At 68.0% G+C, this 47,941-nt stretch carries 37 protein-coding genes, 1 tRNA gene, 3 rRNA genes and 1 pseudogene (1 of these 42 only partly in view); 27 read left to right on the top strand and 15 right to left on the bottom strand.

The features are described 5' to 3' along the window. The first annotated feature begins 179 nt into the window (after positions 1-179). The 3 genes from E1P53_RS00785 to rrf all read left to right on the top strand — a co-directional run bounded on the left by E1P53_RS00785 (position 180) and on the right by rrf (position 5,523). A 16S ribosomal RNA gene (locus E1P53_RS00785) occupies positions 180-1,701 on the top strand. 465 nt (positions 1,702-2,166) lie between these two features. Continuing rightward, positions 2,167-5,294: ribosomal RNA gene (locus E1P53_RS00780) — 23S ribosomal RNA — on the top strand. Positions 5,295-5,406: 112 nt separating this feature from the next. Further along, positions 5,407-5,523: ribosomal RNA gene (gene rrf, locus E1P53_RS00775) — 5S ribosomal RNA — on the top strand. Together the 16S, 23S and 5S rRNA genes form the textbook arrangement of a ribosomal RNA operon. A gap of 211 nt (positions 5,524-5,734) precedes the next feature. Here rrf and E1P53_RS00770 read toward each other — a convergent pair. After that, on the bottom strand, positions 5,735-6,601 hold the full coding sequence (locus E1P53_RS00770) for a universal stress protein (protein ID WP_131733181.1): 867 nt from the start codon (positions 6,599-6,601) through the stop codon (positions 5,735-5,737). A gap of 132 nt (positions 6,602-6,733) precedes the next feature. On the opposite strand from E1P53_RS00770, the gene glsA reads away from it, so the two are divergent. Next, a complete protein-coding gene (glsA, locus tag E1P53_RS00765; protein WP_131733180.1) occupies positions 6,734-8,167 on the top strand; it encodes a glutaminase A in 1,434 nt (477 codons plus the stop codon). Positions 8,168-8,268: 101 nt separating this feature from the next. Beyond that, positions 8,269-8,952, top strand: a complete 684-nt coding sequence (gene nucS, locus E1P53_RS00760) for an endonuclease NucS (protein WP_109239312.1) — start codon at positions 8,269-8,271, stop codon at positions 8,950-8,952. Between the two features lie 76 nt (positions 8,953-9,028). Here the strand turns inward: nucS and E1P53_RS00755 are convergent, their stop codons facing one another. Then, complete coding sequence (locus E1P53_RS00755) at positions 9,029-9,982, bottom strand: coiled-coil domain-containing protein (protein ID WP_131733179.1); 954 nt, start codon at positions 9,980-9,982, stop codon at positions 9,029-9,031. Positions 9,983-10,250: 268 nt separating this feature from the next. Continuing rightward, positions 10,251-10,733, bottom strand: a complete 483-nt coding sequence (mce, locus tag E1P53_RS00750; RefSeq protein ID WP_040526504.1) for a methylmalonyl-CoA epimerase — start codon at positions 10,731-10,733, stop codon at positions 10,251-10,253. 85 nt (positions 10,734-10,818) lie between these two features. Here mce and E1P53_RS00745 point away from each other — a divergent pair, with 85 nt between their 5' ends. The 5 genes from E1P53_RS00745 to E1P53_RS00725 all read left to right on the top strand — a co-directional run bounded on the left by E1P53_RS00745 (position 10,819) and on the right by E1P53_RS00725 (position 15,130). Then, positions 10,819-12,021 carry an acetyl-CoA C-acetyltransferase gene (locus E1P53_RS00745; protein WP_109239310.1) on the top strand — a complete coding sequence of 401 codons (1,203 nt, stop codon included), beginning with the start codon at positions 10,819-10,821 and terminating at the stop codon, positions 12,019-12,021. Between the two features lie 103 nt (positions 12,022-12,124). Then, a complete protein-coding gene (locus E1P53_RS00740; RefSeq protein WP_131733178.1) occupies positions 12,125-12,520 on the top strand; it encodes a DUF3817 domain-containing protein in 396 nt (131 codons plus the stop codon). A 16-nt stretch (positions 12,521-12,536) separates the two neighbouring features. Further along, on the top strand, positions 12,537-12,851 hold the full coding sequence (locus E1P53_RS00735; protein WP_006899518.1) for a thiamine-binding protein: 315 nt from the start codon (positions 12,537-12,539) through the stop codon (positions 12,849-12,851). Then, positions 12,852-14,117 carry an MFS transporter gene (locus tag E1P53_RS00730; RefSeq protein WP_131733177.1) on the top strand — a complete coding sequence of 422 codons (1,266 nt, stop codon included), beginning with the start codon at positions 12,852-12,854 and terminating at the stop codon, positions 14,115-14,117. 59 nt (positions 14,118-14,176) lie between these two features. Then, entirely contained in the window at positions 14,177-15,130 is a 954-nt protein-coding gene (locus tag E1P53_RS00725; RefSeq protein ID WP_006899520.1) for a tetratricopeptide repeat protein, read from the top strand. A gap of 93 nt (positions 15,131-15,223) precedes the next feature. On the opposite strand, the gene glgB is transcribed toward E1P53_RS00725, so the two are convergent. From glgB to E1P53_RS00700, 5 genes are all read right to left on the bottom strand, one after another. After that, a complete protein-coding gene (gene glgB, locus E1P53_RS00720) occupies positions 15,224-17,473 on the bottom strand; it encodes a 1,4-alpha-glucan branching protein GlgB (protein WP_181954783.1) in 2,250 nt (749 codons plus the stop codon). Between the two features lies 1 nt (position 17,474). Continuing rightward, positions 17,475-19,475 carry a maltotransferase domain-containing protein gene (locus E1P53_RS00715; protein ID WP_006899522.1) on the bottom strand — a complete coding sequence of 667 codons (2,001 nt, stop codon included), beginning with the start codon at positions 19,473-19,475 and terminating at the stop codon, positions 17,475-17,477. A 141-nt stretch (positions 19,476-19,616) separates the two neighbouring features. Further along, positions 19,617-21,710 carry an ATP-dependent DNA helicase gene (locus E1P53_RS00710; RefSeq protein WP_131733176.1) on the bottom strand — a complete coding sequence of 698 codons (2,094 nt, stop codon included), beginning with the start codon at positions 21,708-21,710 and terminating at the stop codon, positions 19,617-19,619. 87 nt (positions 21,711-21,797) lie between these two features. Then, positions 21,798-22,415, bottom strand: a complete 618-nt coding sequence (locus E1P53_RS00705) for a nicotinamidase (protein WP_006899524.1) — start codon at positions 22,413-22,415, stop codon at positions 21,798-21,800. Between the two features lie 37 nt (positions 22,416-22,452). Continuing rightward, a complete protein-coding gene (locus E1P53_RS00700; protein ID WP_006899525.1) occupies positions 22,453-23,757 on the bottom strand; it encodes a nicotinate phosphoribosyltransferase in 1,305 nt (434 codons plus the stop codon). A 20-nt stretch (positions 23,758-23,777) separates the two neighbouring features. Here E1P53_RS00700 and clpS point away from each other — a divergent pair, with 20 nt between their 5' ends. The 11 genes from clpS to rdgB all read left to right on the top strand — a co-directional run bounded on the left by clpS (position 23,778) and on the right by rdgB (position 31,646). Continuing rightward, a complete protein-coding gene (clpS, locus tag E1P53_RS00695) occupies positions 23,778-24,101 on the top strand; it encodes an ATP-dependent Clp protease adapter ClpS (RefSeq protein WP_006899526.1) in 324 nt (107 codons plus the stop codon). A gap of 79 nt (positions 24,102-24,180) precedes the next feature. Next, positions 24,181-24,756 (top strand): oxidative stress transcriptional regulator AosR, encoded by a 576-nt coding sequence (aosR, locus tag E1P53_RS00690; protein WP_006899527.1) that lies wholly within the window; start codon positions 24,181-24,183, stop codon positions 24,754-24,756. 132 nt (positions 24,757-24,888) lie between these two features. After that, positions 24,889-25,986 carry a P1 family peptidase gene (locus E1P53_RS00685; protein WP_006899528.1) on the top strand — a complete coding sequence of 366 codons (1,098 nt, stop codon included), beginning with the start codon at positions 24,889-24,891 and terminating at the stop codon, positions 25,984-25,986. Positions 25,987-26,148: 162 nt separating this feature from the next. After that, positions 26,149-26,556, top strand: a complete 408-nt coding sequence (locus E1P53_RS00680; RefSeq protein WP_006899529.1) for a M67 family metallopeptidase — start codon at positions 26,149-26,151, stop codon at positions 26,554-26,556. A gap of 2 nt (positions 26,557-26,558) precedes the next feature. Continuing rightward, positions 26,559-26,834, top strand: a complete 276-nt coding sequence (locus E1P53_RS00675) for a MoaD/ThiS family protein (RefSeq protein WP_006899530.1) — start codon at positions 26,559-26,561, stop codon at positions 26,832-26,834. A 2-nt stretch (positions 26,835-26,836) separates the two neighbouring features. Next, the gene (locus E1P53_RS00670; protein WP_006899531.1) at positions 26,837-27,808 is read left to right on the top strand and encodes a PLP-dependent cysteine synthase family protein; all 972 of its coding nucleotides are present in this window, start codon (positions 26,837-26,839) and stop codon (positions 27,806-27,808) included. A 55-nt stretch (positions 27,809-27,863) separates the two neighbouring features. Further along, entirely contained in the window at positions 27,864-28,499 is a 636-nt protein-coding gene (locus E1P53_RS00665) for a rhomboid family intramembrane serine protease (protein WP_006899532.1), read from the top strand. A gap of 26 nt (positions 28,500-28,525) precedes the next feature. Then, the gene (gene murI, locus E1P53_RS00660; protein ID WP_109239301.1) at positions 28,526-29,329 is read left to right on the top strand and encodes a glutamate racemase; all 804 of its coding nucleotides are present in this window, start codon (positions 28,526-28,528) and stop codon (positions 29,327-29,329) included. 99 nt (positions 29,330-29,428) lie between these two features. After that, entirely contained in the window at positions 29,429-30,193 is a 765-nt protein-coding gene (locus tag E1P53_RS00655) for a cyclic nucleotide-degrading phosphodiesterase (protein WP_006899534.1), read from the top strand. 80 nt (positions 30,194-30,273) lie between these two features. Next, positions 30,274-31,029 carry a ribonuclease PH gene (rph, locus tag E1P53_RS00650; protein ID WP_006899535.1) on the top strand — a complete coding sequence of 252 codons (756 nt, stop codon included), beginning with the start codon at positions 30,274-30,276 and terminating at the stop codon, positions 31,027-31,029. Continuing rightward, positions 31,029-31,646 (top strand): RdgB/HAM1 family non-canonical purine NTP pyrophosphatase, encoded by a 618-nt coding sequence (rdgB, locus tag E1P53_RS00645; RefSeq protein ID WP_006899536.1) that lies wholly within the window; start codon positions 31,029-31,031, stop codon positions 31,644-31,646. The genes rph and rdgB overlap by 1 nt, the downstream gene beginning before the upstream one ends. A gap of 174 nt (positions 31,647-31,820) precedes the next feature. On the opposite strand, the gene E1P53_RS00640 is transcribed toward rdgB, so the two are convergent. Together E1P53_RS00640 and E1P53_RS00635 are read right to left on the bottom strand one after the other, a co-directional pair. After that, complete coding sequence (locus E1P53_RS00640; RefSeq protein WP_006899537.1) at positions 31,821-32,171, bottom strand: DUF3817 domain-containing protein; 351 nt, start codon at positions 32,169-32,171, stop codon at positions 31,821-31,823. After that, positions 32,168-32,608, bottom strand: coding sequence for a glucitol operon activator (locus E1P53_RS00635; RefSeq protein WP_040526508.1), 441 nt, complete (start codon positions 32,606-32,608; stop codon positions 32,168-32,170). The genes E1P53_RS00640 and E1P53_RS00635 overlap by 4 nt, the downstream gene beginning before the upstream one ends. Positions 32,609-32,698: 90 nt before the next feature. Here E1P53_RS00635 and E1P53_RS00630 point away from each other — a divergent pair. After that, positions 32,699-32,783 (top strand) — tRNA-Leu (locus E1P53_RS00630). 249 nt (positions 32,784-33,032) lie between these two features. Continuing rightward, a complete protein-coding gene (locus tag E1P53_RS00625) occupies positions 33,033-34,382 on the top strand; it encodes a wax ester/triacylglycerol synthase domain-containing protein (RefSeq protein WP_131733175.1) in 1,350 nt (449 codons plus the stop codon). Between the two features lie 174 nt (positions 34,383-34,556). Here the strand turns inward: E1P53_RS00625 and E1P53_RS20370 are convergent, their stop codons facing one another. Beyond that, entirely contained in the window at positions 34,557-35,204 is a 648-nt protein-coding gene (locus E1P53_RS20370; RefSeq protein WP_165484378.1) for a tunnelling fold family protein, read from the bottom strand. 190 nt (positions 35,205-35,394) lie between these two features. Here E1P53_RS20370 and E1P53_RS00615 point away from each other — a divergent pair, with 190 nt between their 5' ends. Further along, positions 35,395-36,966: a DUF7782 domain-containing protein gene (locus tag E1P53_RS00615; protein ID WP_131733174.1), complete on the top strand. Its 1,572-nt coding sequence runs from the start codon at positions 35,395-35,397 to the stop codon at positions 36,964-36,966. 34 nt (positions 36,967-37,000) lie between these two features. On the opposite strand, the pseudogene E1P53_RS00610 reads toward E1P53_RS00615, so the two are convergent. The 4 genes and pseudogenes from E1P53_RS00610 to E1P53_RS00595 form a co-directional block, all read right to left on the bottom strand. Then, positions 37,001-37,823 (bottom strand): annotated as a pseudogene (locus E1P53_RS00610) (DUF1206 domain-containing protein). Between the two features lie 59 nt (positions 37,824-37,882). Further along, on the bottom strand, positions 37,883-39,094 hold the full coding sequence (locus E1P53_RS00605) for a trans-sulfuration enzyme family protein (protein WP_131733173.1): 1,212 nt from the start codon (positions 39,092-39,094) through the stop codon (positions 37,883-37,885). Further along, on the bottom strand, positions 39,091-40,329 hold the full coding sequence (gene opgC, locus E1P53_RS00600) for an OpgC domain-containing protein (RefSeq protein ID WP_131733172.1): 1,239 nt from the start codon (positions 40,327-40,329) through the stop codon (positions 39,091-39,093). The genes E1P53_RS00605 and opgC overlap by 4 nt, the downstream gene beginning before the upstream one ends. A 70-nt stretch (positions 40,330-40,399) precedes the next feature. After that, the gene (locus tag E1P53_RS00595; RefSeq protein WP_131733171.1) at positions 40,400-42,187 is read right to left on the bottom strand and encodes an AMP-dependent synthetase/ligase; all 1,788 of its coding nucleotides are present in this window, start codon (positions 42,185-42,187) and stop codon (positions 40,400-40,402) included. 238 nt (positions 42,188-42,425) lie between these two features. Between E1P53_RS00595 and E1P53_RS00590 the strand changes: the two genes are divergently transcribed. The 3 genes from E1P53_RS00590 to E1P53_RS00580 form a co-directional block, all read left to right on the top strand. Continuing rightward, positions 42,426-44,231, top strand: coding sequence for a DEAD/DEAH box helicase (locus tag E1P53_RS00590; RefSeq protein WP_174320699.1), 1,806 nt, complete (start codon positions 42,426-42,428; stop codon positions 44,229-44,231). Positions 44,232-44,406: 175 nt separating this feature from the next. Next, the gene (locus tag E1P53_RS00585; RefSeq protein ID WP_006899547.1) at positions 44,407-44,760 is read left to right on the top strand and encodes a rhodanese-like domain-containing protein; all 354 of its coding nucleotides are present in this window, start codon (positions 44,407-44,409) and stop codon (positions 44,758-44,760) included. 191 nt (positions 44,761-44,951) lie between these two features. Continuing rightward, a protein-coding gene (locus tag E1P53_RS00580; RefSeq protein ID WP_131733170.1) for a PDDEXK-like endonuclease domain-containing protein crosses the window boundary here: on the top strand, positions 44,952-47,941 show its 5' portion. It continues 1,180 nt past the right edge of the window; 2,990 of the gene's 4,170 nt are visible here — the first part of the coding sequence; its start codon is at positions 44,952-44,954; the stop codon falls past the right edge of the window.

The following is a 47,941-nucleotide window of genomic DNA, read 5'->3' as shown; positions in this document are numbered from 1 at the left end:
ATGGATTGTCTGATGCCGTTTTGGCATCGAGCATTCTTTACGAATGTTGATGTATTTTTTGTTCATGTCATCTGGCCCCGTCTGGGTGGCGTGAGCTGGTTTTTGGATTGGTCAGGTTTTCTTCCTGGTCTTCTAGTGTTGAAACGCCGGCTCTTGTGGGTTGGTTGTTTTGCTAGGTTTTCATGGAGAGTTTGATCCTGGCTCAGGACGAACGCTGGCGGCGTGCTTAACACATGCAAGTCGAACGGAAAGGCCCAGCTTGCTGGGTACTCGAGTGGCGAACGGGTGAGTAACACGTGGGTGATCTGCCCTGGACTCTGGGATAAGCCTGGGAAACTGGGTCTAATACCGGATATTCACTTTCTCTCGCATGGGGTTGGTGGAAAGCTTTTGCGGTTCAGGATGGGCCCGCGGCCTATCAGCTTGTTGGTGGGTAATGGCCTACCAAGGCGACGACGGGTAGCCGACCTGAGAGGGTGATCGGCCACACTGGGACTGAGACACGGCCCAGACTCCTACGGGAGGCAGCAGTGGGGAATATTGCACAATGGGCGCAAGCCTGATGCAGCGACGCCGCGTGAGGGATGACGGCCTTCGGGTTGTAAACCTCTTTCACCAGGGACGAAGCGTGAGTGACGGTACCTGGAGAAGAAGCACCGGCCAACTACGTGCCAGCAGCCGCGGTAATACGTAGGGTGCGAGCGTTGTCCGGAATTACTGGGCGTAAAGAGCTCGTAGGCGGTTTGTCGCGTCGTCTGTGAAATTCTGCAACTCAATTGTAGGCGTGCAGGCGATACGGGCAGACTTGAGTACTACAGGGGAGACTGGAATTCCTGGTGTAGCGGTGAAATGCGCAGATATCAGGAGGAACACCGGTGGCGAAGGCGGGTCTCTGGGTAGTAACTGACGCTGAGGAGCGAAAGCGTGGGGAGCGAACAGGATTAGATACCCTGGTAGTCCACGCCGTAAACGGTGGGTACTAGGTGTGGGACTCTTTTCACGGGTTCCGTGCCGTAGCTAACGCATTAAGTACCCCGCCTGGGGAGTACGGCCGCAAGGCTAAAACTCAAAGGAATTGACGGGGGCCCGCACAAGCGGCGGAGCATGTGGATTAATTCGATGCAACGCGAAGAACCTTACCTGGGTTTGACATCTACCGGACCGCTCCAGAGATGGGGCTTCCCTTGTGGCTGGTAGACAGGTGGTGCATGGCTGTCGTCAGCTCGTGTCGTGAGATGTTGGGTTAAGTCCCGCAACGAGCGCAACCCTTGTCCTGTATTGCCAGCGCGTAATGGCGGGGACTTGCAGGAGACTGCCGGGGTCAACTCGGAGGAAGGTGGGGATGACGTCAAGTCATCATGCCCCTTATGTCCAGGGCTTCACACATGCTACAATGGCTGGTACAGAGGGCTGCGATACCGTGAGGTGGAGCGAATCCCTTAAAGCCAGTCTCAGTTCGGATTGGGGTCTGCAACTCGACCCCATGAAGTCGGAGTCGCTAGTAATCGCAGATCAGCAACGCTGCGGTGAATACGTTCCCGGGCCTTGTACACACCGCCCGTCACGTCATGAAAGTCGGTAACACCCGAAGCCGGTGGCCTAACCCCTTGTGGGAGGGAGCTGTCGAAGGTGGGATCGGCGATTGGGACGAAGTCGTAACAAGGTAGCCGTACCGGAAGGTGCGGCTGGATCACCTCCTTTCTAAGGAGCACACAACATCACACGTTTCTGCCGGCGTATGTCTGTGCGGCGTGTGTGTGTTCGAGGGTGAAACATCAGACACAGCCTGTGGGTTTCGTCGCCTGACGAAACATCTGGGTTGCCGCTGAGGTCGTGAGGCCGGCGGGTTGATCGTCACACTATCGGGGTTCTGAGGGAACACACGTTTTCCTCTGAGCTGCAGATCGGGTGTGTGTCGGTGAGGTGTCCTGTGGTGGGGCGCGGAGGCATGCAGCTGGGTGCGGTGTGTGTTGTTTGAGAAGTGCATAGTGGATGCGAGCATCTTTATTTCGCGCCGGCAAGGCTGGCGGCCCCTTGTGGGGGTGGCTGGTGTTGTTGGTGTGTGATTGAGCAGAAAACTTTTGAGTTTTTGGTGATGTCTACATTCGATCCTCGTGTGCAGGGCCCTTTGTGGTTCTGTGTGTGGGGGGTTGTTTGTAGGTGTTGTTGTAAGTGTGTAAGGGCGTTCGGTGGATGCCTTGGTACCAGGAGCCGATGAAGGACGTGGTAGGCCGCGATAGTCCTCGGGGAGTTGTCAAACGAGCTGTGATCCGAGGGTGTCCGAATGGGGAAACCCAGCACGAGTGATGTCGTGTTACCACCAGCTGAATGTATAGGCTGTGTGGGGGGAACGTGGGGAAGTGAAACATCTCAGTACCCATAGGAAGAGAAAACAATAGTGATTCCGTGAGTAGTGGCGAGCGAAAGCGGAGGAGGCTAAACCATGCGCATGTGATACCGGGTAGGGGTTGTGCGTGTGGGTTGTGGGGTTCATCTTCTTCCATCTACCTGTGGAAGCGTGAGTCAGAAAACTGTGTGTTAGGTGAAGTGGCCTGGAATGGTCTGCCGTAGACGGTGAGAGTCCGGTAGCTGAAAGCACATGGTCTTGCGTGATGTTCTCCCAAGTAGCAGCGGGCTCGTGGAATCTGCTGTGAATCTGCCGGGACCACCCGGTAAGCCTGAATACTTCCTGGTGACCGATAGCGGACTAGTACGTGAGGGGAAAGGTGAAAAGTACCCGGGAGGGAGTGAAATAGTACCTGAACCGGACGCTTACAATCCGTCAGAGCCTGTGCCTCCTTTGGAGGGTGGGTGATGGCGTGCCTTTTGAAGAATGAGCCTGCGAGTTAGTGCTCGGTGGCGAGGTTAACCCGTGTGGGGTAGCCGTAGCGAAAGCGAGTCTGAATAGGGCGTTTGAGTCGCCGGGTCTAGACCCGAAGCGGAGTGATCTACCCATGGCCAGGGTGAAGCGACGGTAAGACGTCGTGGAGGCCCGAACCCACTTCAGTTGAAAATGGAGGGGATGAGCTGTGGGTAGGGGTGAAAGGCCAATCAAACTCCGTGATAGCTGGTTCTCCCGAAATGCATTTAGGTGCAGCGTCACATGTTTCTTACCGGAGGTAGAGCTACTGGATGGCCGATGGGCCCCACAGGGTTACTGACGTCAGCCAAACTCCGAATGCCGGTAAGTGAGAGTGTGGCAGTGAGACTGCGGGCGATAAGGTTCGTAGTCGAGAGGGAAACAACCCAGATCGCCGGCTAAGGCCCCTAAGCGTGTACTAAGTGGAAAAGGATGTGGGGTCGCGAAGACAACCAGGAGGTTGGCTTAGAAGCAGCCACCCTTGAAAGAGTGCGTAATAGCTCACTGGTCAAGTGGTCCTGCGCCGACAATGTAGCGGGGCTCAAGTACACCGCCGAAGCCGCGGCACTCACACGTTAGCTTGTCGGTTCTCTACGGAGGGCCGGCCAGGTGTGTGGGTGGGTAGGGGAGCGTCCTGCATCCGTGGAAGCCACAGAGTGATCTAGTGGTGGAGGGTGTGGGAGTGAGAATGCAGGCATGAGTAGCGAAAGCAGAGTGAGAAACTCTGCCGCCGGATGACCAAGGGTTCCTGGGCCAGGCTAATCCGCCCAGGGTGAGTCGGGACCTAAGGCGAGGCCGACAGGCGTAGTCGATGGACAACGGGTTGATATTCCCGTACCCGTGTATCCGCGCCCATGCTGAATCAGTTGTACTAACCATCCAGATCCTTTCCGAGGCGCCTTCGGGTGCCCGGTGGGGTGATGCGTGGGACCTCGGCTGGTAGTAGGCAAGCGATGGGGTGACGCAGGAAGGTAGTGGGGCCAGTTAGTGGTTGTACTGGTGTAAGCCTGTAGGGCGAGGCATAGGCAAATCCGTGTCTCGTGATGCCTGAGAGGTGATGCGTAGCCGTTGAGGCGAATTCCATGATCCTATGCTGCCGAGAAAAGCCTCTAGCGAGTTGGTACACGGCCCGTACCCCAAACCGACACAGGTGGTCAGGTAGAGAATACTAAGGCGATCGAGATAACTGTGGTTAAGGAACTCGGCAAAATGCCCCCGTAACTTCGGGAGAAGGGGACCCAGGCTGGTGAACACCCTTGCGGTGGGAGCTGGTGTGGGTCGCAGAGACCAGAGAGAAGCGACTGTTTACTAAAAACACAGGTCCGTGCGAAGTCGTAAGACGATGTATACGGACTGACGCCTGCCCGGTGCTGGAAGGTTAAGAGGACCGGTTAGTGGATTCGTCCGCGAAGCTGAGAATTTAAGCCCCAGTAAACGGCGGTGGTAACTATAACCATCCTAAGGTAGCGAAATTCCTTGTCGGGTAAGTTCCGACCTGCACGAATGGCGTAACGACTTCTCTGCTGTCTCAACCACAGACTCGGCGAAATTGCAGTACGAGTAAAGATGCTCGTTACGCGCGGCAGGACGAAAAGACCCCGGGACCTTCACTATAGCTTGGTATTGGTGTTCGGTACGGTTTGTGTAGGATAGGTGGGAGACTGTGAAGCCGGCACGCCAGTGTTGGTGGAGTCGTTGTTGAAATACCACTCTGATCGTATTGGACTTCTAACCTCGGACCCTGATCGGGTTCAGGGACAGTGCCTGGTGGGTAGTTTAACTGGGGCGGTTGCCTCCTAAAAGGTAACGGAGGCGCCCAAAGGTTCCCTCAGCCTGGTTGGCAATCAGGTGTTGAGTGTAAGTGCACAAGGGAGCTTGACTGTGAGACGTACATGTCGAGCAGGGACGAAAGTCGGGACTAGTGATCCGGCACCGGCAAGTGGAAGCGGTGTCGCTCAACGGATAAAAGGTACCCCGGGGATAACAGGCTGATCTTCCCCAAGAGTCCATATCGACGGGATGGTTTGGCACCTCGATGTCGGCTCGTCGCATCCTGGGGCTGGAGTAGGTCCCAAGGGTTGGGCTGTTCGCCCATTAAAGCGGCACGCGAGCTGGGTTTAGAACGTCGTGAGACAGTTCGGTCTCTATCCGCCGCGCGCGTAAGAAACTTGAGGAAACCTGTCCCTAGTACGAGAGGACCGGGACGGACGAACCTCTGGTGTGCCAGTTGTCCCGCCAGGGGCACCGCTGGTTAGCTACGTTCGGAAGGGATAACCGCTGAAAGCATCTAAGCGGGAAGCCTGTTCCAAGATGAGGTTTCTCACCCCCTCAGCGGGGTTAAGGCCCCCCACAGATCATGGGGTTGATAGGCCAGAACTGTAAGCACAGCAATGTGTTCAGGTGACTGGTACTAATCGGCCGAGGACTTACCAACAACACCACAACACCACCAGACACAAAAGTCTGAACAGTGTTCGCATCCACTATGCATCTTCTGAGACAACACACAACACAAACAAACAACTGTTGTGGTTGTTTCACAGAGTTACGGCGGCCATAGCGGAGGGGAAACGCCCGGCCCCATTCCGAACCCGGAAGCTAAGCCCTCCAGCGCCGATGGTACTGCACCTTAACCAGTGTGGGAGAGTAGGACACCGCCGAACACAACTTCAGAAAGGCCCCGTATTCGATGACCCAATCGTCGAATACGGGGCCTTTCTCATATCCCCACCACACCCGATCGTCAGTGGGCGGTTGCGTCTCGTCTGTCGAACGACGATGTCCGAACCGCCGGCACACGGGCGGATGAGAAATGCCCCGCGACCATCCGGTCGCGGGGCATTTGCAGCCTTCATGCGAGATCAGTCTGCAGGGTCAGTCAGAACCCTTGGGCACGACGATGATCGGCACCGACACCGCGCGCAGGATCTTTGCCGCGGTGGCACCGAGGAAGAGCGTGCCGGGCGAGGCCAGTCGGCTCGAGCCGACCATCACGATGTCGCCGTCATGCCACTCGAGCGACGCGATGGCCTCCTCGATCGTGTCGCCCTGGACGACGGTGGAGGTGACCGGGAAGTCTTCCGGCAGTTCGGCCCTCGCGGCCTCGAGCGCCTTCTGCGCGTGCTCTCTGGCCATCTCGACGGCGGCGTCCTCCGGTGCGTTCCGCCAGGGCTGCATGTCCCCGAGCGCGAGCAGCGACACGAGGCGGATCGGCCGGTGGGCGCGGATGCCACTGCGGATGGCGGTCTGGAACAGCAGGGGAGCACCCGGGCGGTCTCCGATCGTCACGGTGATCTCGCGGACCTCGTCGGCGCCGAGATGGGCGAATCCGGGAGGAGCGACCGCCACGGGGATCGGCGACGAGTGGAGGATGTCGTTGACGTCGGTTCCCAGGGTGTGACGACCGAGGATGCCGCCGCCGGCGCCTCCGATGACGAGGATGTCGGCGGAGATGCGTCGTGCCTCGATGATGAGGCCCTCGGCCGGGTTGGGGTGCTCGGCGATCGTCGTCGTGGACTCGATGTCGTCGGGCAGGCGCGAGGCCGCCTCGTCGAGCCACTTGCGCGCCGCGTGGTCGAGTGCGTCGGAGAGCTTCTCGACCGCGTCGTCGGCCCCCGGCGGCTCCGGCGGGATGACGATGCAGATCTCGAGTTCGGCGTCGAAGGTCCTGGCCAGGCAGGCGCCCAACGCGACGGCATCCTCGCCGCCCGAGGTGGCGATGTATCCGACGAGTAGCTTCATCGTGCCTCCCAACTACACATGACCGACCCTGTGCCAGCCTAGTCGTGGTTTGCCGGCGGTTCCGGCGCGTCGGAGTCACAGCGATGTTGTGTCACGCTGTCCGATCGGCGTCGGACGCGCTTAGATTGGCCCATGGAATCCCTCGTCGACGGCTATCTGCGCCACATCATGGACAACGTCCGTCCTGACCGGTCCGGGCACGTGGCCGACTACATCCCCGAGCTGGCCCGGGTGGACCCCGAGGGGTACGCGTTGTCGTTGTGCGTGCACGACGGCCACACCTACTCGCTCGGGGACTCTGCGACGTCGTTCACCATCCAGTCGGTGTCCAAACCGCTCACCTATGCGATGGCCCTGCATCGGCATGGTCCGGAGGCGGTCGACGCGAAGATCGGGGTGGAGCCGTCGGGCGAGGCGTTCAACGAGATCAGCGTCGACGACCGCAGGCGGCCGAAAAACCCGATGATCAACGCGGGCGCGATCTTCGCGGCCTCGATGCTCCTGCCGTCGAGGCGGGATGTCGACGAGGCCGACATCGACGCGGCCTTCACACAGATCCTCGAGTTCTACTCCGGTTGTGCCGGCCGGCGCCTGGAGATGGATGCCGACGTCTACGCCTCCGAGAAGGCGACCGGGTCGCGCAACCGGGCGATCGCCTACATGCTCGACAGCTTCGGCGCCCTCGAGACGAGCCCCGACGCGGCACTGGACCTCTACTTTCGTCAGTGTTCGATCCGGGTGACCACCGAGGACCTCGCCGGGATCGGCGCGACCATCGCCAACGGCGGTGAGAATCCCCGGACCGGTCGCGTCATGTTCTCCCACGAGATCGCCCAGCGCGTGCTCTCGGTCATGACGACGTGCGGCATGTACGACGGGGCGGGGGACTGGGTCACCTCGGTGGGGCTGCCGGCCAAGAGCGGCGTCGGCGGCGGGATCCTGGCGGTTCTGCCCGGCCAGCTCGGCATCGGCGTCTACTCCCCGCGACTGGACGAGCACGGCAACAGCGTGCGCGGCGTCGAGACGTGCGAGCACCTGTCCCGGGATCTCGGGCTGCACATGTTCAACGTCACCCGCGAGAGCCGGGTGACCATCCGGTCGGTGTACGACCTCACCGACATCCCGGTCAGCGCCGACTGGACCGATCGGGAGCGCAGCTACCTCCGCACCTGCCGCGACAAGGTCCGTGTCTACGAACTCCAGGGCGACCTCACGTTCGCGGGCGCCGAGAGCGTGCACCGGAGGCTCCTCTCCGACATGGACGACTACGCCGCGGTCATCGTGGAGATCTCGCGTCTCGGAGTCGTCGACGCGGTGGCGCGAACCATGGTCCTGAGCATCAAACGCGCACTCTCCGACACCGGCCGGCGTGCGGCGCTCGTCGATCCCGACGGGCTCGTGCGGGCCTGGGTGGAACGACAGCGTGAAGCGTGGACGAATCCGAAAGACAGTGCACCGGTTGACCTGAAGGGCTTCGATCCGGCGCTGCCGCATGTGCACGCGACGATGGAGGAGGCGATACTCGACGTCGAGACCTTTCTGCTGAAGGACGCCTACGACGAGTGACCTGGCGCGACGGCCCCGCGGCGGTCCGGTGTTTCCGGGGGCGGCGCCAGACCCGGCGCGGGGACGTGAGACCGCTGCTGCCCATGCCCTAGGGTGGGCACGTGCGTCTCGTCATCGCTGAGTGTCAGGTCGACTACGTCGGGCGGCTGACCGCCCACCTCCCCATGGCCAAGAGGCTGTTGCTCATCAAGTCCGACGGCTCGGTCAGCGTGCACGCGGACGACCGCGCGTACAAGCCGCTGAACTGGATGAGCCCGCCGTGCTGGCTCACCGAGGCCGCCGTGCCGGACGGGACCGAGGCCGAGGCCTATTGGGTCGTGACCAACAAGGCCGGCGAGGAGCTCCGGATCACGATCGCGTCGATCGAGCACGACTCGCAGCACGAGCTGGGCGTCGATCCCGGCCTGGTGAAGGACGGCGTCGAGGCCCACCTGCAGGAGCTGCTCGCCGAACACATCGAGACGCTCGGGCCCGGTCACACCCTGATCCGCCGGGAGTACATGACCGCGATCGGACCGGTCGACATCCTCTGCCGCGACGCGGAGGGAAAGACCGTCGCCGTCGAGATCAAACGACGCGGCGAGATCGACGGTGTCGAGCAGCTCACGCGTTATCTCGAGCTGCTCAACCGCGACACCACGCTGGCCCCGGTGTCCGGGGTCTTCGCCGCGCAGCAGATCAAGCCGCAGGCCCGCACGCTCGCGGAGGATCGCGGAATCCGTTGCGTCGTGCTCGATTACGACGCCCTGCGCGGTGCGGAGAGCAACGAGTTCCGGCTGTTCTAGAACAGCCCTGACATGACACGACGCAGGGCCGCGCCGACCATCCGGTCGGTCGCGGCCCTGCGTCGTGTTCGGCGTCTCAGGCGTTCGCGCGCGCGTCGGGCGACAGCTTGCGGTTGAGCAACTCGAGATCGTCGGTCTCCGACAGCAACTCGTACTCGGAGTCCTCCGGGCGCGCCAGCAGCTCGGGCAGCTCCGCCAGTTGCTCGCGGAGCCGGCCGAGGTTCGCGGCGATCTCCTGGCGGGTGCGGTCGGCGGCCTGGGCCATCTCGCGGGACCGGCTCAGACGCTCGTTGGCGATGTCGAGGGCGGTCTGCCGGATGTGGGCGGCCTCGTCGAGGGCACGTTCGCGCTGGTCGGCGAGCTCGGCTTCCTGACGCTCCCGCTGCTCGGCCAATTCGCGCCGGGTGACCTCTGTCAGCTCTGCGGCCTCCGCCTCGGCCTTCTCCACGATGCGGCGGGCCTCTTCGTGGGCAGCCTGCATGGTCGTGGAGTGCTCGGCCTCCATGGCGGCGGTGCGCTCGGCGATCAGGCGGGCCGACTCCGCCTCGTTCTTGGCCGCGGTCTCCTTCATCTCGCGGGCCCGCGCGGACGCCTCGTCGAGCATCTTCGTGGCGGCGGCCTCGGCCTCGCTGCGGACGCGTTCCGCCTCGGCGGCGGCCTCGGCGCGCATGTCGTCGGCTTCCTGACGCGCGACCGACAGCGTCTCGGCGGCCTCGGCGGAGGCCTCGGCACGCATCTCCGAGGCCTCGTCGGAGGCGAGCTGGAGCATGCGGGACAGCCGCTCGCTCATCCCCTGGGCGGTGGTCGGCGGAACCGACAGCTTGTCGACCTCGCGCCGCAGCTCGGCTATCTCCTGGCGCGCCTCTTCGAGATGGGCGGCGAGCTCGTTGGCGTTGGCGGTGGCGGCGTCGCGATCCGCGGCGAGGACCCGCAACTCGGCGTCGAGTCGCCGGAGGTGCTCGGCGACCTGCTCACGGTCATAACCGCGCATCACGATCGCGAAGGGCAATTGCCGTGCAGGACCTGACATGACGGCCAGTGTATCGGAGGAGCGTGCCGCGGGAGCCCCGTCGACCGGGCGGGTCCGCCCACGTCGACGCCCCGTCGGTTCGGCGTCCGGAGTCCGTTCGCGAGACGACGATGCCGGTGGAGCGGGGCTACACCGGCATCTGTTTCGGGCATGGGCCCGAGGCGCTTTCGAGTATGAGCGGCAGGCGCGGTCGGATGAGCGGGGGCGCCGAGGAGACCCGTGGTCAGTGCGTCCTGCCGTCAGGGGCCCTCGCCTGCGACCCTCGTCGTCAGTGCGCCGCGTCGGCCGCGGGCTCGACGAGCTCGAGCAGCACGCCGCCGGCGTCCTTCGGATGGACGAAGTTGATACGCGAGTTCGCGGTGCCGCGCTTGGCCTCCGGGTAGAGGAGGCGGACACCCGCGCCGGTGAGGCGGGCGGCCACGGCGTCGATGTCGGTGACCCGCACCGCCAGCTGCTGGAGACCGGGGCCGTTGCGGTCGATGAACTTGGCGATGGTGGAGGACTCGTCGAGCGGGGCGAGCAACTGGATGAGCGTGCCGCCGCCGGCCGGGCCGACCATGGCCTCCTCGACGCCCTGTTCCTCGTTGGTCTCCTGATGCAGCGACTCGAACCCGAGGTGTGTCGCATACCACTTCTTGGCGGCTTCCAGGTCCGGAACGGCGATACCGACGTGGTCGATCGCGACGACGAGGTCGGAGATCAGCGCGGTCGCGCCTGCGGGGGTACTGGGGTCAGTTGCAGAGGTGCTCATGTCACAACGGTAGCGTTGTGGGTCAGAGCGCACAGAGCGGGCGCTCGGTAAGCCCCCTCGCACGACATCCCCGGAGGTTCCCTCAATGTCCTCGAACGCTGACAACACGACGGTCATCGTCGCCGGCGCACGCACCCCGTTCGGCCGCCTGTTGGGGTCGCTGAAGGACTTCAGCGCCGTCGACCTCGGAGCGATCGCGGTCAAGGGCGCCCTGGAGAAGTCCGGTGTCCCGGCCTCGGCGGTCGACTACGTCATCATGGGCCAGGTGCTGACCGCGGGGGCGGGTCAGATGCCGGCCCGCCAGACCGCCATCAAGGCCGGTATCCCGTGGGATGTCCCGACCCTGACCATCAACAAGATGTGCCTGTCGGGCATCGACGCGATCGCGCTCGCCGACCAGCTCATCCGCGCCGGTGAGTTCGAATGCGTCGTGGCCGGCGGCCAGGAGTCGATGACCCAGGCCCCGCACCTGCTGCCGAAGAGCCGCACCGGCTTCAAGTACGGCAACACCGAGCTCGTCGACCACACCGCCTTCGACGGACTGCACGACGCCTTCACCGACCAGCCGATGGGCGCACTGACCGAGCAGGGCAACGACACCGACGGCTTCACCCGCGAGCAGCAGGACGAGGTCGCGGCCCGCAGCCACCAGCGCGCCGCGGCGGCCTGGAAGAACGGCCTGTTCGACGACGAAGTCGTCCCGGTGGAGATCCCGCAGCGCAAGGGCGACCCGATCGTCTTCAACGAGGACGAGGGCATCCGCGCCAACACCACCGTCGAGTCGCTCGCCGGCCTGCGCCCGGCCTTCCGCAAGGACGGCACCATCACCGCGGGCAACTCGTCGCAGATCTCCGACGGCGCGGCCGCGGTCATCGTGATGTCCAAGGCGAAGGCCGAGGAGCTCGGCGTGTCCTGGATCGCCGAGATCGGCGCCCACGGCGTCGTCGCCGGCCCCGACTCGAGCCTGCAGGCGCAGCCGGCCAACGCCATCGCGAAGGCCTGCGCCCGCGAGGGCATCGACCCCGCCGACCTCGACCTCATCGAGATCAACGAGGCCTTCGCAGCTGTGGGCCTGGCATCGACCAAGCAGCTCGGCGTCGACCCGGAGAAGGTGAACGTCAACGGCGGCGCCATCGCCATCGGCCACCCGATCGGCACCTCCGGCGCCCGCATCACCCTGCACCTCGCACTGGAGCTCAAGCGTCGCGGCGGCGGCATCGGCGCGGCCGCACTGTGCGGTGCCGGCGGCCAGGGCGACGCCCTGATCGTCCGCGTCCCGAAGGCCTGAGGGGCCTACCGACGGGCCTGAGGCCCGTTCCGAACCGGTCCGACGGGGGAGACGTCTACTACACTTTGTCGTAGGCGGCTCCCCCGTTCGGCACAATGGAGCCATGATGTCTTTCTTCGACCTCACCACCCCCGCGAAGCGCTTTCGGTTCATCGCCGTGGCCGAGGCCATCACGTGGGCGTGGCTGATCGTCGGCATGATCCTCAAGCGCGTCAACGACGATCCCGAGGCCATCGCGCTGCCGGGTGCCGTCCACGGCGCGGTGTTCATCGTCTTCGTGCTGGTCTCGCTGGTCAGCCACTTCCAGCTGAAGTGGAACGCCGTGACGTGGGACCTGCGTCTCGGCGGACTCCGCATCGCCGTGCCGGTCGTGACCCTGCTGGCCCTCGTATCGAGCATCCCGCCGTTCGGCTCGCTCGTCTTCGAGTGGTGGGCCAAGCGCAACGGCCACCTCGCGGAACTCTCGGCGACGGAACCGGCCGCCGAGGTCGCCGCCTGAGCGGAGCGTCCTGCCCATGATCGTCGCCTTCAGCCTCAGCCCCTCCGGCGGTGACGCCGTCGACGCCGACGGCGGGATGTCGGAGGCAGTCGCCGCGGCCGTCGAGGTCGTGCGGGCCTCCGGCCTGCCCAACCAGACCACCGCGATGTTCACCTATCTCGAGGGCGAGTGGGACGAGGTCATGGCCGTGGTGAAGGCGGCGACCGAGGCGGTCGCCGCCCGCGCACCGCGGGTCGGCCTCGTGCTCAAGGCCGACATCCGTCCCGGCCACACCGGCGAGCTGACCGGCAAGGTCGAGCGCGTCGAACGTCATCTCGACCCGGATTCCTGAATGCGGGTGATCGCCGGGGCCCCGCCACGCCGGTCCCGGCGCGCGGTCGCGGCGATCTTCGCCCTCAACGGGTTCCTGGCCGCGATGTGGGTCGCCCACATCCCGGTCATCAGCGACCGCACCGGCGTCGGTCACGACGAACTCGGCGGACTGCTGCTCCTCCTCGGCGCCGCGGCGTTCGTCGGCATGCAGCTCTGCGGTCCGCTGATCGACCGCTGGGGCTCGCGACCGCTCACCATCGCGGCGGCCTGCCTGCTCTCCGCCGTGATCGTGACGCCGGTCCTCGCGGTCGACACGGTCACACTCGGCGCGGCCCTCGCCGCCTTCGGCTTCGCCAACGGCTGTCTCGACGTCTCCATGAACGCTCAGGCCGTGGCGGTCGAACGCGCCTACGGCCGCCCGATCATGTCCTCGTTCCACGGCTGGTTCTCGGCGGGCGGCCTCGTCGGGTCGGGTGTGGTCGCGGTGACGCTGTGGACCGACGCCGGGGTCGTTCCGACCGTCGCCTGCGCGGCGGCGGCAGGCCTCGTGGTGGTGGCCGTGGTGGCCGCAGACCTCCGCGGCCGGGAGTCGCTCGGCGCGGCCGCCCCGGGCGGTATCGGGGACGAGACCGCGAGCGACGCGAAAGCGTCGAGCTCCTGGTGGGAGCTGGTCGATCGCCGCCGGCTGGTGCTGCTCGCGGTCGTCGCCTTCGGCCTGATGCTCGGCGAGGGGACCGCCTACGACTGGAGCGCGCTGCAGATCGTCGAGTCCCATGACACCGCCGAGGCACTCGGCGCCGTTGCCTTCGGCGCGTTCAGCGCGACGATGACCATCACCCGGTTCGTCGTCGACCGGGCGGTCGGCGCCGTGGGTGCGGTCCGCGTCCTGCGCGGCGGCGCGCTCGTGGGCATCGCCGGGATGGCGCTGGCCATCTGCGCTCCCGGCCCGGTGCTCTCGCTCGTCGGCTGGGCGATCTTCGGCGCGGGCCTGGCCGGATTGATCCCCCAGATCTTCACCGCGGCCGGCAACCTCACCGACGGAACCGGCGGCCGAAGCATCTCGGTCGTCGTCGGCATCGGCTACCTCGGCCTGCTGGCCGGGCCCGCGGTCGTCGGGTTCATCAGCAGCAGAACGTCTCTGGACGTCGGGCTCCTCGCGGCGATCGCGGCACTGATGCCGGCGGTGTGCCTCGCCGGCGTCGTGGGATCGCGAGACGGTTCGTCGTCCGCGGTCGGCGAACCTCGGACATCCGAGCCGGGCGGTCGTGCCACACTAGAGGAGTGACGCGACCAACCAATCGTCAGCAGGCCGCCGCGGCGGCCCGACAGCAGGCTGCTGCCGCCATGGCAATGTCCGGTGCCGTCGATCTCGGCGTGATCAAGGAGCGGGCCGAGGCACAACGTGCCGCCGCCCAGCGCGCCGAAGCGCAACGTGCCCAGACCCAGAACCAGAACCCGGCCGCCGGTGCCGGGGCCCCGGCCGGTCCGCCGGCGGGAGCACCACCCGCGGGGCCCGCGGTCATCGACGTCACCGAGGTGACGTTCGAGGCCGAGGTCCTCGACCGGTCGATGAGCCAGCTCGTCGTCGTCGACCTGTGGGCCGAATGGTGCGGTCCGTGCAAGCAGCTCTCGCCCGTGCTCGAGCGCCTGGCCGCGCAGTCGGGGGGACGCTGGGTGCTCGCAAAGGTGGACGTCGACGCCAATCCCCGTATCGCGCAGGCGTTCCGGGTCCAGTCGATCCCGATGGTCGTCGCGATCGTGCAGGGTCAGCCGGTCACCGCGTTCAACGGTGTCCGTTCCGAGGCGGAGATCACCGCCTGGATCGACGAGATCTTCGCCCAGGTCGGCCATGCGCTGACCGGCGCACCCGCCGACGCGCCGGCCGAGGAGCCGACCGACCCGCGGATGGCGGCGGCCGAGGAGAAGATGAACGAGGGCGACTTCGACGGGGCGCTCGCGGTCTACCGTTCCATCGTCGAGGCCGAACCGGACAACGTCGAGGCGGCGTCGGCGGCGCGGAATCTCGAGTTCATCCTGCGCGCGCGGGCGCACGACCCGTCGATCGTCGAGAACGCAGCGCCGCACGATGTGGACGCGCAGCTCGCCGCGGCCGACGTCCTGCTGCTGTCGCAGAAGCCGGAGGAGGCGTTCGACCGGATCATCGGCGTCGTGCGCGTCACCGCGGGCGACGAGCGCGAGCGTGCCCGGACGCGTCTGCTCGAGCTGTTCGAGCTGTTCGATCCGGCCGAACCGTTCGTCGTGTCGGCGCGCCGCAAGCTCGCCATGGCGCTCTACTGAGCACGACTGGCCAACCGAGAAGGCTCACCGCCCCAGTGGGGAGGTGGGCCTTTCGCCGTCTTCGGACCCGGCGAGGTCGGAGCCGACCGGTGGTCAGGCGTTGCGCGGCGCGAGCCAGATGGCCGAGTTCGCGGGGAGCATGAGCTGCGCGGAGGTCGGACGGCCGTGCCAGGACGGCCCGTCGGCGGTCACCGAGCCCAGGTTGCCCTTGCCGGCGCCGCTGTAGGCGTCGGCGTCGGTGTTGAGGATCTCGTCCCACACGCCCGCGCGCGGCAGACCCAGCCGGTAGTCGGTGCGGTCGACGCCGGAGAAGTTGAAGATGCACGCCACCACGGAACCGTCGGTGCCGAACCGCAGGAAGCTGATCACGTTGTTGGCGGTGTCGTTGGCGTCGATCCATTCGAACCCGAGCGGATCGGTGTCCTGCGTGTAGAGCGCCGGCGTGGCCCGGTAGACGCGGTTCAGGTCGGTGACGAGAGCCGAGATGCCCGAGTGCAGCTCGCCCTCCCAGCCCTCCAGCTGGTGCCAGTCGAGACTGCGGTTGTCCGCCCACTCGCCGACCTGGCCGAACTCCTGACCCATGAACAGCAGCTGCTTGCCCGGGTGCGACCACATGTAGGCCAGGTACACGCGTGCGCCGGCGGCCTTGGTGACGGAGTCGCCGGGCATCCGCGTCCACAACGTCCCCTTGCCGTGGACCACCTCGTCGTGTGACAGCGGCAGGACGAAGTTCTCGCTCCACGCGTACATCAGCGAGAAGGTGATCTCGTGATGGTGGAAGCTGCGGTGCACCTGATCCCGGGACAGATAGTCGAGGCTGTCGTGCATCCAGCCCATGTTCCATTTGAAGCTGAACCCGAGGCCTCCGAGGTCGGTCATCCGGGTGACGCCCGGCCATGCGGTGGACTCTTCGGCGACCGTGACGACGCCCGGGAAGTGCTTGTGCACCGTCGCGTTGGTCTCCTGCAGGAACTGCACCGCCTCGAGGTTCTCGCGGCCGCCGTGGATGTTCGGACGCCACTGGCCGTCCGGCCGCGAGTAGTCGAGATAGAGCATCGACGCGACGGCGTCGACGCGCAGTCCGTCGATGTGGAACTCGCTGAACCAGTACAGGGCGTTGGCGACCAGGAAGTTGCGCACCTCGTGCCTGCCGAAGTCGAACACGTATGTGCCCCAGTCGAGTTGCTCGCCGCGCATCGGGTCGGCGTGCTCGTAGAGGGGAGTGCCGTCGAACCGTGCGAGAGCCCACTCGTCCTTGGGGAAGTGGGCGGGCACCCAGTCGACGATCACGGCGATGCCACGCGAGTGGAGGTGGTCGACGAGATACCGGAAGTCGTCGGGGGTGCCGAATCGCGCGGTGGGTGCGTAATACGAGGTGACCTGGTAGCCCCACGACCCGCCGAAGGGGTGCTCGGCGACGGGCAGGAACTCCACGTGCGTGAACCCCTTCTCGACGACGTAGTCGGCGAGCTGGTGCGCGAGGTCGCGGTAGGAGAGGCCGTGTCGCCACGACCCCAGGTGCACCTCGTAGATCGACATCGGCTCGCGCTCGGGCGCCGACGCGGCGCGCCGTGCGATCCAGGAGTCGTCGGACCACTCGTGCGTCGACACCGTCACCACGGAGGCGGTCGACGGGGGAGGAGTGGTCCGGTACGCCATCGGGTCGGCCTTGTCCCGGACCACGCCGTCGGCGCCGTGCACGCGGAACTTGTAGAGCGCGCCGTCGCCGACGTCGGGGACGAACAACTCCCAGACCCCGCTGCTGCCGATCCTGCGCATGGGCGCACAGCGACCCGACCAGTGGTCGAAGTCGCCGATGACGGCGACACCGTGCGCATTGGGCGCCCACACGGAGAACGCGGTGCCGCGGACCTCGCCGTCGGGGGTGGTGTAGGAGACGACGCGGGCGCCGAGCACCTTCCACAGTTCCTCGTGCCGGCCCTCGCCGAACAGGTGCAGGTCCATCTCCCCGAGGCTGGGCAGGAACCGGTAGCCGTCGGCGACGACGAACTCCGAGGTGCCGCCGTCACCATCTGGGTAGACGACCCGGTAGCGGTAGTCCATCAGGTCCGCGACGGGAACGGTGACGACCCACAGGTCGTCGGTCTGGCGGGTCATCGGGTGGTCGACGCCGCCGATCACCGCCGACACCGAGACCGCCCCGGGCCGCAGGGTTCGCAGGATCATGGTGCCGCCGGGCGCCTCGTGCGCGCCGAGGAAGGCGTGCGGGTCCGGGTGGGTCAGGGAGTCGAGACGGCGCAGGTCGTGGTCGGTGGCCCGCGGGTCGGGCAGTGCGGAAGCGGTGTCGGGGGCGGACTCGGGATCGCGATCGGTCACGGGCACCTCACTGGAGTCGGTAGGCGAGTCGCGCGGCCACCGCCGGGTCGAGCGGCGGTAGGGCGAGGATGTGGGCGACCGCGCGCCAGGGCTCGAGCCGGACGTAGTTGTCCTGGCCCCACCAGTACTCCTCGCCGGACACCTCGTCGATCACCGGGAAGCGGTCGTACCACTCGAAGCCGAGCTTGGGCAGGTCGAGCCAGACGGTCGATTCCTCCGCGCCGAAGGGATTGAGGTTGATGACCACGATGACGCGGTCGCCGGACACCGGATCGATCTTCGAGTAGGCGATCAGCGACTCGTTGTCGACGTGGTGGAAGTGGATGTTGCGCAGCTGTTGCAGCGCGGGGTGCCGGCGCCGGATCGCGTTGAGCGAGGTGATCCACGGCTCCAGCGACTCGCCGCGGCCGGCGGCCGCCTTGTAGTCGCGCGGGCGCAACTCGTACTTCTCGGAGTCCAGGTACTCCTCGCTGCCCTCGGCCACCGCGACGTGCTCGTACAGCTCGTAGCCGCTGTAGACGCCCCACGTGGGTGCGAGCGTCGCAGCGAGCGCGGCCCGGAGCGCGAACATTCCGGGGCCGCCGTGCTGCAGGCTCGCATGCAGGATGTCCGGGGTGTTGACGAACAGGTTAGGTCGCGCCTCGTCGGCCTTGGCCGCGAGTTCACGGCCGAACTCCTCGAGCTCCCACTTGGCGGTCTTCCACGTGAAGTACGTGTAGGACTGGCTGAATCCCAGACGGGCCAGGCCGTACAGCCGCGCGGGACGGGTGAACGACTCGGAGAGGAACAGCACGTCGGGATTGCGCTTCTTGACCTCGGTGATCAGCCATTCCCAGAAGTTCGGCGGCTTGGTGTGCGGGTTGTCGACGCGGAAGATCTCGACGCCGAGTCCGACCCAGTGCAACACCACCTTGAGCACCGCGCGGTAGATGCCGTTGCGGTCGTTGTCGAAGTTCAGGGGGTAGATGTCCTGGTACTTCTTCGGCGGGTTCTCGGCGTAGGCGATGGTGCCGTCCGGCTGGATGGTGAACCACTCGGGATGCTCGGTGGCCCACGGGTGGTCGGGGGCGCACTGCAACGCGAGGTCGAGCGCGACCTCCATCCCGAGCTCGCGGGTCCGGCTCACGAAGTACCGGAAGTCCTCCTCGGTGCCGAGCTGCGGGTGGATCGCGTCGTGCCCGCCGGCGGCCGAACCGATCGCCCACGGGGACCCGACGTCGTCCGGTCCGGCGACGAGGGTGTTGTTGCGGCCCTTGCGGTTGACCTCGCCGATCGGGTGGATCGGGGGCAGGTAGACGACGTCGAAACCCATGTCTGCGATCCGGGGCAGGTCCTCGGCGGCGGTGAGGAACGTCCCATGCACGGGGTTGCCTTCGTTGTCCCAGCCGCCGGTGGACCGCGGGAAGAACTCGTACCAGGAGCCGTAGAGGGCGCGGGACCGGTCGACCCACACCCGGTAGGTGCGGCTCTTGGTGACGAGCTCGCGGACCGGGGCGTCGTGCAGCAGTTCGGCGACCTCGTCGGAGATGGCGAGGGCCACCCGGTTCTCGACTCGGCGGCGCCGGGCGCGGAGCAGACGGGCGGCGTCGATGAGCAGCTCGCGGTTCTCGTCGGCCTGCAGCTCGGCGGCCCGCTCCAGGACGCGGGCACCGGTCTCGAGGTCGTTGGCCAGATCTGCGGCGCCCTGACCGGCGTCGAGCTTCTTGAGGACGGCCGAACGCCACGTCAGGTACGGGTCGCTCCAGGCCTCGATGCGGTACGACCAGAAGCCCACCCGGTCGGGGACGAAGGCGGCGTTGAACGTGTCGGGTTCGGGTGCCGGCGTCATCCGGATGTCGAGGACGCCGCGCCGCGGAGCCTCCACGTGCAGGGTCACGCCGAGTGCGTCGTGGCCCTCGCGCCAGGCCGTGGCACTGACCGGGAAGAACTCTCCGACAACGGCTTTCGCGGGATGCTGACCGGCCGAGACCAGGGGTTGGATGTCGTCGATCCCCATGCGCCCGATCACTCGAGGCCTCCTCTCGTCAGCTCCCGCGATTGGCCAGGGTGCCTGATGGATCTCGCCTGCGTTGGAATCACCGCTACCCAACCTAGTGCCCCGCGCACGGGCTTGTCTTGTCGTAGGCCGACGCGGGGCGGCGGGTGGGGGTCAGCCCACCGGGCGGGGTGCGGCGGCCAGGCGGGACAGCGCCGAGCGGACGACCGCGGGATCGGTCGTCCGCCACATCGGCGGGAGAGAGGCGAGGAGGTATCCGGAATAGCCGGCCGTGGCGAGTCGGGAGTCGAGGACCGCGACGACCCCGCGGTCGTCCACCGATCGCAGCAGTCGTCCTGCTCCCTGGGCCAGCAGCAGTGCGGCATGGTTGGCCGCGACCGACAGGAAGCCGTTGCCCCCGCGGGCGTCGACCGCGCGTTGCCGGGCGGTCAGCAGCGGGTCGTCGGGGCGCGGGAACGGGATGCGGTCGATGATGACCAGGCTCAGCGAGGGGCCGGGCACGTCGACCCCCTGCCACAGCGACAGCGTCCCGAACAGGCAGGTCTCCGGGTCCTCGGCGAAGCGGCGGACCAGCGTCGAGGTGGTGTCGTCGCCCTGGCACAGCACCGGGAAGTCGCTGCGTTCCCGGATCGCCTCGGCGGCCTCCTTGGCCGCGCGCATCGACGAGAACAGGCCCAGCGTCCGGCCGCCGGCGGCCTTCACGAGATCGGCGATCTCGTCCATGGTGCGCGGCGCGATCCCGGAGCGTTCGGGCCGGGGGAGGTGCTTGGCCACATAGAGGATGGCCGATTTCGGGTAATCGAACGGGGAACCGGCGTCGAGGCCGGTCCAGCGGACCGAGCCGGAGTCCGACGGCACGGCCTTGCCGTTGGCCGTGGTGCCCCGCGCGGCGGCCGGATCGGGGCCGGGTTCGTCGGCGGCGGGCCGATCGGTGCCGCGCCCGGAGGCGGGCAGGCCCCAGGTCGCGGCCAGCGCGTCGAACGACCCGCCGATGGTCAGCGTGGCCGAGGTGAGCACGACCGTGGAGTTGGAGAACAGCGACGCCCGCAGCAGGCCGCCCACCGACAGCGGCGCGATGTGCAGGACCGGGCGGGGCTCGGCCCCTCGCCGGGAGGTGTCGAGCGACACCCACACCACGTCGCGTCGTTTGGACTCGTCCGGTTCGTCGAAGGCGCCGAGGACGCGGACGACCGTGTCGTGCATGTCCTCCAGCGTGGTCAGCGCCGCCGATCGGGCTGCGGCGCCGTCGTCGCCTCCGCCGGGCGGGCGGACCGGTCCGATGGCGGTGCGTGTCTGCCACAGCCGATCACGCAGCATCGCCAGGACCGCGGTGGCGTCGGGCGGCAGCTGCGTCCACTGGGTCTTCGGCGCGGACTCGAGTAGTTCGCCGAGCTGCTCGCCGGCGCCGAGTAGCGCGTCGGCGGTCTCCTCGTCGACCAGCTTGCCGACCCGGCGCGACACGAGTGCGACCGATGCCGTCGACAACTCGTCGGTGGCCACCGACGTCATGCGGTCGACGAGTTCGTGGGCCTCGTCGATGATGACCACGTCGTGCTCGGGCAGTACGTTGGCCGGGCTCGTCGCGTCGATCGCCAGTAGCGCATGGTTGGTGACCACCACGTCGACCTTCGCCGACTGCCGCCGCGCCTGCTCGGCGAAACAGTCCTCGCCGTAGGAGCAGTTGGCCGCGCCCAGGCATTCGCGCGCCGACACGCTCACCTGGCGCCACGACCGGTCGGTCACGCCGGGCACGAGGTCGTCGCGGTCGCCGGTCTCGGTGTCGCTACTCCACTCGCGCAGGCGGGTGACCTCGCGGCCGGTGCGGGACAGCTCGAACGGGTCGAACAGCTCGGTGTCCGGCTCCTCCGCGGTGCCCGCATGGATCTTGTTGAGGCACAAGTAGTTTCCGCGCCCTTTGAGGATCGCGAAGGTGGGCTTGCGGCCGAGGGGCTTCTGCAGCGCGTTCGCCAGGCGGGGCAGGTCGCGCTCGATGAGCTGCCGCTGCAGGGCGATCGTCGCCGTCGACACCACGACGGTGCGCCCGGACTCCACGGCGTGCCGGATGGCCGGCACCAGATAGGCCAGCGACTTGCCGGTGCCGGTGCCGGCCTGCACGGCCAGGTGCTCACCGGTGTCGATGGCGTGGGCCACGGCGTTGGCCATGGTGACCTGGCCCTCGCGGCGGCGGCCACCGAGAGCGGTGACCGCGGCGTCGAGCAGTTCGGTCACCTCGGGTGTGTTGGCCATGGGGGAGTGCGGCGTCCTTCGTGAAGAGTGCGGAGTCGGGTGGCGGGGCTACTGCTGTTCAGACGGAACGGCCCGCCCGTCGGTTCCCTAGGTCTGAGAGGAACCGGTGGAACCGTCGTAGATCAGGTCGCCGACGAGCTCGACCCCGGCCTCGCGCATCTGCTTGCACGCCGCCTCGCAGGTCTTGTCGGACACCCCGGCCGTGAAGTTCAGCAGCACCCGGGTGGTGAAACCCTCCGCGGCCGCGTCGAGCGCGGTGGCGCGCACGCAGTGATCGGTGGCGATGCCGACGATGTCGACGGAGGACACGTGGTGGTCGCGCAGCCACTGCGCCAGGGTGGTCCCGTCCTCGGCGGCTCCCTCGAAACCCGAGTAGGCCGCGGCGTATTCGCCCTTGGAGAAGACCTCCTGCACCGGGTCGGTGTCGAGTTCGGGATGGAACGCCACCCCGTCGGTGCCGGCCCGGCAGTGCGGCGGCCACGAGTCGACGTAGTCCGGCTCGTCGGAGAAGTGGTCGCCGGGATCGATGTGGTGGTCGCGGGTCGCGACGACGGTCTCGTACTCGCCGAGGATCTTCGAGATCGCGCGCGCCACCGCGGCGCCGCCGCTGACCGCGAGCGCGCCGCCCTCGCAGAAGTCGTTCTGCACGTCGACGACGATCAACGCGTCGGCCGGCGTGGTGCCGTCGTTGCGTTCGATGCTCATCGCAACACTCCCTGACAGATCGAAGGTGTTCTGCTCGTCAGTCGAGCACGTAGCGCGTCGGGACCGCCGGGTCGCCGTGGGACAGGCCCAGGCCCTCCCAGGGCAGGCTCACCAGCCCGGCGGCGAGGCGTTCGCGCGCGTCGGACAGGGTCGGCAGCGGTTCCACCGGCTCCCCGCCGCGGACCAGCGGGATCTGCAGGTCGCGCAGCTGCAGGCCGTCGGCGTCGGGACGTGGTCCGTCGGCGCGGTAGACGATCTCCTCCACGATCGTCCCACTGCTGCGCGCGGCGCGTACCGCCGCCTTCGCCCCGCCCCGCGACTCCTTGTGGCTCGACCGCTTGGCGACGGGCATCCCGTCGACCTCGACGAGCTTGTAGACCATACCCGCAGTCGGTGCGCCGCTTCCGGTCACCAGCGAGGTGCCCACCCCGTAGATGTCGACCGGTTCGGCTCGCAGGGATGCGATCGCGTACTCGTCGAGGTCGCCGGAGACGACGATCTTGGTCTTGGTGGCGCCGAGCGCATCGAGTTGCTCGCGCACCTTTCGGGCGAGGACGCCCAGGTCGCCGGAGTCGATGCGAACCGCGCCGAGCCCGGTGCCCGCGACCTCGATCGCGTTCTGCACGCCCCGGGTGATGTCGTAGGTGTCCACGAGCAAGGTGGTGCCCACGCCGAGGGCCTCGACCTGCGCGGCGAAGGCGGCCTTCTCGTCGGGGCCGTCGGGACCGGTGAAACCGAGCGTGAAGGCGTGGGCGGCGGTGCCCGCGCTCGGCACGCCGAACCGCCGGTTGGCCTCCAGATTCGACGTCGCCGACAGCCCGGCGATGTAGGCGGCGCGTGCCGAGGCGACCGCGGCGCGCTCGTGGGTGCGCCGCGAGCCCATCTCGATGATCGGCCGGGAACCGGCGGCGCTCACCATGCGCGCGGCGGCCGAGGCGATCGCGCTGTCGTGGTTGAGGATCGACAGGACCAGGGTCTCGAGCAGGACGGCCTCGGCGAACGTGGCGCGCACCGTCAGGATGGGCGAGCCCGGGAAGTACAGCTCGCCTTCGCGGTAGCCGTCGATGTCGCCGGAGAAGCGATAGTCGCGCAGCCACTCGACGGTGTCGGGGTCGAGGAACTTCTCGACGACCGCGATCTCGTCGTCGCCGAACCGGAAGTGGGCGAGCTCGTCGATGAGGCGTCCGGTACCCGCGACGACGCCGTAGCGCCGGCCGTCGGGGAGGCGTCGGGCGAACACCTCGAACACGCACCGGCGGTGCGCAACCGGCTGGCGGAGCGCCGCCGCGACCATGGTCAACTCGTAGTGATCGGTCAGCAGCGCGGTGTTGTCGATGCTCACTGTGGCGTTACCCTGTCTTCATGGCGCTTGACGAAACTCGTGCGCACGAGGCTACCCCCGGCGGCACTGCGGTGGCCGAACCCGCGGTCGCCGACGGCGCGGCGGACCTCGACAAGCCCTGGATGACCATCGTGTGGGACGACCCCGTCAATCTGATGCGGTACGTCACCTATGTGTTCCAGAAGATCTTCGGCTACTCCGAGGCGCGGGCCAACGAACTGATGATGCAGGTCCACACCGAGGGCAAGGCCGTGGTCTCCAGCGGCGACCGCGACAAGGTGGAGAGCGACGTGCGCAAACTCCATGCGGCCGGTCTCTGGGCCACGATGCAGCGCGATTCATGAGCAGGCGCTCGGCGTGCCGCGCCCCGCGACCGGGAAGCCCCCGGGACCACATCGGAGACCGGTGAGGGGACACTGACGCGTGCGCACCTGGAAACGCAAAGGGCGCGGGGACGGGGTCCGCATCGTCTCCCAGCTCGACTCCCACGAGGCCGAACTGCTCGCCTCACTGGTCTCGTCGATGTGCGAGCTCCTCACCGAGCGTTCCGACACCGCGCCCCGCGACGCGCTGTCGGAGGTGACCGGGATCCGCACCGGCCACTCCGAGCCGCCGGACGACGCCACACTCGGACGCCTGTTGCCGGATTTCCATCGTCCCGACCAAGACGAGCAGTTGTCGGCCGAGGTCGTCAACGGCCGGCTCAACTCGGCGCTGCGCAGCGTCAACGAGCCGAAGATCATCGACGCCAAGCTCTCCGCGGCACACGTCCTGCTCGACACCCTGCCCGCTAGCGGGGGCGACCTTTCGCTGACCGTCGACGAGGCGGAGGCCTGGCTGACCGCCCTCAACGACGTGCGGCTCGCGCTCGGCGCGATGCTCGGCATCTCCGAGGACACCCCGGACCAGCTGCCGTCCGATCATCCGCACGCGGCACACCTCGACGTCTATCACTGGCTCACGGTGATGCAGGACCTGCTCGTCGAAGCGGTGATGTGACCGCCGCCGGCTGACCTAGAGTTCGGTGGGGACGGTTCGGACCTTTCGGGCATCTCACGTTCTCGGCTGGGTGCCCGGACGGCGGTCGACCGCCAGCGGGGACGACACAGGCGGGGGAGAGCGGAGGAACGCGTGACCACCATCGGACGACCCGCCCGGGCCGGTGACCGGATCACCGACGTCGCAGGCATCACCGTCGGGCACTTCCAGCGCGTCGACGCCGATGCGCGCGTGGCCGATCCGGACTCGCCCGACGGGCACGGATGGGCCACCGGAACCACCGTCGTCCGGGTCGCGGCCCCGAACGCGGTCGCCGCCGTCGACGTGCGCGGCGGCGGACCGGGCACCCGCGAGACCGACCTGCTCGACCCGTCGAACACCGTGCAGACCGTCCACGCGATCGTGCTGTCCGGCGGCAGCGCATACGGGCTGGCGGCCGCGGACGGCGTGATGCGCGCCCTGGAGGCCGACGGGGTCGGGCTGCCCATGGACGCCGCCGGCCACGTCGTGCCGATCGTTCCCGCCGCGGTCATCTTCGACCTGCCCGTCGGGGCATGGGACCACCGGCCCGACGCCGGCTTCGGCGCCGAGGCGGTGCGCTCTGCCGGGACCGACTTCTCCGTCGGCAGCGTCGGCGCGGGCGCCGGTGCGCGGGCCGGCTCGCTCAAGGGCGGCGTGGGCACCGCATCGGTCACCATCGCCGAGGGCCCCGCGGCCGGCATCACCGTCGGCGCGCTGATGGTCGCCAACCCGGTGGGTGCCGTGATCGACCAGTCCACGGGCCTGCCCTTCGACCTCACCGACGCCGACCTCGCCGCCCGCGGGCTGAAACGGCCCGACCCCGAGGAATGTTCGGCCGTCGCCGCCCTCGCCGCCAAGCAGACCGTGCTGAACACGACCATCGGGGTGGTCGCCACCGACGCCGCGCTCGACGCGGCGATGACCCGTCGGCTCGCGATGGCCGGGCACGACGGACTCGGCCGGGCCATCCGCCCGGCGCACTCGCCGCTCGACGGCGACACGATCTTCGCCGTCGCGACCGGCGGGGTGCGACCGGAATCGGCCGTCCCGGTTCCGCCCGGCATGCACGCCGATGTGGCGATCGTCGCCGAGGTCGGTCGGCACGCCGCCGAGGTCGTGCAACGCGCGATCGTCGACGCGGTGCTCTCGGCCGAGTCGGTGGCGTCCATCCCCGCCTACCGCGACATCGCGCCGTCGGCGTTCGTCTGAAGGCGGCTCTCGGGTGAGGGCGGTTCTCGCGCCGCGCGCGTCCCGTGACCCGGGTCATGGTCGGAATATGGTGGCGATGTGTGGCGTTGCCAGGCGCGACGCCTCACGGGACGGTGAGGTGCCGTCGGACACCCCGCACCTGCAGAGGAGAACCGGTCACAGATGCTCAGGATCGATCAGCACCTCGTCGACGAGATGATCGCGCACGCTCGCGCCGATCACCCGGACGAGGCGTGCGGGGTGATCGCGGGACCGGAGGGCTCCGACGAACCGCGCCGGTTCATCAAGATGGTGAACGCCGAGCGGTCGCCGACGTTCTACCGGTTCGACTCCGCCGAACAGCTCGCCGTCTGGCGGGAGATGGATCGTCGCGACGAGGAACCGGTGGTGATCTACCACTCGCACACCGCCACCGAGGCATACCCCAGCCGCACCGACATCTCGTATGCGGGCGAACCCGATGCCCACTACGTGCTGCTGTCCACCCGCGACCCCGAGACCACGGAGATCCGTAGCTTTCGCATCGTCGACGGCACGGTCACCGAAGAAGAGATCGAGATCAGGAGCTGACCATGTCCGTCACCGTGTCCATCCCCACGATCCTCAGGACCCACACCGGAGGCGCCAAGCGCGTCGAGGGTTCCGGTGAGACGCTCGCCGCGCTGATCGACGATCTCGAGTCGTCGAACCCCGGCCTCAAGGAGCGGCTCGTCGCAGACGGGAAGCTGCACCGCTTCGTCAACATCTACGTCAACGACGAGGACGTCCGCTTCTCCGGCGGCCTCGACACCGCCATCACCGACGGTGACGAGGTGACGATCCTGCCCGCGGTCGCCGGCGGCTGCTGAGCGTGACCCGCTACGACTCCCTCATCGAATCGGTCGGCAACACGCCGCTGATCGGACTGCAGCGTCTGTCGCCGCGCTGGCACGACACCGACGAGGGTCCGCACGTGCGGCTGTGGGCCAAGCTCGAGGACCGCAACCCGACCGGGTCGATCAAGGACCGCCCGGCGCTGCGCATGATCGAGCAGGCCGAACGCGACGGTCTGCTGCACGAGGGCTCGACGATCCTCGAGCCGACGAGCGGCAACACCGGAATCTCCCTCGCGATGGCCGCGAAACTCAAGGGCTACCAATTGATCTGCGTGATGCCGGAGAACACCTCCGAGGAGCGCAGGTCGCTGTTGCGCATGTACGGCGCGCAGGTGATCTCCTCGCCCGCGGCCGGCGGCTCCAACACCGCGGTGGCCGTCGCCAAGAAGCTCGCCGCGGAGAACCCCGACTGGGTGATGCTCTACCAGTACGGCAATCAGGCCAATGTCGACGCGCACTACGAGGGCACCGGTCCCGAGCTGTACGCCGACCTGCCCGAGATCACGCACTTCGTCGCCGGGCTCGGCACCACCGGGACCCTGATGGGCGTCGGCCGGTTCCTGCGCGAGCAGAACCCGGACATCGAGATCGTCGCGGCCGAACCGCGATACGGCGACGAGGTCTACGGGCTGCGCAACATCGACGAGGGCTTCATCCCCGAGCTCTACGACGACACCGTCCTGACCCGCCGGTTCTCGGTGACCGGCGTCGACGCGGTCGCCCGGGTGCGCGAGCTGATCGAGCTCGAGGGCATCTTCGCGGGCATCTCCACCGGTGCGATCCTGCAGGCCGCGCGCGGGATCGCGCGCCGGGCGCTCAAGGAGGGCGCGCGCGCCGACATCGGCTTCGTGGTGCCCGACGCGGGGTGGAAGTATCTGTCGACCGGGGTCTACGAAGGTAGCCTTGACGACGCGGAGCAGGCGCTCGAGGGCCAGCTCTGGGCGTGACGCGGATCGTCGTGCACGCCAATCCAGGAGTCGGTACCCGAAAGCACACGTAGCCATGACGTCGTACACCCCGCCGCTCGGCCAGGAACAGCCGTCGCGTTCCCGGCGGCCCCTGTGGCTGCGGTCGCTGATCACCACGGTGTGCATCTTCGCGGTGCTCTTCGTCGTCGAGCTCGTCGACGCGGCCACCGCGGTCGATCTCGACGCCAACGGGATCGAGCCGCGCCAGGTCGACGGCCTCGACGGCATCCTGTGGGCGCCGATGCTGCACGCCGACTGGCAGCATCTGTTCGCCAATCTGGTGCCGGGTGCGGTCCTGTGCTTCCTCGTGCTGATGACGCAGCGCTTCCTCATCGTGACCGCGATCGTCTGGCTGGTCTCGGGGCTGGGCGTGTGGCTGTTCGCCGCGCCGTACACCGTCACGGTGGGGGCGTCGGGCATCATCTTCGGCTGGCTCACGTTCCTGCTCGTGCGCGGGCTGTTCAACCGGGATCCGTGGCAGATCCTCGGCGGGGTCGTGCTCTTCCTGATCTACGGCTCGCTCCTGTGGGGCGTATTGCCGTCCAATCCGTTCGTCTCGTGGCAGGCACATCTCTTCGGCGCCGTCGCCGGTGTGCTGGCCGCATGGTTCCTGGCATCGCGGGATCGCAAGAAGCGGACCCGCGCCGCGTCCCCGGGGGTGGCGTCATAACAGGCTTCAATTCAGGTCCGCTCGCGGTGATCTCCGATCCCGAGGCTCCCATCGGAATCTTCGACTCCGGCGTCGGCGGACTCACCGTCGCGCGCGCCGTCATCGACCTGCTCCCCGACGAGGACATCGTCTACATCGGCGACACCGCCAACGGTCCCTACGGTCCGCTCACCATCCCGGAGATCCGCAAGCACGCGCTCGCCATCGGCGACGAGCTCGCCGAACGTGGCGTCAAGGCGATCGTCATCGCCTGCAACACCGCGTCGGCCGCCTGTCTTCGGGATGCCCGCGAGCGCTACGCACCGATCCCTGTGGTGGAGGTCGTCCTGCCGGCCGTGCGACGAGCCGTCGTCGCCACCAAGAACGGCAGGATCGGTGTCCTCGGCACCGAGGCCACGATCGCCTCACGCGCCTACCAGGATTCGTTCGCCGCGGCCCGCGACGCCGTCATCACCGCGGTGGCGTGCCCGCGCTTCGTCGACTTCGTGGAACGCGGCATCACCAGCGGCCGGCAAATCCTCGGACTCGCCCAGGGCTACCTCGAACCGTTGCAGCGCGCGGGAGTCGACACCGTCGTGCTCGGCTGCACCCACTACCCGCTGCTGTCGGGTGTGTTGCAGCTCGCGCTGGGCGACGAGGTGACCCTTGTGTCGAGCGCCGAGGAGACCGCCAAGGACCTCTTCCGCGTGCTCACCGAGAACGACCTGTTGCATCCGCACACGGGCCGGGAGGCGACTCGGGTGTTCCAGGCGACCGGTGATCCGGAGATGTTCGCGAAGCTCTCGCGGCGCTTCCTGGGGCCGTCGGTGGGCACCGTCCAACATCTGTGACGAATCGGGACCCGCCCGAGAGCGCCGGATCCCCATCGCCGCACAGTTGTGACCACGTAACCCGACTTCGGTGCGGGAAGTCATGGCACAGTAGGGCCTATGCGTCTCACGGTCCTCGGATGTTCGGGCAGTGTGGGCGGGCCGGGGGCGGCGTGCTCCGGTTACCTGCTCGCCGTTCCCGGAGAACAGCCGGTGCTGGTGGACTGCGGGCCGGGGGTTTTCGGTGAGCTGCAACGGGTGACCGATCCCAACGGCGTCGCGGTCGTCCTCAGTCACCTCCATGCAGATCACTGTCTCGATCTCCCGGCGATGCTGGTCTGGCGGCGCTACGCCCCGACGCCGGCAGTCGGGCGGGCGCCGCTCTACGGACCGCCGGGCACCGCGATGCGGATCGGCTACGGCTCCTCGGAGTTCCCGGGACAGATCGACGACATCAGCGACACCTTCGACGTCCACGAATGGCGCGACGGGCTCGAGATCACCCTCGGCGGCATGCGGATCAAGGCCGTCGGGGTCAACCATCCGCCGGCGACCTTCGGGCTGCGCATCACCGGGCCGCAGGGGCAGGTGATCGCCTACAGCGGCGACACCGCACCCTGCGACGAGCTCATCGACCTCGCTGCCGACGCCGACCTGTTCCTGTGCGAGGCGTCGTGGACCCACTCGCCGTCGGAGCGCCCGCCGGACCTCCACATGTCGGGGATCGAGGCGGGGGAGGCCGCGACCAAGGCGAACGTCCGCGCGCTGGCCATCACCCACGTCGCCCCGTGGACAGACTCGGCGGAGATCCTCGCCGAGGCGCGCAGCACGTTCTCCGGGCCGGTCGATCTCGTACACCAGGGCCAGGTCTTCGACCTTCTCTGACCGAGGTCTTCGCCGGTCGTTGTCGTCGGTGTTCTCCGGCTGTTGCCGAGCGCGGGGACGCCGGTCGATAGAGTTGAGCCGTGACCACACGAGCTGACGGCCGAGCCGACGACGAACTGCGCCCCATCAAGTTCACCCGCGGATTCACCAGCCACCCCGCGGGTTCGGTGCTGGTGGAGTTCGGGGACACCCGGGTCATGTGCACCGCGAGTGTCACCGAGGGCGTGCCGCCGTGGCGTCGCGGCTCCGGACTCGGATGGCTGACCGCCGAGTACGCGATGCTGCCGGCCGCCACCCACGAGCGCTCGTCGCGCGAGTCGGTGAAGGGCAAGATCGGCGGGCGCACCCACGAGATCAGCCGGCTGATCGGCCGCTCGCTGCGCGCGTGCATCGACCTGTCCGCGCTCGGCGAGAACACGATCGCCCTCGACTGCGACGTGCTCCAGGCCGACGGCGGCACCCGCACCGCAGCGATCACCGGCGCCTATGTCGCCCTGCACGACGCCGTGACGTACCTGCGAGCCGCGGGCAAACTGTCCGACCCGCAACCGCTTTCGTGCGCGATCGCGGCCGTCAGCGTCGGCGTCGTCGACGGCCGCGTCCGGCTCGACCTGCCCTACGAGGAGGATTCGCGCGCCGAGGTCGACATGAACGTCGTCGCCACCGACGCCGGGACCCTCGTCGAGGTCCAGGGCACCGGCGAGGGCGCGACGTTTGCGCGGTCCACGCTCGACACGCTGCTCGATCTCGCGGCGGTCGGGACCGAGAAGCTCTTCGAGGCGCAGCGCGCCGTGCTCGCCGAGCCGTACCCGGGCGAACTGCCGGGCCAGGGCTGATGGCGAAGGTCCTGCTCGCGAGCCGCAATCGCAAGAAGCTCGCCGAACTGCAGCGCGTCGTCGACGCCGCGGGGATCACCGGACTGGAGATCCTCGGCCTCGACGCGGTGCCGGAATACCCGGAGGAGCCCGAGACCGGCGCCACCTTCGAGGAGAATGCGCTCATCAAGGCCCGCTCGGGTGTCCGCGCGACCGGATTGCCCTGCCTCGCCGACGATTCCGGCATCAGCGTGGACGCGCTGAACGGGATGCCGGGTGTCCTGTCGGCACGCTGGTCCGGGCGCCACGGTGACGATCCGGCCAACAACGCGCTGCTCCTCGCGCAACTGTCCGACACCCCGGACGAGCGGCGCGGGGCGGCATTCGTCTCCGCGTGCGCGCTGGTGCTGCCCGACGGCACCGAGACGGTCGTGCGCGGGGAATGGCGTGGTCGAATCCTGCGCGAGGAGCGAGGCCCGAACGGCTTCGGCTATGACCCGCTGTTCGCACCCGACGACGATCTCGCCGCCGGACGTTCCTCGGCCGAGCTCACCCCGGAGGAGAAGGACTCGCTGAGCCACCGCGGCAAGGCGCTGGCGCAGTTGGTGCCGGTGTTGCGGGAGCTGGCTGGTTCCTGAGGTCGGCATCGCAGGTCGTACGACGGCCTTGCGAGCTCACGATGACGATCATTCAGCAGTAGGTATCGCCTGGCGATACCTACTGCTGAATCTGTTGTCGAGGCTTTTGCGGGGTGCCCGCGCAGCAATGCCCGGTCCGCGGACGAAGGCGCCCTTCAGGTCGCCGGTGACGGATCAGAGCCCGAACTGCGCCTTCACTTCCTTGGTCCGGATGTGCTCGACCCAGAAGGACAGGAACGGGATGGTGCCGGCGATCGCGGTGATGATCGTCTTGCCCACGCTCCAGCGGACCTTGATGGCCAGGTCGACGGCCATGATCAGGTACACGAAGTAGACCCAGCCGTGGACGATGGGCACGAAGCCCAGGGCCTTGTTGTCGAAGCCGTAGGCCAGGATCAGCTCGGCGACGAGCAGCAGCAACCAGATACCGGTGATCCACGCGAGCACCCGGTACCGCAGCAGGGCGGCCCGGACCTTCTCCGCCTGTGCGGCGGGGACGGGGGAGGCGGAAGCGGTCTCGGTCACTGGGTGCCTTTCGACGAGGGGGTGCTGTCGGTGGACTGGGACTCGGGGGCGTCGGCGGCACGCAGCTCGGCGAGGTACCGGTTGTACTCGATGAGTGCTTTGTCGGCCCGCGGATCGAGATCGGCGAGTGCCGCTGCGCTCGGCGTGGTCGGCCGCTCCGGGAGGATGCCCTCGGGGATCTCGTCCACCCGGGACTTCTCGGCGACCTTGCGCGCCTCTTCGGGGTCGCTCTCCAGGACGACGAAGCGGCGGTAGGCGTAGATCACGGCCACCGCGAAGGCCGGCCATTGGAGTGCGTAGCCCAGGTTCTGGCCGGTGCCCGACGCGGACTCGAAGCGGGTCCACTGCCACCAGGCGAGCGCAAGGCATGCCGCCGCGGCGACGACGGTCAGCACGATGAGCGCGGGCCGGTGCGTGCGACGACGGGGAGAGGACATGCCTTTCACGGTACCTGGCCTGCGATGATCAGAACGCGGCCGGTAGGGTGGTCGCCGTTACAGTGCGTCCGGCCCCGCCGGGCGCGTCTTGCGCGAGTGGCGGAATTGGCAGACGCGCTGGATTTAGGTTCCAGTGTCTTCGGACGTGGGGGTTCAAGTCCCCCCTCGCGCACCACGCCGCGGGCGTGCGGCGCAGTACGCCGGGTCCGTCATTTGGCGCGGGTGCGGCTATCTCAGCGTCGCGCTGTGTGCGACTTCTGCCGGTCCCGGTCGGTGGACGGCTCGGTAAACCATCGAGCTGCTCCAAACGCCCAGGTCTATCGTTGATCTTCATCGCGTTGTCGTGCTGATACGCCTCTCCTGACAGCTGCGCGCGAGCGGTTCCAGAGTCGCGCGTCCGAGCACCATAGATAAGTTGGGTCGAGTGATACGAGTCAAGCCACTTGATGCTCTGTACGTCTATTCCGAGTCCGATCGCGTGAGTTCGGCGATGGTCTCCGCATATGCGTTCGCAGAATCCGACGCGACCACGGAAGAGTTGGTTCAGTGGCTCGCCGACCGAGCTTCTGGGATTCCGGAACTCAGGCAGAGGATGGTCCGAGCCTATGGCGACATCGGAGATGCTTACTGGTCGGAGGCTCCGGCCTTCGACCCTCGTGACCACATTTCCGCAACGTCGGGCATGTCGTGGGATGAGCTTCGGATGCGAATCGCCGGCACACACCGAGTCGTCTTCGATTCTTCCCGACCTCTGTGGAGTGCCGAGATCGTCCGACACGTCGGCGGAATCGAACCGGCCCACGGGCGTGAGTGCGTGGTCGTCATCCTCAAGTGCAATCACGCGATAACCGACGGCTTGGGTTTTGCGGATGTCGCGAGGAAGTTGTTCTCGAGTGACGTTTCCAGTTGCGAGGTAGGGCAGACCGTCTCGCGTGGCACTGTCACAGCGCTCGAATCGGCACGACTGGTTGTCCGACCATTTCTTGTCCTATCCGACGTATGGCGTTTGCTGAAGACCAGCCGGCAGAGGTCGAAAGACAGACGAGCAGGTCTTTGGAGCATGCCGGATTTCGAGCCCCGCAGTTCGGCGGTCAATCAGGCCTGGAGCGGCGAGGCGGTCACCGAGGTCGTGTACGCGTCGGTTTCCGAGTTGCGGCAGGCGGCGAAGCGAATCGGTGAGGTCTCGGTGAATGATCTGGTGCTCGCTGCCATCGGTGGCGCAGCGGCAAGGCACCTCGGGGAAGAGCATCTGGCCGCAGCTGTGCCGATCTCGATCAGAGATATCTCCGCCGAGGCCCGCAATGCGACCGCGATTGCGATCGTCGACCTGCGCGTGGACCTACCGGCGGCCGAGCGGTGTGTCGCGATTCACGCGAATGTGGCCCGGGAGCGTGCCCGCTTTCGTCTGCCTTCGTGGGCGGAATCGTGCCAGCCGGACATCTTGCCCCGGCTTCCTGGATTCGTCTACCGAGGGCTTGCCGCCTGGCAGCGACGGTCGGGTGCGCACGCCAAGCCTGGATTCACCCAACTCAAGGTGAGCACGGTCTCGAAGGGGCCTGCAGATGAGTGGGTGTTGGCCGGTTCGCCTGTGGTGGCCAATTTCGGGGCACCCCCATTGGCGGATGGTCTCGGGCTCAACCATTCGGTCTCTCGCCTGGGGGACGTTCTGGGAATCGCTTTCGTGTACGACCCCAAGCAGCTGCCGGCGCCGGACGGCTACGCTCGGTGTCTGAGAGCAGAGCTCGCGGCGCTAACGGGCGCAGACGCGATGTAGGGCCACAGACAGACGATCGTGAGCGTGGCCTGGCCGTCCAGGTGTTCGGAGGCCTCCCCCTAGCGCCGGAATCAGGCGCTTGAAGGGCGCACCTACTTGAACTCGCCGTCGCCCCGACATGCAACGAGTAAGAAGTGCCTCGACCGGCGTTCTCGTGCGGAGGCGATGTGCGACTCAGGCCGAGATCAACTCCACCGCATCGTCATCGGCGAAGACGATGTCGTGGTCATCGGTCGATATCGCCCACCGGCGCAGGCGGGCGACGTGTTCGTGATCGATGCGCGCCTCGACCGGTTTGTCGCCCGGGGCGAGGTCGGCGAAGTCGTCGATGATCTCTCCCTCGCGTACCGTGCCGTCCTCGAGCGTGACGCGCACCCGCGACGAGACGTGCGGCTCATCGTCATCCGCGGCATCGGCGGTCTCCGCAGCGTCCTCGGGTGTCGTGACGGCGGCCACCTCCTCGGCGGTGATCTCGACGGTCTCGTCCTCTGCGTAGCCATCGGAGTCGTCGGCGGGCGACTCCGAAACCGCGGACTCCGGGTCGCTCGCCTGGGCCGCGGCGCTCTCCGTCTCGGTGTCGGTGCCGGCGACCTCGGTGGTGACGCCGTCCGCTTCGCCCGTAGCGGTGTTCTCGGCGGTTGCGTCGACGTCCACGTTCTCGTCCACGGTGCTCTGGTCGGGGGTGTCGGTGACGGCCGTGTTCTCGGCGGTTGCTTCGACGCCCACGTTCTCGTCCACAGTGCTCTGATCGGCGGCGTCGGTGACGGTCACGTCCTCGGCGGCCGCCGTCTCTCGATCGCCGCTGCTCTCCGGTGAGCTCATGGCGTTGCCGTCCTTCCGATCAGGATCTGGATACGTGCATGGTCAGGTACCCACTCGTGATGTGGTTCACCCGTACTAGCCCACATAGTAATAAATTTCCAGATTGTCATCCCGAACGGAATCGAATCGTTGCCGACGCACGGCGTCGGCCGTGGTTCTACGGCCGCAGTGCGTGAGTAGCCTCATCAGCGTGACCGCGCAACGTACCTCCGGCCAGCCACGCAGCGACGCATCCACGACGAAGGCCCCGCCCGCCGACACCGGCCATCCGCTGACCGACGACGCGGTCGTGGACGCGCTCGGCGCCGACCTCCGTGCGGCCGGCTACACCACCGACGGGGTCACCGAGTTCCTGGGCGACGACATCCACGACGCGCTGCTGCGCGGTGTCTGGTGGCCCGCGTCGACCGCCACCGAAGACGCCGATCGGGTCCCGCTGGCCACCATCATCCGACTGTTCCTCCTCGGCTCCGACGAACCGCGATCACGTGTCGCGCGGGCGTTCCCCTCGGCCGGAGTGGACGCGCTCGTCGACCAGGGTGCGCTCGAGAGGCTCGACGACGGACTTCTCCGCGCCCGCCTTGACATCCGGCCGCACGCCGACGACACCCACGATTTCCTCGTCGTCGCCGACCAGGATGCGGCGATGCGACCGGGCCCGCTGGCCCGCGACCACGTGCTCGGGATCGGTGCCGCGTCGTTGTCGCTGGCCCGAGCGGTGATCCGCGAACCGGCCCGGCGCGCGCTCGACATCGGCACCGGCTGCGGGATCCAGGCGCTGCACCTGAGCTCGCACTGCGAGGAGATCGTCGCCACCGACACCAACGAGCGCGCTCTCGCCCTGGCGCGCGCCACGGCACGACTCAACGGCATGACATGGGATCTGCGCGCGGGCAGCATGTTCGAACCCGTGGCCGGCGAGCGGTTCGACCTGATCGTGTCCAACCCGCCCTTCGTGGTCGGCACCGGCAGTCAGGACTACATCTACCGCGACTCCGGCGTCGTCGGAGACGCGTTGTGCGAGCAGTTGATCCGCGAACTCCCAACGCACCTGAACCCGGGCGGCACCGCGCAACTCCTCGCCAACTGGATCATTCCCGAGGGCGCGGACTGGCGCGACCGCCCGCGCGCCTGGCTCGAGGGCACCGGTCTCGACGCCTGGGTGGTCCAGCGGGAGGCGGCCGATCCCATCAGCTACGTGTCGCTGTGGTTGTCCGACGCCGGGGAGGACGAGCAGACCGCGACCCGTCGCGGAGCCGAGTGGCTGAAGTGGTTCGCCGACAACGGGATCGCCGCGATCGGGATGGGCTCCATCACCGTCCGGGCGCCGGAGGCGGGGGAGGACCGCCGACCCGACGTCGTGATCGAGGAGATCACCGGCGCCGGCGAGGAGATCACCGGTCCGGAGGCGCAGGCCTTTCTGGCGCGACGCCGATACCTACGTGAGACCTCGGATGCCGAACTGCTCACCCGACGGCTCTCGGTGGCGCCGGTCATGCTCGAGGAGCACTCCCTGCCCGGTGAGGACGGCTGGCAGCTCGTCGGCTCGGCCGTCCGCCGGCCCGGAGGTCCCGCAGCGGTCCTCGGCGTCGACGAGGTGTCGCGGGCGCTGCTCGCCGGCTGTCGCGGTCAGGTCCCGCTCGGTGCGCTGATCGAATTGCTGGCCGATTTCCACGGGGTCGATGCCGACGCGCTGGCGGAGGCGGCGCTCCCGGTGGTGCGCGAGGCGATCGGACGCGGAATCCTCTACGAGGCCACCTGAGTCGCTCGTCGCAGCGGGCCGCTCCGGACGTCGGTCACATCCGTGCGAAGCGGGTCAGCCAGTAGCAGTAGACGCCGTAGGCGGCGATGCCGGCGGCAGCCAGCAGCATCAGGACCTGACCGGCCGGCAGGCCGGACAGCGATTTCACCGTCGCGTCGAGGCCACTGGCCTTCGACGGATCCGCGGTCGCCACCGCGACGAGGACGAGGACGCCTGTCCCGACGAGCACGGTCCCCTTGCCGCAGTAGCCGATCACGCCGGCGACCGTCGCGCCCCGGTCGCCGGCGACCGTCAGGTCGTCGAGGAACTTGCGTCGCGCGCCCTTGTACACGTGGTAGCCGCCGACGCCGATGATGACGAGTCCGGCGACCACGACCACGAACTTTCCCGCGCCCGACTCCATGAGCCGGGCGGTGAGGCCGGCGTTCTGCTCTCCGCTCGAGGTGCCGCCGCCCATCGCGAATCGTGCTGCGGTCCAGGCGAACCCGACGAACACGAGCCCCACCGAGAATGCCTTGCCGCGATCGACCCAGTCCTCGAGGCCGTCGTTGTCGCCACGGCCGGGCTCGGCGGGGTGCGGTCCGACGATCGCCTCGGCGAACCGCCACAGCGCGAGTCCGGCGAAGGCCACGGCCGCCACCCAGAGCGCGATCCGTCCACCCGTGCTGTCGGCGAACATCCCCAGCGCGCCCGACTGGTCGGCGGAACCGCCGTCGCCGAATGCGAGGCGCACGATGATGTAGGCGATCAGGAGGTGGACGAGTCCGCTGACCGCGTGACCCGCGCCCGGCCACCCGCTCGAACCATGAACTGTCGGTGGCGCGGTCGACGGCGCCGGTGAGTGAGTTGCCGGCCATCGTCGCCGCCCTTCTGTCCGTGAGGTGCACGGTCAGGGGATACCCGGCGGCCGGGTCCGCTACACCCGCTGGTCGAGGCCGTTCGGGAAGGTTGCCGCGAGCGCCCGGGCCAGGTCGGCGATCAGATCGTCGGCGTCCTCGAGTCCGACGGAGAAACGGAGGTGGCCCCACTCGCGGAACTCCGCCGGGTAGGCGGCGACACGCGGCCCGTCGGGCCCGACGTGCACGATCAGGGACTCGTCGTGGCCCAGTGACACCGCGGAGGTGATCACCTCGAGATTGGCCACGAACCGGTTCTGGGTCGCCGAATCTCCGCGCACCGCGAACGCCATCATGGCGCCGAAGCCCCGGCCGTCGAACTGGCGTGCGGCCAGGTCGTGCTCGGGATGCGAGGGCAGCCCGGGGTAGCGGACGTAGGCGATGCGCGGGTCGGCGTCGAGGAATGCCGCCACCCGTTCGGCGGTCTGCTGGTGCTGGGCGAACCGAAGGGGCAGGGTGATCGCGCCGCGCGAGATGAGCCAGGCGTTGAACGGAGAGATGACGCCGCCCACGTCGACCATCGCCTCCGCCTTGATGCGGTCGATGAGCTCGGCCCGGCCGAGCACCGCACCGCCCATCGCGTCACCGTGGCCGTTGATGTACTTCGTCAGCGAGTGCACGACGAGGTCGGCGCCGTCGGCGAGCGGCCGGTAGAGCGGGGGAGGCGTGAAGGTCGAGTCGACCAGCAACAACGCTCCCGCCTCGTGCGCGATCCCGGCCATTGCGGCAATGTCGGCGACCTTGGTGGTCGGGTTCGCGATGGTCTCCACCGCGAAGAGCTTGGTCTCGGGCCGGAAGGCGGCGCGGACCGCGTCGTGATCGGTGACGTCGACGAAGGTCGCCTCGATCCCGTACTTCCTCGGCAGCAGCTCGGCCCAGAGTTTCCAGGTCGCCTCATAGGTCGTGTCGGAGACGACGACGTGGTCGCCGGTGGACAGGAAGGTGAAGAACACCGCGTGCAGGGCGGCGACCCCGGAGGCCAGGGCGACGGCGGCCTCGGCCTCCTCCAGCGCGGCGAGCTTGTCCTGCAGGGCCACCTGGTTGGCGCCGGTGTTGCGCGTGTAGAACAGCTGGTTGGTTCCCGACCAGCTCATCTGCTCGGGTTCGGGCGGCAGGTGGTAGGAGTTCGCCATCGTGATCGGCGTGCGGATCGACGGACCCGACGGGTCGTTGCCCGCATGGACACTGCGGGTCATCATGCCGTGGGCGTCGGGCCTGATCTCGTCGTTCATACGTGGGCTCCTGTCGTATGCAGCTGCTCGCCGGTCGGGGTCTCCCGATCGGGTCGATGTGCCGGCCCGGGGGCCGGGCCGGACGGCTTCCTCTGGTCGCCGAGGCTCCGGACAATCCGTCCGGGGACCCGGTGCAGCTTGTCGATGTGCATGAAGTGGCGGAACTCGGCCCAGGCCCAGCAGGCGCCGAACACCAGCAGCGCGACGGACTGCATGGTGATGTCGTCCCACGGGCGGTGCGCGATGTGGATGGGCACGACGACCAGCGCGATCGCCTGGATGACGTAGGAGTCGAGACTCCGGGTGCCGGTCATGACCAGCGGGCGCAGCCAGTCGTGGTGCCACCAGCGCAGCAACAGACGGAACACCCCGTAGAGGGCGGGGATCGCGAGATAGGCGCCGATCGCCCGTGCCGGACGGAAGTCGAGTTTGTCGGCGAGCTTCGGTTCGAGGTGCGCCCACGGTCCGGTGTCGATGCCGTAGTGGAAGAACAGCGCGACGGCCACCGCCACCGCGATGATGACGAGCAGCCATCGGTCGATGAATTCGGGGACGTCCCAGCGGGTCCAGTTCCAGCCGATCACCACCGACGGGATGAACATGATCTGCCAGCCGGCGACGTTCTGGATGTGGGGGGCCGCCTGGTAGGCGCTGAGATAGAACCAGTCCGGGGACCAGAAGAGCGACAGGACGTACAGCGCCAGCGAGGCCGCCAGGATCGGCGCCCACCAGCCTCGCTGCAGCATCGGGAACAGGGCGAACGCCGTCGCCATCAGCACCATGTAGAGCAGCAGGATGTTGCCGCCGCTCGGCAGGTACTGCATGGTCACCGACAGCCAGATCCCCTGCATCCAGCCGTCGATCGGCAGCAGCAGCGTCAGCCAGCGGTGTCCGGCCAGCGCGGCCGCGACCGCGACGAGCGCGATGAGCAACTGGCAGCAGTAGAGGACGGCGATGCGTTTGAGGAGACGGATGTAGGCGAAGCGCAGCCCGTACCGCGTGACCCAGCGTTGGTACACCAGGCCCAGGACGATGCCGGAGAGCATGACGAAGGCCGACATGCCGTCGACGTAGTTGAAGGAATGCGTGGGGGCCGCGAGCGCCGATTCGGTCGCGAAGTGCGCGGTGACCATGCTCCAGATCGCCACTCCGCGGGTGGCGTCGATCGCGAGATCCCGGTTACCGGGGCTCCGTTTCGCGGGCACACGGTTTGCAGACGCACGGTTGGCAGACATTGACCTGCACACTAGAACTCACCGCGGCCCGGAGTCATCCCGGGCCGCGGTGAGTCGTGATGGAGATCGCTTACGAGTACAGGTCGGCGATCGCCTCCTTGTAGGCGTCGTGGATCACGTTGCGCTTGAGCTTGAGCGTCGGCGTCAGCTCACCCGACTCGATGCTGAAGTCGGTGTCGAGGATCGTGAACTTCTTGATGGCCTCGGCGTTGGACACCTTGGCGTTCGCCTCGGCGACCGCGGCCTCGATCTCCTTGCGCAGGTCGGGGTTGTCGACCAGGTCGGAGATCGGGGTGTCGGCGGGCAGGTGGTGCCGCTCCAGCCAACCCGGGATGGCCTCCGCATCGAGGGTGATCAGGGCGCCGATGAACGGCTTGTTGTCGCCGACCACCAGGCACTGGCTGACCAGCGGATGCGCGCGGATCGAGTCCTCGAGCTGTGCCGGGGCGACGTTCTTGCCGCCGGCGGTGACGATCAGTTCCTTCTTGCGCCCGGTGATGAAGAGGTAGCCGTCGTCGAGGGTGCCGACGTCACCGGTGTGGAACCAGCCGTCGCGGATCGCGTCGGCGGTGGCCTGCTCGTTCTGCCAGTAGCCGCTGAACACCATCGGGCCCTTGACCAGGATCTCGCCGTCCTCGGCGATCCGGACGGTCACGCCGGGCACCGGGCGGCCGACCGAACCGACCTTCTGGTGCTTCTCGTTGTTCGCGGTGACGGCGGCGGTGGTCTCGGTGAGGCCGTAGCCCTCGTACACCGGGATGCCGACGCCGCGGAAGAAGTGGCCGAGGCGGGCGCCGAGCGGGGCGCCACCGGAGATCGCGCCCTCACACTGGCCGCCGAGTGCGGCGCGGAGCTTGCCGTAGACCAGCTTGTCGAACAGCGCGTGGCGCAGCTTCAGGCCGAGGCCGATCTTGCCGGCCTCCATCGCCTTGCTGTACTCGATCGCGGTCTCGGTGGCCTTCTCGAAGATCGAGCCCTTGCCGCCGTCGTAGGCCTTCTGCTTGGCGGAGTTGTACACCTTCTCGAACACGCGCGGCACCGACAGCACGTAGTGCGGCTTGAAGGTGGCGAAGAGATCGACGAGGTTCGCGATGTCGTTCGTGTGGCCGAGGATGACGCGGTTCTCGATGGCGGCGACGGCGATGATGCGCGCGAACACGTGGGCCAGCGGCAGGAACAGCAGGGTCTGCTTGCCCTCCTGCAGGCCGGCGCCCACGGCGTCGCGGGTGGCCGCGCACTCCGCCATGAAGTTGGCGTGGGTGAGCAGGACGCCCTTGGGGCGTCCGGTGGTGCCCGAGGTGTAGATGAGGGTCGCGGCGTCACTCGAGAGGGCGTTCGCACGACGGCGGTCGAGCTCGTCGTCGGCGACCTTCGCGCCGCGCTTGGCCAGCGTGGGCAGCGCGTGCTCGTCGAAGACGAGGGTCTCCTTCAGGGTGGACGTCTCGTCGATGACCCGGATGTGCTTGGTGTAGTGGCCCTGGTTCTCCACCACCAGCAGGACCGCGGCGGAGTCCTCGAGGATCCACTGCACCTGGTCGGGCGCCGAGGTCTCGTAGATGGCGACGGTGCAACCGCCCGCACGCCAGATCGCGTAGTCGAGGACGGTCCACTCGTAGCGGGTCGACGACAGGATCGCGACCCGGTCGCCGGGCTGCACGCCCGAGGCGATGAGACCCTTGGCGACCGCGTCCACCTCGTCGGCGAACTGCTTCGCGGTGACGTTGATCCACTGGTTGTGGGAGCGCTTGCGGAAGAGAGGGAGGGTCGGTCGCTCGCTCCGGTACTTCAGGATCGAGTCGACGAGGCTCGCCTTGTCGTCGATCGTCAGATCGGACGGGGTGGCGTACTGCTGCTGCATGGCACTCCTGTGTCGGGCAGACGATATGGGCATTTCGGGCACCGGCGTCGGGAAACACCCCGACCACCGGCCGTTGAGTGGAACTGACAGTACCAGTATTCGGTGTGATGCATCACACGTGCCACTCGAAGTGGTGTATCCGCAGTTCATCGGCGAGATGTGACGGGCTTGTGGCACGATGCCGAATTTCCCGGCCTGGGCGTTTACAGTTGATAGCGATGAATGAGACCCGTAGCGCATGAGCACTTCCGATCAAGACGAGCGCAGTGCGCCGGCAGACCCCGCAGTGACAGGCATTTCCGTGACAGAATCCCCGGCGGCAGCTTCGCCGGCCAGCACCACCGACCACACCTTCGACGATCTGGGCATCGAGCCCCGGGTCCGGGCCGCGATCTCCGACGTCGGCTACGAGACCCCGTCCCCGATCCAGGCGGCGACCATCCCGCCGCTGATGGCCGGCCGCGACGTCGTCGGCCTGGCCCAGACCGGCACCGGTAAGACCGCGGCGTTCGCGATCCCGATCCTGTCGCGCCTCGACACCTCCGCGAAGACTCCCCAGGCGCTCATCCTCGCGCCCACGCGCGAGCTCGCGTTGCAGGTGTCCGAGGCGTTCGGCCGCTACTCGGCGCACATGCCCGAGGTGAAGGTCCTGCCGATCTACGGCGGCCAGTCCTACGGCGTGCAGCTCGCGGGCCTGCGTCGCGGCGCGCAGGTCATCGTCGGCACCCCGGGTCGCGTCATCGATCACCTCGACCGCAAGACCCTCGACATCTCCAACCTCGAGTTCCTCGTGCTCGACGAGGCCGACGAGATGCTCACGATGGGATTCGCCGAGGACGTCGAGCGCATCCTCGCCGAGACCCCCGACTCCAAGCAGGTCGCGCTGTTCTCGGCGACCATGCCCAGTGCGATCCGGCGCCTGGCCCAGCGGTATCTGAACGATCCGCAGGAGATCACCGTCAAGTCCAAGACGGCGACCGCGCAGAACATCACCCAGCGCTATCTACAGGTGTCCCACCAGCGCAAGCTCGACGCGTTGACCCGATTCCTCGAGGTCGAGGAATTCGACGCGATGATCGTCTTCGTCCGCACCAAGCAGGCGACCGAGGAGCTCGCCGAGAAGCTGCGGTCGCGCGGCCTGTCGGCGGTGGCGATCAACGGCGACCTCGCGCAGGCGCAGCGCGAGCGCACGATCAACCAGCTCAAGAACGGCTCGATCGACATCCTCGTCGCCACGGACGTGGCCGCGCGCGGACTCGACGTCGACCGCATCTCCCACGTCGTCAACTACGACATCCCGCACGACACCGAGTCCTACGTGCACCGCATCGGCCGCACCGGTCGTGCGGGCCGCTCGGGCAACGCGCTGCTGTTCGTCTCGCCGCGCGAGCGCCACCTGCTCCGCGCCATCGAGCGCGCGACGCGGCAGGAGCTGACCGAGATCGGCTTGCCCAGCGTCGACGACGTCAACGCGCAGCGCGTCGCCAAGTTCGCCGACTCGATCACGCAGAACCTGTCGTCGGAGCACCTCGATCTCTTCCGCGGCCTCGTGGAGAACTACGCCCGCGAGCACGACGTCACGATGGCCGACATCGCGGCGGCTCTCGCCCTCGAGACCCGCGACGGCGGATTCCTCATGGCCCCGGACCCGCCGGAGTCCGAGCGCCCCGCCCGCCGCGAGCGGGCCCCGCGGCGTCCGGGTGCGAGCTACGCGACCTACCGCATCGCGGTCGGGCGCAAGCACAAGGTCTCCCCGGGCGCGATCGTCGGGGCCATTGCGAACGAAGGCGGTCTCACGCGCGCCGACTTCGGCAACATCAGCATCCGCGACGACTTCAGCCTCGTGGAGTTGCCCGACGATCTCGACAAGGAGACGCTGTCGCTGCTGCGGCACACCAGGATCGGCAAGCACCCGATCGACATCCGCAAGGATCTCGGTGCGCCCCGCGCACGGGGCGGCGCCAAGCGCAATGCCCACGGCGGCCGCGACAACTGGGGCAAGCGGCCGTCGCCGCGAGTCGCCGGCCGGGGACGCCGTTCCTGATTCGTCTCACCGGCGATCAGCTCGCTGACCTGCGGTTCTTGCCAATCTGCAATCAATCCGTAACCTGAGATGCGGGGGTCAACAGGAATCCGTTCCCGCGCGTTCGGGTCCCGTCCGGGGTCCGGCGCGGGCGGATCGGCAACGTTCGAGTGAACACAGGATTGGTGAGTCACCAGTGGCAGTGGTGAGTGCGATTTCAGCAGAGGAAGCGTGGGATCACAGTCGCGCCGGCAAGGCGGTCGTGGTCGATGCGCGTCCGCAGGTCGTACGGCATCAGGGAAGTCTTCCCGGCGCCTTCGTCGTGGAGCCCTCAGAGGTCCCCGCACGCCTGCGGCCGACCCCGACCGGCAGCTTCCCGGTGATCAAGGATCCGTCCGCCAAGGCGCGCGAGATCCGTCGCGACACCGAGATCGCGGTGGTGTCCGTCCGCTCGGAGGCCCCGCGTATCGCCGAGCAGATCGCCAAGCTCGGCTACACCAACGTCCACTACGTCGACGGCGGCTACCGGGCACTGCGATCCCGGGTCTGATCACCCGGCCCGCACCGGCGGTCCGGCCGCCGGCGCGGGCCGGGACCACCCGCACCGACGCCGCCTCTGTGCGCGAGTGCGGGGCGGCACTTCGTCGCCCGCCGGATGACGCGCACGCCGCATCGGCCCCCGTGTCCTGACCAGCGCCTTGATAGCGTGGGGTGCGCGGATCGACGAGAGGACGCAATCGGATGCAGGATGACACTCGCGAGGCACTGCGAGACCAGGTCACCCGGCTGATGTCGTTCCTCCGCGATGTCGTCCGTTCCCGCTCGGGCGACGTCCGCGACATCGACGAGCACGTCGGCCATGTCTGGGTCGGTTCCTCCACCTCCGTCTCGGTGCGGTCGTCGGCGGTGCCCGGCCACGTCGTGATCGAGCTCGGGCCCGACGACCCGGCACACGCAGAGCTCTCCGGCCTCCTCGACGAGTTGGCCGAGAACCCGGAGACACTCGAGTTGGTCCTGGCCGACGCGCTGGTGACGGTCCACGACGACGCGGGCGGTGATACGACCGGCGAACCCCTGGTCCGCGAGCACCTCCTGACGCAGGCGCTGGTCGCCGACCGCGACGACTCGCGCGCCATCAGGCTCTCCCTGGCCGCGGGGTCGGTGCCGGTCCTACACGACACGCACCTGCTCGCCTCCGTCGACGGCATCGAACTGGCCGGTGCGGTCAAGACCCGGTCCCGGATCGCCGAGCAACCGTCGGTGGCGTCGAAGCAGGTCGCCGACCTGATCGGGGACTGGCTCGACGAGATCGACGTCGACCCCGACCGCGTGAGACTCGCGCTCGACATGCGTCCCGCCGTCGTGCTGCGGCGGCGCAGCGTCGAGAGCTCGGTCGCCTTCTACGACGCCATCCTCGACGACCTACGCGACGACGAGTCGCCCGTGCCCGTCGGGCCCGCGCAGCTCGTCCGTCCCATCGAGGCCCCCGAGCGGCTCGCCGCACTCGCCGAGCCCGGGATCCTCGAACCCGACCGACTCGTCTCCGACGCGCTGTTCCCGCTGCCGTCGAACGTCGAGCAGCGCGACGTGCTGGTGCGGCTCGGCAACGACATCGGCGTGGTCGTCGAGGGGCCGCCCGGCACGGGCAAGACCCACACCATCGCCAACGTGATGTCGGCGCTGCTCGCGAAGGGGCAGCGTGTCCTCGTCGTCAGCGAGAAGGCCCACGCCCTCCACGTGCTCCGCGACATGCTCCCACCCGAGTTGCGCGACCTCGCCGTGTCCATCGCCGACGTCTCCCGGGACCGATCGGACGCGATCGTCTCGGTCGTCGAGAACCTCGCCACGCGCAAGGCCTCGTTCTCCGAGGCCGTCGCCGACGCCGAGATCGCCGATCTCGAGGCACGACGCGAACATGCCCTCATGAGCCGCGATCGCACCCTGCGGGACCTGTGGGAGCTGCGGGCATCCGAGACCGAGGTCCACGAGTGGGTGGCCGGCGACTACCGCGGCACCCCTGCCGAGATCGTGCGTCAGGTCAAACGCGATGCGCCGCAGTACGATTGGATGCCGCCGGGACTCTCCGGTGCCGTGCCGCCGCTGGACTCCGCGGAGTTCGCCAGGCTCGTCGAACTGCTCGCGGTCACCGGCGGCGACACCCATCGCCTCGGTCAGCGCTTCCCCGACCTGTCCGAGTACCTACCGGAACCGGCCGAGATGGACGCGATCTGCGCACGCGTCGCCGCGCGGCCCCACGGCACGGGCACGTCCGGTGCCGAGTCTCTGCTGTCCGTGCTCGACGGCGTCGACAGCGGACGGCTCCTCGCGATCAAGCAGACCTGTGAGCAACTGGCCGCGGCCGCGGCCGAGGTGAGCTCTTTCCCAGCACCGATGGTCGACATGGCCGACCGCCTGCTCGCCGGACAGGCCACCCACCTGTGGTCGCGGGTCACCACGCTGTCCCCGGTGATCGCGGAGGCCGCCCGCCGCGACCGCGACCTGGGCGCCCACCGGGTCGTCGTCGAGGGCGAACGCCCCGGCGACGCCGCGATCTTCGACGCCGCGGCCGACCACCTCGCCGCCGGCGGGCAGTGGCGCGGCCGGTTCCGTCGTTCGCCGGAGCAGCGGGCGGTGGAGGAATCCGGGGTGCGGGCCACCGTCGACGGCCGGGAACCCGCCGACGAGCAGTCGCTGCGGCGCGTCGCCGACCACCTGTCCGTGGTCGAGGCCGTCGGACAGGCGCACCGGATCCTGGCCGACCTCCACGTCCCGTTCGACGCCTCCGGGTCGCGATCGGCCCAGGTCGATCACCTCGTGCAACTCGACGCCCAGCTCGCGTGGATCTCGCGGCTGGTCACCGGCCGCGACCGCCTGGTCCACCAGCTCGACGCGATCAGTCCGGGAGGACCGCGCCCGCGCAGCGTCGCCGAGATCGCCGCGGTCACCGAGCAGGCGCATGCGATCGCCGCCGCCAACGACGCGGTCCTCGCCGAGCAGGCGCTCTCCGATCACGCCTCCGCTCTGGCCTCGGAGCTCGAGAAGGGGCCCTCGCCGGAAGGCGACGCACTTCTGTCCGCGCTCGCCTCGGCGGATGCCGGGGCGATCCGGGAAGCGCGGCGCGCGTACAAGGAGGCACGCGAGACGGCGGCGGCGCAGACCGCACTCGACCTGCTCCAGATGCGCCTGCGCAGTCGCGCGCCCGAACTCGTGAAGCTGATGTGGGGCAGCCCCGACGACCCGGTGTGGGCCGACCGCGCCCGGGAGATGTCGGCCGCGTGGGCATGGCGATATGCCCACACCTGGATCACCGATCGCAGTGATCCCGAGTCGGAGAAGCGCATCCAGGCCGAACTCGACGCACTCGAGGTCGACATCGCGCAGCTGACCACCCGGCTGGCCTCCGCCCGTGCCTGGCGTGAGCTGCTCTCACGCACCACGACCGGCGAGATCCAGGCGCTGCAGTCCTATCGCGACCACATGATCAACCTGGGCAAGGGTTCGGGCAAGCACGCCAACCGGTTCCGCAAGGCCGCCCGAGAGGCGATGGCGGTGGCGCAGAACGCGATCCCGGCGTGGATCATGTCGATCAGCCAGGTCGCCGAGACACTGCCGCCGAAGCGGCACTCGTTCGACGTGGTCATCGTCGACGAGGCATCCCAGGCCGACATCACCAGTGCATTCCTGTTGTGGCTGGCCCCGCGGGTCATCGTCGTCGGCGACGACAAACAGTG

The organism is Gordonia paraffinivorans, from assembly GCF_900683595.1.
Classification (GTDB): domain Bacteria; phylum Actinomycetota; class Actinomycetes; order Mycobacteriales; family Mycobacteriaceae; genus Gordonia; species Gordonia paraffinivorans.
This window is presented reverse-complemented; position numbering and strand designations above follow the sequence as displayed.

What these genes read in the sequence shown, in the direction of transcription:
- E1P53_RS00770 (WP_131733181.1), bottom strand. Translation starts at nt 6,601, where the DNA reads ATGAAGCTACTCGTCGGATACATCGCCACCTCGGGCGGCGAGGATGCC.
- glsA (WP_131733180.1), top strand. Translation starts at nt 6,734, where the DNA reads ATGGAATCCCTCGTCGACGGCTATCTGCGCCACATCATGGACAACGTC.
- E1P53_RS00755 (WP_131733179.1), bottom strand. Translation starts at nt 9,982, where the DNA reads ATGTCAGGTCCTGCACGGCAATTGCCCTTCGCGATCGTGATGCGCGGT.
- mce (WP_040526504.1), bottom strand. Translation starts at nt 10,733, where the DNA reads ATGAGCACCTCTGCAACTGACCCCAGTACCCCCGCAGGCGCGACCGCG.
- E1P53_RS00745 (WP_109239310.1), top strand. Translation starts at nt 10,819, where the DNA reads ATGTCCTCGAACGCTGACAACACGACGGTCATCGTCGCCGGCGCACGC.
- E1P53_RS00740 (WP_131733178.1), top strand. Translation starts at nt 12,125, where the DNA reads ATGATGTCTTTCTTCGACCTCACCACCCCCGCGAAGCGCTTTCGGTTC.
- E1P53_RS00735 (WP_006899518.1), top strand. Translation starts at nt 12,537, where the DNA reads ATGATCGTCGCCTTCAGCCTCAGCCCCTCCGGCGGTGACGCCGTCGAC.
- E1P53_RS00730 (WP_131733177.1), top strand. Translation starts at nt 12,852, where the DNA reads ATGCGGGTGATCGCCGGGGCCCCGCCACGCCGGTCCCGGCGCGCGGTC.
- E1P53_RS00725 (WP_006899520.1), top strand. Translation starts at nt 14,177, where the DNA reads ATGGCAATGTCCGGTGCCGTCGATCTCGGCGTGATCAAGGAGCGGGCC.
- E1P53_RS00710 (WP_131733176.1), bottom strand. Translation starts at nt 21,710, where the DNA reads ATGGCCAACACACCCGAGGTGACCGAACTGCTCGACGCCGCGGTCACC.
- E1P53_RS00705 (WP_006899524.1), bottom strand. Translation starts at nt 22,415, where the DNA reads ATGAGCATCGAACGCAACGACGGCACCACGCCGGCCGACGCGTTGATC.
- clpS (WP_006899526.1), top strand. Translation starts at nt 23,778, where the DNA reads ATGGCGCTTGACGAAACTCGTGCGCACGAGGCTACCCCCGGCGGCACT.
- E1P53_RS00680 (WP_006899529.1), top strand. Translation starts at nt 26,149, where the DNA reads ATGCTCAGGATCGATCAGCACCTCGTCGACGAGATGATCGCGCACGCT.
- E1P53_RS00675 (WP_006899530.1), top strand. Translation starts at nt 26,559, where the DNA reads ATGTCCGTCACCGTGTCCATCCCCACGATCCTCAGGACCCACACCGGA.
- E1P53_RS00665 (WP_006899532.1), top strand. Translation starts at nt 27,864, where the DNA reads ATGACGTCGTACACCCCGCCGCTCGGCCAGGAACAGCCGTCGCGTTCC.
- E1P53_RS00655 (WP_006899534.1), top strand. Translation starts at nt 29,429, where the DNA reads ATGCGTCTCACGGTCCTCGGATGTTCGGGCAGTGTGGGCGGGCCGGGG.
- rdgB (WP_006899536.1), top strand. Translation starts at nt 31,029, where the DNA reads ATGGCGAAGGTCCTGCTCGCGAGCCGCAATCGCAAGAAGCTCGCCGAA.
- E1P53_RS00635 (WP_040526508.1), bottom strand. Translation starts at nt 32,608, where the DNA reads ATGTCCTCTCCCCGTCGTCGCACGCACCGGCCCGCGCTCATCGTGCTG.
- E1P53_RS20370 (WP_165484378.1), bottom strand. Translation starts at nt 35,204, where the DNA reads ATGAGCTCACCGGAGAGCAGCGGCGATCGAGAGACGGCGGCCGCCGAG.
- E1P53_RS00605 (WP_131733173.1), bottom strand. Translation starts at nt 39,094, where the DNA reads ATGAACGACGAGATCAGGCCCGACGCCCACGGCATGATGACCCGCAGT.
- opgC (WP_131733172.1), bottom strand. Translation starts at nt 40,329, where the DNA reads ATGTCTGCCAACCGTGCGTCTGCAAACCGTGTGCCCGCGAAACGGAGC.
- E1P53_RS00595 (WP_131733171.1), bottom strand. Translation starts at nt 42,187, where the DNA reads ATGCAGCAGCAGTACGCCACCCCGTCCGATCTGACGATCGACGACAAG.
- E1P53_RS00590 (WP_174320699.1), top strand. Translation starts at nt 42,426, where the DNA reads ATGAGCACTTCCGATCAAGACGAGCGCAGTGCGCCGGCAGACCCCGCA.